Origin of the sequence: Streptomyces lanatus, assembly GCF_014655715.1 — a bacterium.
In the GTDB taxonomy this organism is placed as follows: domain Bacteria; phylum Actinomycetota; class Actinomycetes; order Streptomycetales; family Streptomycetaceae; genus Streptomyces; species Streptomyces lanatus.
The window spans coordinates 456,417-512,978 of record NZ_BNBM01000005.1 but is presented as its reverse complement, the minus strand read 5'-3'; the positions used below and the strand labels follow the sequence as shown (position 1 = coordinate 512,978).

General features: G+C 71.4%; 53 protein-coding genes and 1 riboswitch (1 of these 54 cut by a window edge). Of the genes, 30 read left to right on the top strand and 23 right to left on the bottom strand.

The window, feature by feature from the left end; all coding sequences use genetic code 11:
* Positions 1-122: 122 nt before the first annotated feature.
* A complete protein-coding gene (locus IE325_RS17205) occupies positions 123-347 on the top strand; it encodes a hypothetical protein (RefSeq protein WP_190070779.1) in 225 nt (74 codons plus the stop codon).
* On the opposite strand, the gene moaA is transcribed toward IE325_RS17205, so the two are convergent.
* The 3 genes from moaA to IE325_RS17190 all read right to left on the bottom strand — a co-directional run bounded on the left by moaA (position 330) and on the right by IE325_RS17190 (position 3,440).
* Entirely contained in the window at positions 330-1,319 is a 990-nt protein-coding gene (gene moaA, locus IE325_RS17200; protein ID WP_229911845.1) for a GTP 3',8-cyclase MoaA, read from the bottom strand. The genes IE325_RS17205 and moaA overlap by 18 nt on opposite strands.
* Positions 1,320-1,467: 148 nt before the next feature.
* The gene (locus IE325_RS17195) at positions 1,468-3,087 is read right to left on the bottom strand and encodes a monocarboxylic acid transporter (protein WP_190070777.1); all 1,620 of its coding nucleotides are present in this window, start codon (positions 3,085-3,087) and stop codon (positions 1,468-1,470) included.
* The gene (locus IE325_RS17190; RefSeq protein WP_190070776.1) at positions 3,084-3,440 is read right to left on the bottom strand and encodes a DUF485 domain-containing protein; all 357 of its coding nucleotides are present in this window, start codon (positions 3,438-3,440) and stop codon (positions 3,084-3,086) included. Before IE325_RS17190 ends, IE325_RS17195 begins: the two co-directional genes overlap by 4 nt.
* A gap of 387 nt (positions 3,441-3,827) precedes the next feature.
* Between IE325_RS17190 and IE325_RS17185 the strand changes: the two genes are divergently transcribed.
* From IE325_RS17185 to IE325_RS17175, 3 genes are all read left to right on the top strand, one after another.
* Positions 3,828-5,348: a S8 family peptidase gene (locus IE325_RS17185; RefSeq protein ID WP_190070775.1), complete on the top strand. Its 1,521-nt coding sequence runs from the start codon at positions 3,828-3,830 to the stop codon at positions 5,346-5,348.
* A 56-nt stretch (positions 5,349-5,404) separates the two neighbouring features.
* Positions 5,405-6,766 (top strand): CoA transferase, encoded by a 1,362-nt coding sequence (locus tag IE325_RS17180; RefSeq protein ID WP_190070774.1) that lies wholly within the window; start codon positions 5,405-5,407, stop codon positions 6,764-6,766.
* Between the two features lie 78 nt (positions 6,767-6,844).
* Positions 6,845-7,873, top strand: a complete 1,029-nt coding sequence (locus IE325_RS17175) for a CopD family protein (protein WP_190070842.1) — start codon at positions 6,845-6,847, stop codon at positions 7,871-7,873.
* Between the two features lie 14 nt (positions 7,874-7,887).
* Here the strand turns inward: IE325_RS17175 and IE325_RS17170 are convergent, their stop codons facing one another.
* Entirely contained in the window at positions 7,888-8,931 is a 1,044-nt protein-coding gene (locus IE325_RS17170; protein ID WP_190070773.1) for a zinc-dependent alcohol dehydrogenase family protein, read from the bottom strand.
* Between the two features lie 114 nt (positions 8,932-9,045).
* Positions 9,046-9,759: a VIT1/CCC1 transporter family protein gene (locus tag IE325_RS17165; RefSeq protein WP_190070772.1), complete on the bottom strand. Its 714-nt coding sequence runs from the start codon at positions 9,757-9,759 to the stop codon at positions 9,046-9,048.
* A 167-nt stretch (positions 9,760-9,926) separates the two neighbouring features.
* On the opposite strand from IE325_RS17165, the gene IE325_RS17160 reads away from it, so the two are divergent.
* The 3 genes from IE325_RS17160 (at position 9,927) to IE325_RS17150 (ending at position 12,086) form a co-directional block, all read left to right on the top strand.
* Positions 9,927-10,934: a DEDDh family exonuclease gene (locus IE325_RS17160; RefSeq protein WP_190070771.1), complete on the top strand. Its 1,008-nt coding sequence runs from the start codon at positions 9,927-9,929 to the stop codon at positions 10,932-10,934.
* Between the two features lie 80 nt (positions 10,935-11,014).
* On the top strand, positions 11,015-11,248 hold the full coding sequence (locus IE325_RS17155) for a metallothionein (protein WP_190070770.1): 234 nt from the start codon (positions 11,015-11,017) through the stop codon (positions 11,246-11,248).
* A 49-nt stretch (positions 11,249-11,297) separates the two neighbouring features.
* Entirely contained in the window at positions 11,298-12,086 is a 789-nt protein-coding gene (locus tag IE325_RS17150) for an SURF1 family cytochrome oxidase biogenesis protein (RefSeq protein ID WP_190070769.1), read from the top strand.
* 245 nt (positions 12,087-12,331) lie between these two features.
* Here IE325_RS17150 and IE325_RS17145 read toward each other — a convergent pair whose 3' ends face one another.
* Together IE325_RS17145 and IE325_RS17140 are read right to left on the bottom strand one after the other, a co-directional pair.
* Positions 12,332-14,458 carry a carbon starvation CstA family protein gene (locus IE325_RS17145; RefSeq protein ID WP_190070768.1) on the bottom strand — a complete coding sequence of 709 codons (2,127 nt, stop codon included), beginning with the start codon at positions 14,456-14,458 and terminating at the stop codon, positions 12,332-12,334.
* A gap of 47 nt (positions 14,459-14,505) precedes the next feature.
* Complete coding sequence (locus tag IE325_RS17140) at positions 14,506-14,724, bottom strand: DUF3311 domain-containing protein (protein ID WP_190070767.1); 219 nt, start codon at positions 14,722-14,724, stop codon at positions 14,506-14,508.
* A 168-nt stretch (positions 14,725-14,892) separates the two neighbouring features.
* Here IE325_RS17140 and IE325_RS17135 point away from each other — a divergent pair, with 168 nt between their 5' ends.
* Genes IE325_RS17135 through IE325_RS17115 form a run of 5 tightly spaced genes read left to right on the top strand, consistent with a single transcriptional unit; the run spans position 14,893 to position 19,875 of the window.
* The gene (locus tag IE325_RS17135; protein ID WP_190070766.1) at positions 14,893-16,431 is read left to right on the top strand and encodes a sodium:solute symporter family protein; all 1,539 of its coding nucleotides are present in this window, start codon (positions 14,893-14,895) and stop codon (positions 16,429-16,431) included.
* A complete protein-coding gene (locus IE325_RS17130; RefSeq protein WP_229911843.1) occupies positions 16,428-16,985 on the top strand; it encodes a sigma-70 family RNA polymerase sigma factor in 558 nt (185 codons plus the stop codon). Before IE325_RS17135 ends, IE325_RS17130 begins: the two co-directional genes overlap by 4 nt.
* On the top strand, positions 16,982-17,293 hold the full coding sequence (locus IE325_RS17125) for a hypothetical protein (protein ID WP_190070765.1): 312 nt from the start codon (positions 16,982-16,984) through the stop codon (positions 17,291-17,293). Before IE325_RS17130 ends, IE325_RS17125 begins: the two co-directional genes overlap by 4 nt.
* Positions 17,294-17,326: 33 nt before the next feature.
* The gene (locus IE325_RS17120) at positions 17,327-19,114 is read left to right on the top strand and encodes a glycoside hydrolase family 15 protein (protein WP_190070764.1); all 1,788 of its coding nucleotides are present in this window, start codon (positions 17,327-17,329) and stop codon (positions 19,112-19,114) included.
* 5 nt (positions 19,115-19,119) lie between these two features.
* On the top strand, positions 19,120-19,875 hold the full coding sequence (locus IE325_RS17115) for an SDR family oxidoreductase (RefSeq protein WP_190070763.1): 756 nt from the start codon (positions 19,120-19,122) through the stop codon (positions 19,873-19,875).
* Positions 19,876-19,878: 3 nt separating this feature from the next.
* On the opposite strand, the gene amaP is transcribed toward IE325_RS17115, so the two are convergent.
* The 5 genes from amaP to IE325_RS17090 are packed head-to-tail and all read right to left on the bottom strand — an operon-like array spanning position 19,879 to position 22,235.
* Positions 19,879-20,466, bottom strand: a complete 588-nt coding sequence (amaP, locus tag IE325_RS17110; RefSeq protein ID WP_190070762.1) for an alkaline shock response membrane anchor protein AmaP — start codon at positions 20,464-20,466, stop codon at positions 19,879-19,881.
* Positions 20,463-21,146 (bottom strand): DUF6286 domain-containing protein, encoded by a 684-nt coding sequence (locus IE325_RS17105; protein ID WP_190070761.1) that lies wholly within the window; start codon positions 21,144-21,146, stop codon positions 20,463-20,465. Before IE325_RS17105 ends, amaP begins: the two co-directional genes overlap by 4 nt.
* Positions 21,143-21,541, bottom strand: a complete 399-nt coding sequence (locus IE325_RS17100) for an Asp23/Gls24 family envelope stress response protein (protein ID WP_190070760.1) — start codon at positions 21,539-21,541, stop codon at positions 21,143-21,145. Before IE325_RS17100 ends, IE325_RS17105 begins: the two co-directional genes overlap by 4 nt.
* Positions 21,538-21,729: a hypothetical protein gene (locus IE325_RS17095; protein WP_190070759.1), complete on the bottom strand. Its 192-nt coding sequence runs from the start codon at positions 21,727-21,729 to the stop codon at positions 21,538-21,540. The genes IE325_RS17100 and IE325_RS17095 overlap by 4 nt, the downstream gene beginning before the upstream one ends.
* A gap of 29 nt (positions 21,730-21,758) precedes the next feature.
* Positions 21,759-22,235, bottom strand: a complete 477-nt coding sequence (locus tag IE325_RS17090) for an Asp23/Gls24 family envelope stress response protein (protein WP_190070758.1) — start codon at positions 22,233-22,235, stop codon at positions 21,759-21,761.
* A 70-nt stretch (positions 22,236-22,305) separates the two neighbouring features.
* On the opposite strand from IE325_RS17090, the gene IE325_RS17085 reads away from it, so the two are divergent.
* A complete protein-coding gene (locus IE325_RS17085; protein WP_373315177.1) occupies positions 22,306-23,100 on the top strand; it encodes a nucleopolyhedrovirus P10 family protein in 795 nt (264 codons plus the stop codon).
* A gap of 13 nt (positions 23,101-23,113) precedes the next feature.
* On the opposite strand, the gene IE325_RS17080 is transcribed toward IE325_RS17085, so the two are convergent.
* The 3 genes from IE325_RS17080 to IE325_RS17070 all read right to left on the bottom strand — a co-directional run bounded on the left by IE325_RS17080 (position 23,114) and on the right by IE325_RS17070 (position 26,205).
* The gene (locus IE325_RS17080; RefSeq protein WP_190070757.1) at positions 23,114-23,917 is read right to left on the bottom strand and encodes an enoyl-CoA hydratase/isomerase family protein; all 804 of its coding nucleotides are present in this window, start codon (positions 23,915-23,917) and stop codon (positions 23,114-23,116) included.
* Positions 23,918-24,049: 132 nt separating this feature from the next.
* Positions 24,050-24,271: a helix-turn-helix domain-containing protein gene (locus tag IE325_RS17075; protein ID WP_004002281.1), complete on the bottom strand. Its 222-nt coding sequence runs from the start codon at positions 24,269-24,271 to the stop codon at positions 24,050-24,052.
* 335 nt (positions 24,272-24,606) lie between these two features.
* A complete protein-coding gene (locus tag IE325_RS17070) occupies positions 24,607-26,205 on the bottom strand; it encodes an ABC-F family ATP-binding cassette domain-containing protein (RefSeq protein WP_190070756.1) in 1,599 nt (532 codons plus the stop codon).
* A 212-nt stretch (positions 26,206-26,417) separates the two neighbouring features.
* Between IE325_RS17070 and IE325_RS17065 the strand changes: the two genes are divergently transcribed.
* The gene (locus IE325_RS17065) at positions 26,418-26,831 is read left to right on the top strand and encodes a VOC family protein (protein ID WP_190070755.1); all 414 of its coding nucleotides are present in this window, start codon (positions 26,418-26,420) and stop codon (positions 26,829-26,831) included.
* A gap of 13 nt (positions 26,832-26,844) precedes the next feature.
* On the opposite strand, the gene IE325_RS17060 is transcribed toward IE325_RS17065, so the two are convergent.
* From IE325_RS17060 to IE325_RS17050, 3 genes are all read right to left on the bottom strand, one after another.
* Positions 26,845-28,248: a hypothetical protein gene (locus IE325_RS17060; RefSeq protein WP_190070754.1), complete on the bottom strand. Its 1,404-nt coding sequence runs from the start codon at positions 28,246-28,248 to the stop codon at positions 26,845-26,847.
* 194 nt (positions 28,249-28,442) lie between these two features.
* A complete protein-coding gene (locus IE325_RS17055; RefSeq protein WP_190070753.1) occupies positions 28,443-29,564 on the bottom strand; it encodes an alpha/beta hydrolase in 1,122 nt (373 codons plus the stop codon).
* A 93-nt stretch (positions 29,565-29,657) separates the two neighbouring features.
* Positions 29,658-30,380, bottom strand: coding sequence for a class II aldolase/adducin family protein (locus IE325_RS17050; RefSeq protein ID WP_190070752.1), 723 nt, complete (start codon positions 30,378-30,380; stop codon positions 29,658-29,660).
* Positions 30,381-30,587: 207 nt separating this feature from the next.
* Between IE325_RS17050 and IE325_RS17045 the strand changes: the two genes are divergently transcribed.
* The 16 genes from IE325_RS17045 (at position 30,588) to cobC (ending at position 50,838) form a co-directional block, all read left to right on the top strand.
* The gene (locus IE325_RS17045) at positions 30,588-31,346 is read left to right on the top strand and encodes a lysozyme (protein ID WP_190070751.1); all 759 of its coding nucleotides are present in this window, start codon (positions 30,588-30,590) and stop codon (positions 31,344-31,346) included.
* A gap of 153 nt (positions 31,347-31,499) precedes the next feature.
* Positions 31,500-32,735 carry an inorganic phosphate transporter gene (locus IE325_RS17040; protein ID WP_190070750.1) on the top strand — a complete coding sequence of 412 codons (1,236 nt, stop codon included), beginning with the start codon at positions 31,500-31,502 and terminating at the stop codon, positions 32,733-32,735.
* A 40-nt stretch (positions 32,736-32,775) separates the two neighbouring features.
* Positions 32,776-32,997, top strand: a complete 222-nt coding sequence (locus IE325_RS17035) for a hypothetical protein (RefSeq protein WP_190070749.1) — start codon at positions 32,776-32,778, stop codon at positions 32,995-32,997.
* A gap of 388 nt (positions 32,998-33,385) precedes the next feature.
* Positions 33,386-33,531, top strand: a riboswitch (cobalamin riboswitch).
* 99 nt (positions 33,532-33,630) lie between these two features.
* On the top strand, positions 33,631-34,572 hold the full coding sequence (locus IE325_RS17030) for a cobalamin biosynthesis protein (protein WP_190070748.1): 942 nt from the start codon (positions 33,631-33,633) through the stop codon (positions 34,570-34,572).
* A complete protein-coding gene (locus IE325_RS17025) occupies positions 34,569-36,080 on the top strand; it encodes a cobyric acid synthase (protein ID WP_190070747.1) in 1,512 nt (503 codons plus the stop codon). Before IE325_RS17030 ends, IE325_RS17025 begins: the two co-directional genes overlap by 4 nt.
* Positions 36,077-39,733 (top strand): cobaltochelatase subunit CobN, encoded by a 3,657-nt coding sequence (gene cobN / locus IE325_RS17020; RefSeq protein ID WP_190070746.1) that lies wholly within the window; start codon positions 36,077-36,079, stop codon positions 39,731-39,733. The genes IE325_RS17025 and cobN overlap by 4 nt, the downstream gene beginning before the upstream one ends.
* Positions 39,730-41,721, top strand: coding sequence for a putative cobaltochelatase (locus IE325_RS17015; RefSeq protein ID WP_190070745.1), 1,992 nt, complete (start codon positions 39,730-39,732; stop codon positions 41,719-41,721). Before cobN ends, IE325_RS17015 begins: the two co-directional genes overlap by 4 nt.
* Positions 41,721-42,320, top strand: coding sequence for a cob(I)yrinic acid a,c-diamide adenosyltransferase (gene cobO, locus IE325_RS17010; RefSeq protein WP_190070744.1), 600 nt, complete (start codon positions 41,721-41,723; stop codon positions 42,318-42,320). Before IE325_RS17015 ends, cobO begins: the two co-directional genes overlap by 1 nt.
* Complete coding sequence (locus IE325_RS17005) at positions 42,317-43,774, top strand: cobyrinic acid a,c-diamide synthase CobB (RefSeq protein WP_190070743.1); 1,458 nt, start codon at positions 42,317-42,319, stop codon at positions 43,772-43,774. The genes cobO and IE325_RS17005 overlap by 4 nt, the downstream gene beginning before the upstream one ends.
* Complete coding sequence (gene cobI, locus IE325_RS17000) at positions 43,759-44,505, top strand: precorrin-2 C(20)-methyltransferase (RefSeq protein WP_190070742.1); 747 nt, start codon at positions 43,759-43,761, stop codon at positions 44,503-44,505. Before IE325_RS17005 ends, cobI begins: the two co-directional genes overlap by 16 nt.
* A 42-nt stretch (positions 44,506-44,547) precedes the next feature.
* A complete protein-coding gene (gene cobM / locus IE325_RS16995; protein ID WP_190070741.1) occupies positions 44,548-45,366 on the top strand; it encodes a precorrin-4 C(11)-methyltransferase in 819 nt (272 codons plus the stop codon).
* Complete coding sequence (cbiE, locus tag IE325_RS16990; protein WP_190070740.1) at positions 45,363-46,601, top strand: precorrin-6y C5,15-methyltransferase (decarboxylating) subunit CbiE; 1,239 nt, start codon at positions 45,363-45,365, stop codon at positions 46,599-46,601. Before cobM ends, cbiE begins: the two co-directional genes overlap by 4 nt.
* Positions 46,598-48,292, top strand: coding sequence for a precorrin-3B C(17)-methyltransferase (gene cobJ / locus IE325_RS16985; RefSeq protein ID WP_190070739.1), 1,695 nt, complete (start codon positions 46,598-46,600; stop codon positions 48,290-48,292). The genes cbiE and cobJ overlap by 4 nt, the downstream gene beginning before the upstream one ends.
* Positions 48,289-48,882 (top strand): precorrin-8X methylmutase, encoded by a 594-nt coding sequence (locus IE325_RS16980; RefSeq protein WP_190070738.1) that lies wholly within the window; start codon positions 48,289-48,291, stop codon positions 48,880-48,882. Before cobJ ends, IE325_RS16980 begins: the two co-directional genes overlap by 4 nt.
* Complete coding sequence (locus tag IE325_RS16975; RefSeq protein WP_190070839.1) at positions 48,876-49,796, top strand: sirohydrochlorin chelatase; 921 nt, start codon at positions 48,876-48,878, stop codon at positions 49,794-49,796. Before IE325_RS16980 ends, IE325_RS16975 begins: the two co-directional genes overlap by 7 nt.
* A complete protein-coding gene (gene cobC, locus IE325_RS16970) occupies positions 49,786-50,838 on the top strand; it encodes an Rv2231c family histidinol phosphate aminotransferase CobC (protein ID WP_190070737.1) in 1,053 nt (350 codons plus the stop codon). The genes IE325_RS16975 and cobC overlap by 11 nt, the downstream gene beginning before the upstream one ends.
* Here cobC and IE325_RS16965 read toward each other — a convergent pair.
* From IE325_RS16965 to IE325_RS16945, 5 genes are all read right to left on the bottom strand, one after another.
* On the bottom strand, positions 50,798-52,645 hold the full coding sequence (locus tag IE325_RS16965; protein ID WP_190070736.1) for a DUF2264 domain-containing protein: 1,848 nt from the start codon (positions 52,643-52,645) through the stop codon (positions 50,798-50,800). The genes cobC and IE325_RS16965 overlap by 41 nt on opposite strands.
* Before the next feature lie 117 nt (positions 52,646-52,762).
* Complete coding sequence (locus IE325_RS16960; RefSeq protein ID WP_190070735.1) at positions 52,763-53,809, bottom strand: LacI family DNA-binding transcriptional regulator; 1,047 nt, start codon at positions 53,807-53,809, stop codon at positions 52,763-52,765.
* A 20-nt stretch (positions 53,810-53,829) separates the two neighbouring features.
* The gene (locus IE325_RS16955; RefSeq protein ID WP_190070734.1) at positions 53,830-55,467 is read right to left on the bottom strand and encodes an extracellular solute-binding protein; all 1,638 of its coding nucleotides are present in this window, start codon (positions 55,465-55,467) and stop codon (positions 53,830-53,832) included.
* A 29-nt stretch (positions 55,468-55,496) separates the two neighbouring features.
* Positions 55,497-56,384: a carbohydrate ABC transporter permease gene (locus tag IE325_RS16950; protein ID WP_190070733.1), complete on the bottom strand. Its 888-nt coding sequence runs from the start codon at positions 56,382-56,384 to the stop codon at positions 55,497-55,499.
* Positions 56,381-56,562: the end of an ABC transporter permease gene (locus IE325_RS16945; RefSeq protein ID WP_190070838.1), read on the bottom strand. The gene runs 673 nt beyond the window's last position; only the last 182 of its 855 coding nucleotides appear in the window; its start codon lies off the right edge, out of view; its stop codon occupies positions 56,381-56,383. Before IE325_RS16945 ends, IE325_RS16950 begins: the two co-directional genes overlap by 4 nt.

Genomic DNA, 56,562 nt, shown 5'->3' with positions numbered 1-56,562 from the left:
TTACCCGTGACATACTTCGTAGGCGCTCCGCATCCCCCGTCGGAGCGACGGACCGACGCCGGGCAGCTCCCCCCGTGGCTGCTCGGCGTCGCCTTTTTGTCCGCGACTTGTGAGACGTATCTGTGAGTGACACGCCTATCTGTTCCGCCAAGGGTTGCCGAGCCGATGCCATCTGGGTGCTGGCGTGGAACAACCCGAAGATTCATACGCCGGAGCGGCGAAAGACATGGCTCGCCTGTGAAGAGCATCGCGAGCATCTGTCGCAGTTTCTCGGGGTGCGGGGCTTTTTGAAGGACGTCGTCCTGCTGGCGGAGTGGGAAGAGGCCCCTTCAGCCACCGATGGCTGACATGGGCCTGTCGGGCTGGACGAACGACGGGTCGTCGAGGCCCGCGCCCGCCTTCTTGCCCCACATCGCCAGCCGCCAGATGCGGGCGATCTCCTCGTCGGGGGCGCCGGAGCGCAGGGCTGCGCGGAGGTCGGTCTCCTCGCGGGCGAACAGGCAGGTGCGGACCTGGCCGTCGGCCGTGAGGCGGGTGCGGTCGCAGGCCGCACAGAACGGACGGGTGACCGAGGCGATCACGCCGACCACATGCGGGCCGCCGTCCACCAGCCAGCGCTCCGCCGGGGCCGAGCCGCGCTTCTCCTCGCCCTCGGGGGTCAGCTCGAAGCGGGTGCGCAGGGAGGTCAGGATGTCACCGGCGGTGATCATGCCGTCGCGCTTCCAGCCGTGCTGGGCGTCCAGGGGCATCTGCTCGATGAAGCGCAGTTCGTAGTCGTGCTCGACCGCCCAGGCCAGCAGGTCGGGAGCCTCGTCGCCGTTCAGGCCCGGCATCAGGACCGAGTTGACCTTGACCGGAGTCAGGCCGGCGTCGCGGGCGGCATCGAGGCCCTCGATGACGTCCTTGTGGCGGTCGCGGCGGGTGAGAGTTTTGAAGACCTCGGGGCGGAGGGTGTCCAGGGAGACATTGACCCGGTCCAGGCCCGCCGCCTTGAGGGCGGACGCGGTGCGCCTGAGGCCGATGCCGTTGGTCGTCAGGGACATCTGGGGGCGGGGGGCCAGGGCCGCCACGCGCTCGACTATGCCGACCAGGCCTGGGCGCAGCAGGGGCTCGCCGCCGGTGAAGCGGACCTCCTCGATACCTAGGGAGGTCACGGCGATGTCGATCAGACGGACGATCTCGTCGTCCGTGAGCAGGTCGGGCTTGGCCAGCCACTGCAGGCCCTCCTCGGGCATGCAGTACGTACACCGCAGATTGCAGCGGTCGGTCAGCGAAACCCTCAGGTCGGTGGCCACTCGGCCGTAGGTGTCGATGAGCACGTGGGCCCCCTCCCTCGTCACAGCCGGATTCAACTTCCGTCACCTGTGAGCCTACGTGACCGCACTGACAGCGACACCGGCCCGATCCCACGACGTACGACACGGCCGCGTCGTAGGGATCTACGACGCGGCCGCTCGGGATGCCTGCCTAGTGGGCGCCGGTGCCGGTCAGGGACCGGACCTCCAGCTCCGCGTACTTGCCGGCGTCGGGCTCCTCCTTGGACAGGACCGTGCCGAGCCAGCCCATGAAGAAGCCGAACGGGATGGAGATGATGCCCGGGTTCTTCAGCGGGAACCAGGCGAAGTCGACGTCCGGGAACATCGCCTTCGGGTCGCCGGAGACGACCGGCGAGAACAGCACCAGGCCGACGGCGACGATCAGACCGCCGTAGATCGACCACAGCGCGCCCTGGGTGGTGAACTTCTTCCAGAACAGGCTGTAGAGGATCGTCGGCAGGTTGGCCGAGGCCGCGACCGCGAAGGCCAGGGCGACCAGGCCGGCGACGTTCAGGTCGCGGGCGAGGGCGCCGAGGAGGATGGAGACGGCGCCGATGCCGATGGTGGCGAGGCGGGCCGCCCGGATCTCCTCCTTCTCGGTGGCCTGCCCCTTCTTGATGACGTTCGCGTAGATGTCGTGGGCGAACGACGAGGACGAGGCCAGGGTCAGACCGGCGACGACCGCGAGGATCGTCGCGAAGGCCACCGCCGAGATGGTGGCGAGCAGGATCGCGCCCCACGCCGAATCGACGCCGCCGATGTGCAGGGCGAGCAGGGGTGCCGCCGTATTGCCTGACGGGTTGGACGCGATGATCTCGTCCTGGGAGATGAGCGCCGCCGCGCCGAAGCCGAGGGCGATGGTCATCAGGTAGAAGCCGCCGATGATGCCGATGGCCCAGTTCACGGACTTACGGGCGGCCTTGGCGTTGGGCACCGTGTAGAAGCGGATCAGGATGTGCGGAAGGCCGGCGGTGCCCAGGACCAGGGCGATGCCGAGGGAGATGAAGTCCAGCTTGGAGGTGCTGTTCAAGCCGTACTGGAGGCCGGGCTCCAGGAAGGCGGCGCCCTTGCCGCTGTTCTCGGCGGCCTTGCCCAGCAGATCCGAGATGTTGAAGTTGAACTTCAGCAGCACGAGGAACGTAATGAGGATCGTGCCGCCGATGAGCAGGACGGCCTTGACCATCTGGACCCAGGTGGTGCCCTTCATGCCGCCGATGGAGACGTACACGATCATCAGGACGCCGACGAGGGCGACGATGAGGATCTTGCCCGCGTCGGAGGTGATGCCGAGCAGCAGGGAGACCAGGACGCCCGCGCCCGCCATCTGGGCGAGCAGATAGAAGATCGACACGACGATCGTGGAGGTGCCGGCCGCGGTGCGCACGGGGCGCTGGCGCATGCGGTACGCGAGCACGTCGCCCATCGTGTAGCGGCCGGAGTTCCTGAGCGGCTCGGCCACCAGGAGCAGGGCGACCAGCCAGGCGACCAGGAACCCGATGGAGTACAGGAAACCGTCGTATCCGAAGAGGGCGATGGCGCCCGCGATACCGAGGAACGACGCGGCGGACATGTAGTCGCCGGAGACGGCGAGGCCGTTCTGGAAGGCGCTGAAGGAGCGGCCGCCGGCGTAGAAGTCGGCGGCGTCCTTGGTCTGGCGGCCCGCCCAGACGGTGATGAACAGGGTCGCGACCACGAAGAGCGCGAACAGGGTGATGATCAGCGGCCGGTGCTCGCTGGCCTCATTTGCGGCAAGGGTCATCGCGGGGCTCATGCGCCGCCCTCCATACGGGTCTTGATGGCCTCGGCCTTGGGGTCGAGCTTGGTACCGGCGTGGCGCGAGTACCACCAGGCGATGAGGAACGTGGTGACGAACTGGGCGATACCGAGAACGAACGCGACATTGATGTTGCCGAACAGCTTGGTGCCCATGAAGTCGCCCGCGTAGTTGGAGAGCAGGACGTACAGCAGGTACCAGGCGATGAAGGCGACGGTCAGCGGGAAGGCGAAGGAGCGGTAGGAGCGGCGCAGTTCACTGAACTCCGCACTCTGCTGCACCTCGGCGAACTCCTCGGTGGAGGGGAGTTTGTGTTCCTCTTTCGAGGGGGGCGGTGCGTCGGTGGCCACGGAGTCTCCTCGCGTTGCGGGCGCTGTTGCGACGGTGGACGGGGACGGTTGGGGGGTTGGGGACGGATCAGGAGTCGGGGACGGGTCGGGTACGGGCATGGCGGCTCTGTTCTTCGCAGTGACATGGATCACTTGAGCCGGCTCGCGATGGTAGGGCCCCGGCGCGTGATCCAACAGGGGGCTCGATCGTGCTCGCGCCTCCTGTCCAAGGTCACGGCGCCACGCGAGAACCGGTTCAACTCCTCGGGCTTCTTTCCTGAGTCGCCTCGGCCGGATTGCTGGCCAGCGGGTTCGGGGATAGCTTCGGCGCAGCACCACTCGTCATGTACCTGCCCGAGCGCGATCCGCCGCTCGGGCGGTTCCGGTTCCGGATGATGTGGAGATCCCATGGCTCATCTGCGGTCCAGACGCCGACTCGCCCTCGCCGTCCCGCTCGCCCTCTCGCTGACCGCCTCGCTCGGCTTCCTCCCGACGGCGGCCTCGGCGGCACCGCTCTCGGAGCCCGTCGCACAGGCCACGGAGGCGCCCAACCTGGCCTATGTCGTCAATACCAGCCCGGACCGTCGCACGATCGAGTCGGTGAAGAAGGCCATCGAGGCGGCGGGCGGCACCGTCGTGATCACGTACGAGCGAATCGGTGTGATCGTCGTCCATTCGGCGTATCCCGACTTCGCCAAGGCGATACGCGGGGTGCGCGGCGTCCAGTCGGCGGGCGCGACCCGTACGGCGCCCCTGACCGCGGCCGGGACCACGGACGAGGGTCCCGTCCAGCCCCTGACGGAGCAGCAGGCCCGGAGGACCATCGGCGCCGCGGGCCAGGGGGAGCCGCTGGAGGCCGACCAGTGGAACCTGCGCGCGATCGGCGCCGACCGGGCCGCGCGGATCAACCCCGGCAGCCCCAGGGTGACCGTCGCCGTGATCGACAACGGCGTCGACGACACCCACCCGGACCTGGCGCCGAACTTCTCCGCCGCCCAGTCCGCGAACTGCGTCGGCGGCAAGGCGGACACCGGCGCGGGCGCCTGGCGGCCGGACACCGCCGAGGACTCCCACGGCACCCATGTGGCCGGTGAGATCGCCGCGCCCCGCAACGGGATCGGTATCGCGGGGGTCGCGCCCGGCGTGAAGGTCTCCGCCATCAAGGTGAGCGACCCCGTCAACGGCCTCTACTACCCCGAAAGCGTCGTCTGCGCCTTCGTGTTCGCCGCCGATCACGGCGTGGAGATCACGAACAACAGCTACTACGTCGACCCGTGGCTCTACAACTGCATGGACGACCCGGACCAGCGGGCGATCGTCGACGCCGTCAACAGGGCCCAGCTGTACGCCCAGAAGAAGGGCACCCTCAACTTCGCGTCGGCCGGCAACTCCAACCACGACCTGGACTCCGACGCCCTCGTCGACGACAGCAGCCCCGACGACTCGACCGCGGTCAAGCGCACCGTCGACCCGCACAAGTGCTTCGACGTGCCGACCCAGCTGCCCGGTGTCGTCACGGTCAGCGCGACGGGCGTGAAGAACCTCAAGTCGTACTACTCCTCGTACGGTTACGGCGTCGTCGACATCGCGGCCCCGGGTGGCGACGGGCGCTACCAGACCCCGGACACCCCGTCGAAGAACGGCCGCATCCTGGCCACCCTCCCGAACAACCAGTACGGCTATCTCCAGGGCACGTCGATGGCCTCCCCGCACGCCGCGGGCGTCGCCGCGCTGCTGAAGTCCCGCTACCCGAAGGCGACTCCGGCCCAGTTGCACGCGCTGCTCAGAGCGCAGGCGGACAACCCGGGCTGCCCGGAGTCGTACGACCAGAACGGCGACGGCACGCCGGACGCGGTGTGTGTGGGCGGCAAGCGGTTCAACGGCTTCTACGGGTTCGGGATCGTGAACGCCCTGGACGCCGTCGACTGAGGTCATCGGCCCCGAAAGGGCTCCGTTGGCTGAGTCAGATACCGCATAGTGCAGTCATGACTGCACTTGATCACACCTGGTCCGAAGTGGGCGGCGACCCCGCCCTTCTCCCCCGGGTGACGACCGTGGTGCGGGAGGGCGCGCTCGAAGCGCGTCTTCCCGTACGGGAGTTGGCGCGCGCGTGCGTGGGCGCGTGCGCGCTGGCCGCCGCCGAGCTGGGGGCGCGGCGGGCGGGGCTCGCCGAGGTACCGCGGGTCCGGCTGGACGACGGGGCGATCGCCACGGCGTTCGTGAGCGAACGGCACCTGCTGGTCGACGGACGCGCACCGGTCAACTTCGCGCCGCTGTCCCGGTTCTGGCGGACGGCGGACGGCTGGGTGCGCACGCACGCCAACTATCCGCATCACCGGGCCAGGCTGCTGGCCGCGCTCAAGGTGGCCGATCCGGACGCCTTGGAGGCCGCGCTGGCCGAGCGGTCCTCGCGCGACGTGGAGGACGCCGTGTACGCGGCCGGCGGGCTGGCCGTCGCGCTGCGTACGCCGAAGGAGTGGGCGGCGCACGAGCAGGCGGTGGCGGTGGCCGGGCGGCCGCTCGTCGAGCACGAACGGCTGACCGCGGCACGTGCGCGTGCGCTCCCGCCGCTCGACGGCACTCCCCTGCTGCCCGCCGCCGGGGTACGCGTCCTGGACCTGACGCGGGTCATAGCGGGACCGGTCGCCACCCGCACGCTCGCACTGCTCGGCGCGGACGTCCTGCGCCTGGACGCGCCGCAGTTGCCCGAACTGGCCGACCAGCACGCCGACACGGGCTTCGGGAAGCGCTCGGCGAGGCTGGACCTGGCGGCCGACCGGCGCACCTTCGAGGAACTGCTCGCGGCGGCGGACGTCGTCGTCACCGGCTATCGGCCGGGCGCCCTGGACCGGTTCGGGCTGTCGGCACAGGCACTGGCCGAGCGGCGGCCCGGGCTGATCGTGGCGCAGTTGTCGGCGTGGGGCGCGTACGGGCCCTGGCGCGAGCGGCGCGGCTTCGACAGCCTCGTGCAGGTCGCCACCGGGATCGCGGCGACCGAGGGATCGGCCGAGCGGCCCGGTGCGCTGCCCGCGCAGGCCCTCGACCACGGCACGGGGTATCTGCTGGCGGCGGCCGTGCTGCGGGCGCTGACCGAGCGGGAGGAACAGGGGGACGGGCGCTGTGTGCGGTTCGCGCTGGCGCGGACGTCGGACTGGCTGGTGAACGGGATCCGGCCGGGCGCTCGGGGGGATGCCGGATACGACCGGCCCGATGCCTGGCTCGCCGAGCGGGAGAGCGCACTCGGGCGGCTGCGGTACGCCCGATCGCCGGTGTCGTTCGAGGGCGGTCCCGTCGACTGGACGCGGCCGCCCGGGGTCTGGGGTGCGGATCCGGCGCGTTGGGAGTGAGCGGCCCCGCCGTCCGGGCCGTACCCCCGTACGGAATGCGGCACCCCACTTGCTTTCCGATACTTGCCCGACTCTGTGATGCTTTGTGAAGATCTTGAGGTGACATTGGCAAGATCCTCCCCTGGCGCGACCGACGGGAGTGTGCCGGGACCGCGCCCCGGCATCGCCCGGACGGTGGCCGTGCTCGCCCTGCTCGGGCTGGCGGCACTGATCCCGCTGCTCGGGCCGTCGGCAGCGCTGCACGACACGGGGGAGGCCGCGGCGCCCGGCAGTGGCGGTATCGCGCTGCTGCGTGCGGCGCTGTTCGCGGCGCTGTGCGTCCCGCTGGGGGAGCTGTTCGTGCACCGGCTGGCCCGGGCCGTGCCCGGCGCTCCCCCGGCCGGGCCCCGCAGTTGGGCACCGTATGCGGCCGCCGTCGGTTTCGGCGCCGCCCTCGGGCTCGCCTCCGTCGTCTCCACGGGCAACCTCGTGCCGCACAGCCCCTCCGACCTCGACATCGGCGGCCTGTACTCCTCGCGCGACGGCAAGCTCGCCCTGCTGGAGGTCAACGCCTTCGCCGTGGCCGGGCTGTGCGCCCTGTCGCGCCGTCCGGCCACCCAGGTCTGGCCGCTGACCGCGATCGTGATCGCCGAGGCGCTGCGCGCGCATCCCGCACCCGAGCACAGCCCGCTGCTGGGTTCCGGACTGACGCTGGTGCATCTGATCTGCGCGTCGCTGTGGGTCGGCGGGCTGCTCCATGCCCTGCGGACCCTGCGCGTCTGGCGCGTCCAGGAGGCGGGCGCCGCCCTGCTGGGGCTCTACGCGCGCGTGGCTGCCGTACTGCTGGCCGCCATCACGGCGACCGGGGTGTGGAGTTCGCTGCGCCGGATGCCCTCGGACACGATCCTGGACCAGCTGACCGGGACCGCGTACGGGCGTGCCCTGCTGGCCAAGGTGATCCTGGTGGTGGCCGTCGCCGCGCTGGCGCTGTGGGCGCGGATCCGGCTGCGCCGCGCGGACGACCCGCTGTCCGCCGCCTCGCCCGCGCGGGCCGAGGTCGTCGTCCTGGGTCTGGTGATCGCGCTGTCGGGGCTGCTGACGGCGCTGCCGGTGCCGATCCGCTGGTGAAGCGTCGAGCGGCCTCAGTTGGTGACGAGGACCTTGAGCGCGGTGCGCTCGTCCATCGCCTTGTAGCCGGCGGGGACGTCCTCCAGACCGACGGTCAGGTCGAAGACCGGGGACGGGTCGATGGTGCCGTCCAGGACGTCGGGCAGCAGCTCGGGGATATAGGTGCGCACGGGTGCGACGCCGCCTCGCAGCGCGATGTTCCCGTCGAACATGACGCCGAGGTCGAGCCCGGTGCCGCTGCCGTGCGGCACTCCGACGAAGCCGATGGCGCCGCCGTCGCGGGTGATGCCGACCGCCGTACGCATGGACTGCTCGGTGCCGACGGCCTCGACCACGGCGTGCGCGCCCTGCCCGCGCGTGAGTTCGCGTACGGCCGCCACGGCGTCGTCCCCGCGCTCGGCGACGACGTCGGTGGCGCCGAAGCCGCGGGCGATGTCGGTGCGGACCTGATGGCGTCCGAGCGCGATGATCCGCTCGGCCCCGAGCCGCTTGGCGGCGAGCACCGCGCACAGTCCGACCGCCCCGTCCCCGACCACGGCGACCGTGACGCCCGGGCGGGCCCCGGCGCCGAGGGCGGCGTGGTGCCCGGTGCCGAGGACGTCGGACAGAGTCAGCAGAGCGGACAGCAGATGATCGTCGGAAGCGGCGTCCTTGGGCAGCCGGACGAGGGTGGCGTCGGCGAAGGGGACGCGCACGGCCTCACCCTGGCCGCCGTCCGAGCCGACCGAGCCCCAGAAGCCGCCGTGCTCGCAGGACGTCGTCAGGCCCTCACGGCAGTAGTCGCAGACACCGTCGGACCACATGAAGGGCGCCACGACGAGGTCGCCCCGCCGGATGCCGGTCACCTCGGAGCCGGTCTCCTCCACGATGCCGAGGAACTCATGCCCGATGCGCTGGCCCGGCTGCCGCGCCGACTCCCCCCGGTACGCCCACAGGTCGCTGCCGCAGATACAGGCCCGCAACACCCTGACCACGGCGTCGGCGGGCTCGCGCACCACGGCGTCGGGCACGTCCTGGACCCGCATGTCGAAGGGGGCGTGGATGGTGGTGGCGCGCATGGCGGGGTCCTTCTCTCCTCTGGTCCGGCGTGGTCGAACGCCGGTACTCACGGTACGTCGCGGTGGCAGCCCGGCGCGCTTCGAGGAACGACGGGGCACCTCCGTGGCCAGGCCCTACGCCCCCGCCACGTCCAGCAGTGACCCCGCCACATAGGTGACTCCCATGGCGAGCGCGCCGCCCGCCGCGTTGCGCAGTACCGCTCGGGTCGGGGCCGCCGCGCCGAGGCGGGCGCTGCTCCAGCCGGTGAGGGTGAGGGCGGTCAGGACGGAGAGGACGGTGACCGGGAGGCGCCAGTCCGACGGGGGGAGCACCATCGCCAGGAGCGGCAGGAGTGCCCCGGCGGTGAACGCCAGGAAGCTCGCCCAGGCCGCGTGCCAGGGGTTGGTCAGCCGGTCGGGGTCGATGCCGAGCTCCACGCGTGCGTGTGCCCGCAGTGCGTCACGTTCCGTCAGCTGGACCGCCGCCTCCGAGGCCACGTCCCGGGACAGGCCCCGGCGTTCCAGAAGGTCCGTCAGCTCCTCCAGCTCGGCCTCCGGCCGTTCCCGCAACTCCCGCTTCTCCTGGGCCAGCGCGGCCTTCTCCGAGTCGCGCTGCGTGGACACCGAGACGTACTCCCCGGCCGCCATCGACATCGAACCGGCGAGCAGCCCGGCGAGCCCGGCGGTGAGGAGGGCGTCGCGGTCGTCCGTCGCGCCGGCCACACCGACGACGAGGCCCGCGGTCGACACGATGCCGTCGTTGGCCCCGAGAACGGCCGCCCGCAGCCAGTTCAGCCGTTCCCCCAGCGCACCGCCGTGAGCCTCGTCCTGTGTCGTCGGTTCGGTCATATGCGGAGGATCGCACCGCGCGGGGCATCACGGACGTACCAACGCTCCGCAACACCGTGCCCGCACCGCCCGGTTGGCGTTCCCCTGTTCCCCGCGCTCGAACAGGCGGACGGGGTAAGGCACCTGACGGCGAGGGCTGTCAGTGGCGGCCCGTATCCTCAGTGACCATGCTCGAAGACCGTACGACCGCAGCGTCCTCCCCCACTGCGTGGCCGGCCGCGTATCCCCAGGGGTACGCGGTCGTTGACGTGGAGACCACCGGCCTGGCCCGGGACGACCGGATAATCTCCGCGGCCGTCTACCGTCTGGACGCGCGCGGCGAGGTCGAGGACCACTGGTACACGCTGGTCAACCCGGAGCGCGACCCGGGCCCGGTCTGGATCCACGGTCTGACGACCGATGTGCTGGAGTCGGCGCCCCTCTTCCAGGACATCGCGGGGGAGTTCTCGGCCCGGCTCGACGGCCGCGTCCTCGTCGCGCACAACGCCGTCTTCGACTGGCAGATGATCGCGCGGGAGTACGCGCGCGCGGAGCGCGAGGCCCCGGTGCGGCAGCGGCTGTGCACCATCGCGCTGTCCAAGGAGCTGGCGCTGCCCCTGCCCAACCACAAGCTGGAGTCCCTCGCCGCCCACTTCGGCGTCGTCCAGCAGCGCGCGCACCACGCGCTGGACGACGCGCGCGTGCTGGCGGAGGCGTTCCGGCCGAGCCTGCGGGCCGCGGCGGCGAGCAGTGTGCGGCTGCCGCTCCAGGAGTGCCGGCCGCTGACGGAGTGGCGGGACACGGCCTCCACAGCGGTCATCGGACAGCAGGCGAACGGATACGGCGGCTACGGCGGCGGCTATCGGCCGACCAGTTGGCGTCCGTCCCGTAAGAGGCCCGCCTGCCCCCATCCCAACCCGGGGCGCTACGAGGACGGCAAAAGACTCAAACAGGGCATGCGGGTGGCGTTCTCCGGGGACACGTCGATCGAGCGCGATCTGCTGGAGGACCGCGCCATCGAGGCCGGGCTGCATGTGTCGACGAGCCTGTCCCGGCTGACCAGCCTGCTCGTCACGAACGACCCGGACGCGAGTACCTCGAAGGTGGTCAAGGCCCGGCAGTACGGCACGCCGGTGGTGGACGAGGCGGCGTTCGGACAGCTCCTGCGGGATGTGGAGCCGGCGTCGGAGCGGTGACCGTACGGACGGGTGATTGCCGGGCGACTCGCCCGGAGCCGTCCCGCCCCGCACCGCGCCGACCGCTCACCCTGTGGCGCATGGCGACATGTGAAGTCTGCGGAAACGACTACGGCATGACCTTCGAGGTGCACGCGCAGGGCGCGGTGCATGTCTTCGACTGCTTCTCCTGTGCGATCCACCGCATGGCACCCATCTGCGAGCACTGCCGGGTGCAGGTCATCGGGCAGGGCGTCGAGGTCGACGGTCACTGGTTCTGCGGCGCCCATTGCGCCCGCGCCGAGGGAAAGGTGGGCATCGTCGACAAGGTATGACCAGGTACCCGGCTGAAGACGCCCCACGACCGAGTTGTACGGTCGTGGGGTGTACCGCTTCCTGTTGTCCCGGCAGTGGGTGATCCTCACGCTGGTCGCCCTGATCCTCATCCCGACGATGATCAGGCTGGGCTTCTGGCAGATGCACCGTTACGAGGAGCGCAGCGCCCGTAACCAGCTGGTCGCCGACGCGCTGGACGCCAAGCCGATGCCCGTGGAGAAGCTGACGTCCCCGGGGCACACGGTCACCACCAAGGAGCGGTACCGCACGGTGACCGCGCGGGGCCGGTTCGACTCCGAGCGGGAGATCGTGGTCCGGCGGCGCGTCAACGCGGACGAAGAGGTCGGCTTCCATGTCCTGACGCCCCTCGTGCTGACGGACGGCAAGGTACTGCTGGTGAACCGCGGCTGGATCCCCGCCGACGGTCCCAGCCAGACGGCCTTCCCCAAGGTCCCGGCCGCGCCGAGCGGCACCGTCACGGTCACCGGGCGGCTGATGCCGGACGAGACGACCGAGGCGAGCGGCATCAAGAACCTCAAGGGCCTCCCCGACCGTCAGGTCATGCTGATCAACAGCGAGCAGGAGGCCGCGCGGCTCGACGCCCGGGTGCTCGGCGGGTACGTCGTGCTGACAGCGCCCGAGCCGAAGGGTGACACACCGGAGCTGATCGGGAAGCCCGGCAACGAGAACGCTCCGCTGAATTACGCGTATGCCTTGCAGTGGTGGTTGTTCGCGGCGGGGGTGCCCGTCGGGTGGTGGATTCTGGCTCGGCGGGAGGCCCGGGACCGCGGCGTCGGCTCGGCCGTGGTGGAAGAGTCGACGCCGGCTGGGGTGTAGCGGTTTCGCCGTAGGGGTTCTGGCGTCGGGCGGCTGCGGGTGGTTCGTGGTTGCTCGCGCCCGCGCGGCGGAGCCGCATATCGACACGGCCCCGCGCCCCTGAGGGACGTGCAGCGGACGTCCCTCAAAGCCGCAGCCGCATCAGCAACAACGGCCCTCCGGCCTGCCCTCCCGATGCCGCAGGCTCAGCACGGCCATCAGCTCACGCACGTACCACCGCACCCAGCGCATCACCCTCACGACCCTCATGACCCCACCCCCGCCATCGGCCGCGACTCGACATACGGCGCCTCGGTCGTCGGCAGTGGCTCAGGGGCCCGCACGGCCCGCACGCAGACCACCGCGCAGTTGACCAGGACCGTGAGGACCAGCAGCAGGAAGACCGCCATGAGGACGCCGTCGACGGTGTTGTTGAGGACGATGGTGTGCATGTCGTCCATGCCCGTGGCGCCCGGCAGGAGCTGACCGTCCTCGATGGCCTGCGCGTATTTGTCGCGCAGGGCGAAGAAGCCGATCGCCGGGTCGTCCGAGAAGATCTTCTGCCAGCCGGCGGTGAAGGTGACGGCCACGTCCCAGGCGAGCGGGATGCCGGTGACCCAGGCCCAGCGCAGCTTGCCGGACTTGATCAGGACGGTGGTGGTGACGGCCAGGGCGACGGCGGCAAGGAGCTGGTTGGCGATGCCGAACAACGGGAACAGCTGCTTGATGCCGCCGAGCGGGTCGGTGACACCGGCGTAGAGGAAGTAGCCCCACGCGCCGACGACGAGGGCGCTGGTGATCCAGATGCCGGGCTTCCAGGTGACCCGGCCGATCGGCTTCCATACGTTGCCGAGCATGTCCTGGAGCATGAAGCGGCCGACACGGGTGCCGGCGTCCACCGTGGTGAGGATGAACAGTGCCTCGAACATGATCGCGAAGTGGTACCAGAAGGCCTTCATCCCGGCACCGCCGAACACCCCGGAGAAGATCTCGGACATGCCGACGGCGAGGGTGGGGGCGCCCCCTGAGCGGCCGACCAACGTCTCCTCCTCGACCGCCTTGGCCGCGGCCGTCAGCTGGTCCGGGGTGATGGTGAAGCCGAGGTTCTTCACCGCCTCGGCGGCGCTGTCCACGGTCGGGCCGAGCAGCGCGGCCGGGGAGTTCATGGCGTAGAACAGGCCCGGTTCGAGGACGCAGGCGGCGATCAGCGCCATGACGGCGACGAAGGACTCGGTGAGCATGGCGCCGTAGCCGATCAGACGGACCTGGGACTCCTTCTGGATCAGCTTGGGGGTGGTGCCGGAGGAGACCAGGGCGTGGAAGCCGGACAGGGCGCCGCAGGCGATGGTGATGAAGAGGAAGGGGAACAGCGACCCGGCGAAGACCGGTCCGGCGCCGGTCGAGGCGAAGTCCGTCACCGGCTCGGTCCTGAGGTTCGGGGCGGCGATCACCACACCGACGGCCATCAGGGCGATGGTGCCGACCTTCATGAAGGTCGAGAGGTAGTCGCGGGGCGCCAGCAGCATCCACACCGGCAGCACGGAGGCGACGAAGCCGTAGCCGACCAGGCAGAAGACCAGGGTCTCGGGGCTCCAGACGAAGTACTCGGCGAGTGCGGAGTCCTGGATCCAGCCGCCGCCGAGGATGGCGAGCAGCAGCAGGGCCACACCGATGAAGCTGGTCTCCACGACCCGGCCGGGCCGCAGATAGCGCAGGTAGAAGCCCATGAAGAGGGCGATCGGGATGGTCATGGAGACCGAGAAGGTGCCCCATGCCGACTCCGCCAGGGCGTTGACGACGACCATCGCGAGGACGGCGAGCAGGATGATCATGATGGCGAAGACGCCGATCAGCGCGGCGGCGCCGCCGACCCGGCCGATCTCGTCCCGGGCCATCTGGCCGAGGCTCTTGCCGTCCCGGCGCATGGACAGGAACAGCACGATCATGTCCTGCACCGCCCCGGCGAAGATCACGCCGGCGATGATCCAGACCGTGCCGGGCAGATAGCCCATCTGCGCGGCCAGCACCGGGCCGACCAGCGGTCCCGCGCCGGCGATCGCCGCGAAGTGGTGGCCGAACAGCACCCGCTTGTCGGTGGGGTGGTAGTCGACGCCGTCCTCCAGGCGTTCGGCGGGGGTGGCGCGGGTGTCGTCGACCTGGAGGACCCGGCGGGCGATGAAGCGGGAGTAGAAGCGGTAGGCGATCGCGTACGAGCCGAGGGCCGCGACGACCAGCCAGACGGCCGAGATCTCCTCGCCCCGGGACAGGGCGAGCACGGCCCAGCCGAGGGCGCCGACCATGGCTACGGCGGTCCAGATCGCCACGGACTTCGGCGACATTCGGGGCTTTTCCGGCGCCGAGCGACCGGATTCGGGCATGGCTGATACGGGCATGGCGGCTCCTGACCTGAACAGGCGGGAAGAGGATCTACGGCTCAGCGCTATGGATGTCGATCTCGGTCCGTCAGCGCGTACGCGGCGAACAGGCAGAGGCCGCACCCCGGCACCCAGACGAGCTGGTACCAGTAGAAGAACGGCGTCCCGGCCAGCCGCGGCTCGGCACCGGCGTACCAGGGGACCCACAGCAGACCCGCGGCGGGCGCGAGGAGCAGTACGGCGATCGCGACGCGCCGTAGCCGGTGATGACCGGTCCGTGCCATGACCTGCGCTCCTCTCCCGCTCGCTGTGGGTCTGTGCAAGAGTTGCCCACCCCCCGAGACCGGTTGACAGCGAACATCCGGGAAATTTGCCGCCGGTTCCGTGTCCTCCGTTCGGGCCGCCCGCGCAACTCTCGCGCGAGGGCACAGGCACACCAAGGACGGTGACCCATGGCCGATGGCGCCATGACCGCGACGTTTCTCGCCGTGATCGGCGGGGCGTCGCTGCTCGCCGTCACCGCGCGCCGTCTGCGCCCGAGCGGGAAGCTCCCGTCCCTGGAGGGCTGGGCGCTGGCCGATCGCAGCCTCGGCCCGGTGTGGACGTGGCTGCTGCTGGGCGGCACGATCTTCACCGCGTACACCTTCGCCGCGATACCGGGCCTGGCCTACGGCAACGGCGCGCCCGCCTTCTTCGCCGTGCCGTACACGGTGATCGTCTGCCCGCTGGCCTTCGTGCTGCTGAGCCGGCTGTGGAGCGTGGCCCGTCGGCACGGCTATGTCACCGCCGCCGACTTCGTGCGCGGTCGTTACGGCTCGCCGCCGCTGGCGCTGGTGGTCGCGCTGACCGGGATCCTCGCGACGATGCCGTATCTCGCGCTGCAACTGCTCGGGATCCGGGCGGTGCTCGCGGCCGGGGGTCTGTATCCGCGGGGCGCGGCCGGGGATCTGGTGATGGTGGCGCTGTTCGCGGGGCTGGCCGTCGCGACCTACCGGCACGGGCTGCGCGCCCCCACCGTGATCTCCGCGCTGAAGGCCGTCGCCGTCTTCGTGTCGCTGACCGCGGTGACCTGGCTGGTCCTCGAACGGCTCGGCGGCCCGGGTGCCGTCTTCGACGGCGCGGCCGAACGCCTCGGCGGCCCGGCGCTGCTCCTCACCCCCGAGCAGCAGCCCGCCTACGCCACCCTCGCCCTCGGCTCGGCGCTCGCCCTGCTGATGTACCCGCACGTCCTGACCGCCGGTTTCGCCGCCGACGGTCCGCGCACCCTGCGCAAGGTGGCCGTGGCCCTGCCCGCCTGGACGGGGCTGCTCGCCCTGTTCGGGTTCCTCGGTATCGCGGCGCTCGCGACCGGCGTACGTGCCCCGGAGGGCGGTGCCGAGGCGGCCGTACCGATGCTGGTCGACCGGCTGATGCCGGCGCCGCTGGCCGGGCTGGTGTTCGGCGCGATCACCGTGGGGGCGCTGGTCCCGGCGGCGGTGATGTCGATCGCGGCCGCCACCAGCTTCGTACGCAACGTGTATGTCGAGTACGTCCATCCGACGGCCACCCCGAAGCGGCAGGTCCGCATCGCCAAGGCGGTGTCGCTGACCGCGAAGGTGGGCGCGGTGGCCTTCGTGTTCGGGCTGCGCGACCAGGACGCCATCAACCTCCAACTGCTCGGCGGGGTCTGGATCCTGCAGATCTTCCCGGCCGTCGCGGTAGGGCTGTACACCGCGCGGCTGCATCCGCGGGCGCTGCTCGCCGGGTGGGGCGTGGGCATGGTCGGCGGGACCTTCATGGTCGTACGGGAGGGCTTCTCGTCGATCGTGGCGCTGGGCCCGGGGCCGGAGATCTACGCCGGGCTCGCCGCGCTGTTCCTCAATCTGACCGTCGCCGTGGCGGGGACCGCGGTGCTCGAACGCCTGGGCGTCCCGCGCGGCGCCGATCTGACCGACCTGCCGTCGCGCCCAGGCGTCGGCAGGCGCCCCGAGACGGGAGCGAACAACCCGTGAGACAGCACCTGAGACCGGAAGCGGCGATCGCCCTCACCCCGGCGGTGAGCGACCCGGCGGACGTGGAACGCGAGGCCGGTCTGGCCCGGCTGTTCGAGCTGCACTACTCCTCGATGCTGCGTCTCGCGGTCCTGCTCGGGGCCGACGACCCGGAGAACGTGGTCGCCGAGGCCTACTACCAGATCTACCGGAAGTGGCGGCGCCTGCGGGACACCGAGGCGGCGGAGGCGTATCTGCGCTCCACCGTGTGCAATCTGACGCGGATGCGGATACGGCATCTCCAGGTCGCCCGCAAGCATGTCGAGAAGCCGACACCGGACGAGGTCGTCGCCTCCGCCGAGAGCACCGCGCTGCTCCGCGACGACCAGCGCGTCCTGATCGGCGCGCTCCAGCAACTGCCCGCCCGGCAGCGCGAGGCGCTGGTGCTGCGGCACTGGCTCGGGCTGAAGGAGAGCGAGATCGCCGCGGCGATGGGGATCTCCTGCGGCTCCGTCAAAACCCATACGGCACGCGGCCTCGCCGCCCTGACCCAGGCGATGGAGGCCCGGCGATGACGCATCGAGATGCGACTCCGTCGCGTGGCACCAGCCCGGACCGTACCGAGCAGGAACTGCGCGAGGCGCTCGCGGCGCTGGCCGACGGGGTGCAGCCCCCTCCGGACGCCTATCGCACCGCGCGCGGCGAATGGCTGCGCCGGGAGCGCCGGCGCCGGCTGGTCCTCGCCGTCCTCATCACCGTCGTATTCGCGCTGGCCACGCTGATCGGGCTGTGGGTGCTGAACCAGACCCCGTCCGACCCCGGCGTCATCTTCTCCGGCACCGGGTCCCCGGCGAGCGCGTCACTCCCCCGGCCCCAGCCCTGATTGGCCCACCGGCCCTCGGGGAACCCGCACTTCGTGCAGCAGCGCATCGAGGACTACGCCCTGATCAGTGACGAGCAGACGGCCGCCCTCATCGGCAGGGACGGTTCCGTCGACTGGCTGTGTCTGCCCCGGTTCGACTCGGCGGCCTGCTTCGCCAAACTCCTCGGCGACAAGGACAACGGCCACTGGCGCATCGCCCCCAAGCACGCCAAGGGCCCCTGCACGCGCCGCGCCTACCGCCCGGACACGCTGGTCCTCGACACCGAGTGGGAGACCGACGACGGCGCGATCCGCGTCACCGATCTGATGCCCCAACGCGACGTCGCCCCCGACCTTGTGCGCATCGTGGAGGGACTCCACGGCCATGTCACCGTGCGCAGCACCCTGCGGATCCGCTTCGACTACGGCTCGATCGTGCCCTGGGTGCGCCAGTCGCACGGCCATCGGGTGGCCGTCGCAGGACCGGACTCGGTCTGGCTGCGCAGCGAGCCCGAGGTGCGCACCTGGGGCGAGGACTTCGGTACGCACGCGGAGTTCACCGTGAAGAAGGGCGAGAAGGTCGCCTTCGTCCTCACCTGGCACCCCTCGCACGAGCCGCGCCCGCCGCTCATCGACCCGTACAAGGCGCTGCACGGCAGCGTCCGGGACTGGCGCAAGTGGGTGGGGCACTGCCCCTACGACGGCCCGTACCGCGACACCGTCATCCGCTCCCTGATCACCCTGAAGGCCCTCACCTACCGGCCGACCGGCGGCATCGTCGCCGCCCCCACCACCTCGCTCCCCGAGGAGCTGGGCGGCGTCCGCAACTGGGACTACCGCTACTGCTGGCTGCGCGACTCCACCCTCACCCTGAACGTCGGTCTGTCGGCGGGCTATCGCAAGGAGGCCGAGGCCTGGCGGGACTGGCTGGTGCGCGCGGTCGCCGGTGACCCGGCCGATCTGCAGATCATGTACGGCCTGGCGGGCGAGCGGCGGCTGCCCGAGTTCGAGGTGCCGTGGCTGTCCGGCTACGACGGCTCCGCACCGGTACGCATCGGCAACCTGGCCGTGCAGCAGCTCCAGTTGGACGTGTACGGCGAGGTCATGGACACCCTCGCGCTGGCCCGGGACGCGGGCCTGCCCACCAAGCCCCACATGTGGGCGATCCAGGTCGCCCTCATCGAGTGGCTGCGCTCGGCGTGGCGGCAGCCCGACGAGGGGCTGTGGGAGGTGCGCGGCGGGCGCCGGCACTTCGTGCACTCGAAGGTCATGGTGTGGGTGGCCGCGGACCGGGCCGTGCGCGCCCTGGAGCGGTACCCGCAGCTGAAGGGCGACCTCGAAGGCTGGCGGGAGATGCGTGACGAGGTGCACCGCGAGGTGTGCGAGAAGGGCTACGACGCCGAGCGGGGCACCTTCACCCAGTCCTACGGCTCCCGTGAACTCGACGCCGCGCTGCTGCTGATCCCGCGCGTCGGCTTCCTGCCGCCGGACGACCCGCGCGTCATCGGCACCATCGACGCGATCCGCGCCGAGCTCAGCCATGAGGGCTTCCTGCGCCGCTACAGCACCGAGGGCACGGCCGTCGACGGGCTGCCGGGCGACGAGGGCACCTTTCTGGCCTGCTCGTTCTGGCTCGCGGAGGCCCTGCACATGACGGGCCGTACGCGGGAGGCCCGGGAGTTGTTCGACCGGCTGGTCGGGCTCACCAACGACGTGGGCCTGCTGTCGGAGGAGTACGACCCCGTCTCCGGCCGTCACCTCGGCAACTTCCCGCAGGCCTTCAGCCACATCGGTCTCGTCAACACCGCCCTCGCCCTGTACGGGCGGCACGGGGCAGGATAGGGGCCATGGATCTTGGACTGAAGGACCGGGTGTACGTCGTCACGGGGGCCACCCGTGGCCTGGGCAAGGCGGCGGCGCGTGAGCTGGTGGCCGACGGGGCGAAGGTCGTGGTGACCGGCCGGGACGAGAAGCGGGTGGCCGCCGCCGCGGCCGAACTGGGGCCGAACGCCGTCGGGGTGGCCGTCGACAACGCCGAGCCGGACGCCCCGGCCCGGCTCGTCGCCGCCGCCCGCGAGGCCTTCGGCGGCTTCGACGGCATTCTGGTGAGCGTGGGCGGGCCGCCCGCAGGGTTCGCCGCGGACAACACGGACGAGCAGTGGCAGTCCGCGTTCGAGTCGGTGTTCCTGGGCGCGGTACGGCTGGCGCGGGCTGCGGCGGCCGAGCTCGACGAGGGCGGGGTCATCGCCTTCGTCCTGTCGGCGTCGGTGCACGAGCCGATTCCAGGCCTGACCATTTCGAACGGGCTGCGGCCCGGGCTCGCCGGGTTCGCGAAGTCCCTCGCGGACGAGCTGGGCCCGCGGGGCATCCGGGTCGTCGGGCTGCTGCCGGCCCGGATCGACACGGATCGGGTACGGGAGCTGGACGGGATGTCGGCGGACCCGGAGGCGACGCGGGCGGCGCACGAGGCGCGGATTCCGCTACGGCGTTACGGCAGGCCGGAGGAGTTCGGGCGCGCGGCGGCGTTCTTTCTGTCTCCCGCGGCTTCCTATCTCACGGGGGTCATGCTGCCTGTGGACGGCGGCTCCCGGCACGGGTTCTGAGAGTCAACTGACCCTTTCCGCCCCGTGTTTGACGCCCTTGAGGCGGACCTCGGCCGGCAATGACGCCAGCCCCGCCGAAGTGCGGGCGTGGGCCAGGGCCTGGTCGGTGAGGTCGTTCAACGCCGTCCCCGGGTCCACGTGCGGTCGCAGCAGGAGCCGTACCCGGCTCTGCGGGGTGCTGCGCCTGCCGGTCAGATGGACGTGGGCGCGTTCGACGCCGTCCAGGCCTGCCGCCTCGCCCGCCAGGACGCCCTCCAGGGCCCGGCCCCGCAGCAGGGCGCCCTCGCCGTCGCCGGTGTCGACCAGGACCTCGGCGAGGCGGCGCCGGCGCAGATTCGCGGTCAGCCACCACAGGGCGAGCAGCAGCAGGACGGCGAGGACCGCGATGACCGTCGGCCACCACCAGCCATCGTCCCGCCAGCGGGTGCGCTCGGCGTCGCTGAGCAGGACGTCGTGCCGGTCGTCGTGGATCCACCAGGACGGGGCCGGGGCGCCCAGGCCCACGGCGAGCACCGAGCCGCCGATCACCAGCAGCACCAGTCCGAGGAGCCCGATCAGCACCCGGTTGACGACCCTGAGCACGGCCCTCACCCCTTCCGTCCGATCCGGCGTACATGCACCGACAGCGCGGGCGGGCGGGCCAGGCCCAGTCCCCTGATCGCGTCGGCGAGGGTGGCGTCCAGGTCGGCGCGTACGTCGTCCAGGTCGCGGAAGTGGGAGACCGCGCGGACATCGGCCTTGGCCCGGCCCATCCGGACCCGGACCGACTGGACGCCGGAGATCTCCATGGCCCGGTCACGCAGGACCAGGGCGGCCAGGTCTCGGTGGAGTCCGGCGCGTACATCGGTGTGGGTGCGCCGCATCGGCAGGACCTGGCGCAGTCCGGGGGTGACGGCCAGGACGAGCAGCCACAGGCCCAGGGCGGCGGCGACGCCCGCGCCGATCAGCACCCAGATGTCGTCGAGGGGGCGCTCGGCGAGCTGGTGCGCCAGTTCCCGGCGCCAGGCCATCGGGGGTCGGTCGGCGCGCACCGAGGCGATGTCGTACAGGAAGACGCCCGCGAGGAACATCAGCACCAGCGCCGTGATCGAGGCCGGGATGCGGCGCGCCGACCAGAAGCGGCCCTCGCGGCCGCCCTCGCCGTCGAGTGCGGGCGGCGGATCGAAGTCCGCCGCCGAGGCCGACTGGTCGAGGGGGTCGGCGGGGCCGGTCTCCTTCTCCAGGACCGTGAGTCGTTGAGTGGTGCCCTCCGACCCCTCGGACTCGCTCATTGCGTCCTCCCGCCCTCTGCGGGTGCCGGGTGCAGCCGCTCCACCTGCACGGCGACCTCCGGCACCTCCATGCCCACCAACGCGCCTACCCGTTCCACGACCCGCCGACGCACGGCGGCGCATCGGGAACCGATGTCGGTGGGGTAGTCGAGCTCGACATGGACGCGGACCCGGGCGGCGTCGACGGTGGTGCCCTCGACGGACTGGGGGCGGACCACGACATGGGCGTAGGGCCGCGCGGCGTCCTTGGGCAGCCGGCCCACCGCCTCGCGGGCCGCCTGTGAGGCGATCTTGGTGACGACCCGGTCGGCGATCCGGGTGGCCCCGCGCTCTCCGGGCGGGACGACGGCGGGCGCTGTGCCGGGTTCCGCGGCCTCCGCGCTCACGGATGTCACCGCCGGTCGCGTCGGCCGTCACGCCGGCGGAAGAAGTCGCCGAGCTCGTAGTCGCCCTCCAGGAACCGGCCGACGCCGAACCCGACGGCGCCCAGCACCGCGACCAGCAGGAAGGCGCCGAACCCGCCGAAGTACCCGGCGAAGCCCAACGCCATGCCGACGATCATGCCGATCACGGCCATGCCCATGGTGCCCTCCGTTCAGGTTGCCGGTGCCGTCACTGGATCCGGGGCTGCTCCGGCTCTTCTTCCTCTTCCTCGGGCAGCTTCACATCACTCACCGCGATGTTGACCTCGACGACCTCCAGGCCCGTCATCCGCTCGACGCCGGCGATCACGTTCTCCCGTACGGCCCGGGCCACATCGGCGATGGACACGCCGTAGTCGACGACGATCTCCAGGTCGAGCGCGGTCTGCACCTCGCCGACCTCGGCCTTGACGCCTCGGGTCACGGATTTCGACGTGCCGGGCACCCGTTCCCGTACGGCGCCGAAGGTGCGGCTGATCCCGCTGCCCATCGCGTGCACACCGACCACGTCGCGTGCCGCGAGTCCGGCGATCTTCTCCACGACGCCGTCGGCGATGGTGGTACGTCCACGGCTCGCCGGATCGCCGCCGCCGCGCTTGGTGGTCCTGCGTGACGGCGCCACCGTCTCCTCAGGGTTCTGCGTCCGGTTCTGCTCCGTTTCGGTCATCGCCGTACGTCCCTTCGGTTTGTCGTTCCTTCGACCACCGTAAGTGCGGTTGCCCCGCGGCGCCCCGGGGATGGGGCAGGCTGGAGGAATGACTACGGCGGACCGGTGGACTGGACAAGGGGGGCGGCGCGCAGCGCCTTCGAATAGGGCGGCGGTGGGTGACGGGCGGGCGATCCGGAACCAGGTGGGGCTCGGCAGGCTGCTGCCGCTGGGCGGCGCGCGGGACGGTGCGTGGATCTCCGAGGGGGCGGCCGAGGCGGTGCTGCGGCGTGCGGCCGGGGGCATGCGCGGGGTACGTCTGGACGCGCTGCGGATCGCGCTCACCGATCCGGAGGACGCCCACGAGGCGGCCGTACCGCCGCCGCCCAGCGCCCTGCCGCCGGGCCCGCTGCGGGTGTCGGCCGACTTCGCGGCGACGGCGGCCGAGCCGCTGCCGACGACGGCCGACCGGCTGCGCGCGCTGCTGACCACGGCGGCGACGGAACGTCTCGGCCTGACGGTGACCGAGGTGGACCTACGGGTGACGGCCCTGCTCGATGAGGACGCCGAGCCGGATTCCGTACGGCCGCCGGAGCCGGCGCGTGCCGCCGAGCCCGCGCACGCCGACGAGGAGCGTGTCGCCGCCGCGGCCCTGGCGGTGCCCGGGGTGGAGCGACTGACCGCCGCTCTGGGCGGGTTGGGGCAGGCGGTGCACATCGAGAAGCGGCAGGGCACGGCCGCCTTGCCGCACCGGCATGTGCGGGTGGAGATCGCGGTGCGCGCGGACCACCGGGCGCTGGATGTGGCCCGGGAGGTCCGTAAGAGGGTGCGCGCGGCCATGCCGGATCATCCGACGGTGGCGGTCCTGGTGACGGCCGTCGGCTGAGGCGGCGCCTACGTCACTCTCCGAGGCCGGCCAGGTCCCGCAGCCGACGCGCCTGCGCGGCCCGCTCGGCACCGCGCTGCTCGTCGTAGGTGCGGTCCACGGCACCACGAATCAGCGCCTTGGTCTCGATGACCGCGTCGCGCGGCGCGGCGACGATCGCCCCCGCCAGGTCCCGTACGGCGTCGTCGAGCTGGTCGGCGGGCACCGCGAGGTTGGCGAGGCCGCTGCTCACGGCCTCCTCGGCCAGCACGGAGCGGCCCGTGACGCAGATCTCCAGCGCACGGCCGTAGCCGACCAGGCCGACGAGCGGATGCGTGCCCGTCAGGTCGGGCACAAGCCCGAGGCTGGTCTCGCGCATGGCGAACTGCACGTCGTCGGCGACGACGCGCACGTCACAGGCGAGCGCGAGCTGGAAGCCCGCCCCGATGGCATGGCCCTGTACGGCGGCGATCGACACGAGGTCGTTGCGCCGCCACCAGGTGAAGCCGTCCTGGAACTCGGCGATGGCAGCGTCGAGTTCACCGTCGCTGCTGCGCGCGAGGTCGATGAAGGACGGCTCGCCCTCGATTCCCTCAGGCGTGAACATCTGCCGGTCGAGGCCGGCGGAGAAGGATTTCCCCTCACCGCGCAGCACGACGACCCGCACATTGCCCGGCAGAACCCGCCCGGCCTCCGCGAGCGTCCGCCACATGGCGGGGCTCTGCGCATTGCGCTTGGCCGGGTTGTTCAGCGTCACCGTGGCGATCGCGCCGTCGACGGTGAGCCGTACGCCGTTCTTGTCGAGCAGGGGAGCGAGGTCCTGGTCGGGCGAAGCCATGGGGTGCCTCCGATGCGTGCGGTCATCCTGGGGATGCCGGAGAGGCATCCTCTAAGTGACTGCACAGTAACCACCCGGTCGATCAGACGACCGACCGGGTGGCCACCATCGAAGCCGATGGGCCGCCCGGGCTCAGGACGAAGCGGCCTTCTTGCCCCGCGTCGCCCCGCCACGCCCACGAAGCGTGACGCCCGATTCGCTGAGCATCCGGTGTACGAAGCCATACGAGCGGCCGGTCTCTTCGGCCAGCGCCCGAATGCTCGCACCGGAGTCGTACTTCTTCTTCAGGTCTGCCGCGAGCTTGTCGCGCGCGGCGCCGGTTACCCGGCTGCCCTTCTTCAGAGTCTCGGCCACCCGTGCCTCCTCATGGGAAGTGCGCTCTGGTCTCCTCATGATCACCCCTCCGGGCCTTCATGGCCACCCATTCGGCAAGGTCCGTGAGACATGGTTTTGACGACAGGAGCACATCCCCACAAGCGGAATTGCAAATTCCACCATCTGCTGTCCGTACGGCCGAACGGGTTCTTTTACGAACCCCCAGGTCAGAGCAGCACGACGGCCGAGCCCTTGTCGATAAAGGACTCGGCCGCGAATTCGATGTAGCACACACCTCGGTACGAGGAGATCTCACACAGATGATGGATCACCGATGGGCCGAATGATCCATAGCCTGTTGATCACGCATTCGATCAAGCGAGGGCGACGAGATCCGCGTAATCGGCGCCCCACAGATCCTCGACACCGTCCGGAAGCAGAATGATCCGCTCCGGCTGGAGCGCCTCGACGGCGCCCTCGTCGTGGGTGACGAGGACGACGGCGCCCTTGTAGGTGCGCAGCGCGCCGAGGATCTCCTCGCGGCTGGCCGGGTCGAGGTTGTTGGTGGGCTCGTCGAGGAGGAGGACGTTCGCCGACGACACCACCAGGGTGGCGAGGGCGAGACGGGTCTTCTCGCCGCCGGAGAGGACACCGGCGGGCTTGTCGACGTCGTCGCCGGAGAACAGGAACGAACCGAGCACCTTGCGGACCTCGACGAGGTCCAGGTCGGGGGCGGACGAGCGCATGTTCTCCAGGACCGAGCGCTCCGGGTCGAGGGTCTCGTGCTCCTGGGCGTAGTAGCCGAGCTTGAGGCCGTGGCCCTCGATGACCTCGCCGGTGTCGGGCTTCTCTACGCCGCCGAGGAGGCGGAGCAGGGTGGTCTTGCCGGCGCCGTTCAGGCCGAGGATGACGACTCTGGAGCCCTTGTCGATGGCCAGGTCGACGTCGGTGAAGATCTCCAGGGAGCCGTACGACTTCGACAGGCCCTCGGCGGTGAGTGGGGTCTTGCCGCACGGCGCGGGCTCGGGGAAGCGCAGCTTGGCGACCTTGTCGGAGGCGCGTACGGCCTCCAGGCCGGCGAGCAGCCGGTCGGCGCGCTTGGCCATGTTCTGCGCGGCGACCGTCTTGGTGGCCTTGGCGCGCATCTTGTCGGCCTGGGCGTTGAGCGCGGCGGCCTTCTTCTCGGCGTTCTGCCGCTCGCGCTTGCGGCGCTTCTCGTCGGCCTCGCGCTGCTGCTGGTAGAGCTTCCAGCCCATGTTGTAGATGTCGATCTGGGCGCGGTTGGCGTCCAGGTAGAACACCTTGTTGACGACCGTGTCGACGAGTTCGACATCGTGGGAGATCACGATGAAGCCGCCGCGGTAGGTCTTCAGGTAGTCCCGCAGCCAGACGATCGAGTCGGCGTCGAGGTGGTTCGTGGGCTCGTCGAGCAGCAGGGTGTCCGCGTCGGAGAACAGGATGCGGGCGAGCTCGATACGGCGGCGCTGACCGCCGGAGAGGGTGTGCAGCGGCTGGCCGAGCACCCGGTCGGGCAGGTTGAGCGCGGCGGCGATGGTGGCGGCCTCGGCCTCGGCGGAGTACCCGCCCTTGGTGAGGAACTCCGTCTCCTGGCGCTCGTACTGCTTGAGGGCCTTCTCGCGGGTGGCGCCCTGGCCGTTGGCGATGCGCTGTTCGTTCTCCCGCATCTTGCGGATCAGTACGTCGAGGCCGCGCGCGGACAGGACACGGTCGCGGGCGAGGACGTCGAGGTCGCCGGTGCGGGGGTCCTGCGGGAGGTAGCCGACCTCGCCGGAGCGGGTGATGGTGCCGCCGGCGGGGATGCCCTCGCCGGCGAGGCACTTGGTGAGGGTCGTCTTGCCGGCGCCGTTACGACCGACCAGGCCGATGCGGTCGCCCTTGGTGATGCGGAAGGACGCGGATTCGATGAGGACGCGCGCACCGGCGCGCAGCTCGATACCGGATGCGGAGATCACGGACAGACTCCAGGGCGGGGAAGGTGGCGGGTGGGCGGCTGAGGACGTTCCCGCTGTCTAATGCGCGAGGAGAATGGCCATGGGGCCAGTCTAACGGGGCCGTGCAACCACTTTTCCTGGGATCGGGTGTTCGGTTCGTCTCGTCCGCGCGTTGTCAGTGGCGGGTGCCAGACTGAGATTTCCGGCAATCCGGCCACGAGGGAGTGATCGGCATGGCAGGCACGAATCAGGGGCGTCCGAGCATCTACCCGACGCTGCTGTACGCGGACGCGAAGGCGGCGATCAGGCAGCTCACGGAGGCCTTCGGCTTCACGGAGCTGGCGGTCTACGAGACCGACGACGGCAAGGTGGGGCACGCCGAGCTGGCGCAGGGCAACGGCGCGGTGATGCTCGGCTCGAAGGGCACCGGCAGCGCCTTCGACAAGGTGATGAAGGACTCGGGCACGACCGGGGTGTACGTCGTCGTGGCGGACGTCGACGCACACCACCGGCGGGCCGTGGAGCAGGGCGCGGAGATCCTGATGCCCCCGACGGACCAGGACTACGGCTCACGGGACTACATGGCCCGCGACCTGGAGGGCAATGTGTGGAGCTTCGGCACGTACGCCCCCGAGATCAGAGGCTGAGCGCCGCTCCGGTTCAGCTCCCCCCGGTGTGCACCTGGAAGGCGGCGCGGCGGACGGCCTTCGCGAGGGCGGGGTCGGGGTGCGCGGCGGCGAGGGCGACCAGGACCTGAACGGTGCGCGGGTGTCCGACGGCGCGCACCTCGTCGAGGAGCGCGGGGACGGTCGGCTGGAGCGCGGATTCCAGGTGCCGTACGAGCATCGGGGCCTCGCCGTGGTCGGTGACGGCGGCGGCGGTGTCGACCCACAGCCAGGTGGCCTCGTCCCGGGTGAGCACCTCGTGGGCGTCCTCGGGGTCGACGCCGTCGTGCTCGGCGAGCCACAGCAGGGCGTACGGCCGCAGCGTCGGCTCGTCGACGACGGCACGTACGTCGGGCTCGGCGGGGGCGCCGACGACGCGCAGCGCCTCGAAGGCGAGGCCGCGCAGGAGGGCGTCGTCACCGCGGGCGGCGACCAGGAGTTCGGTGACGGCGCTGCCTACGGGGCGGGCGGCGAGCCAGGCGCGGTACTCGTCGCGGGCGGCGTTCGGGCGCAGCTGGGCGCAGCCGCGGAGCATGTCCTCGGCGGCCTGCTCGATGTTCCCGGCGGGGCTCTGGGCGGCGACGCAGATCTGCTCCAGCTTGACCCACACCGCCCAGCTGCCGAGCGGGGTCAGGGTGGCCTGTCCGTCGCCGCAGGTGAGGGCACCGACGGAGGCCAGGGCGTGCAGGGCCCAGTCGAGGAGCGGGGCGAGGGAGGGGTCCTCGGCGGCCGCGGGGACGGTGACCGGCTCGGGCCGGGGCCCGTAGGGGATCTCGCATCTCTCGGTGCGCAGCTCGGTGACCCGCTGCTCCAGCAGGTCCAGGAGCTGCTCCACGGGGACGGGCCCGGCGGACAGCTGGAGGAAGGACAGCACCTGGGGCAGCGCCGAGACGACGTCCGCCACGGCGCCGTGCCCGTGCTCCTCGGGCTCCGGATGGGCCAGCGACCAGGCGTCGAACAGGGCGACCCAGCCGCGCAGCACGGCGCTGTCGTCGCGGTCCCAGGCGCGCAGCCGCCAGCCGGGCCGGGCGGTGCCGCCGTGCACCTCGACGAGTCCGGCGAGCCGGGCGGTGTCCCAGTCGGCGCGCACCTGAGCCACGGTCAGGCCGAGGTCGCTCGCCGCCCGTTCGGCGGTCGCGTCGGAGAGGGTGCCCTTGCCGTCGGCGTTCGAGGCGTCACGGCCGGGGCGCAGGGCGGCGTCGGCCCAGTGGGCGACACGGGCCGCGGCGGCCAGACCGGAGCGAGCCATTCTGGCCAGCTCGGACCGGGCCGGTGTGCCTTCCGGGGGGCGGGGCGCGGGGCGGCGTGGGCGCCGCTGGTTCACAGCTCGGGGGGCGGCGGCCAGGGGTCGCGGGCGGACGAGTCGAAGCCTGGAGTCGCGCGGGATACGGGACGTCACGGGTGCAGTCTTCCGGTTGACGGTCCGAAAACCCAAACGGAATGTCACGAGGGGCGACGGGGATGGCCAACGCACGGGGTCCCGCGAGCGGCTGAGGGCCGAGAACAGGCCAGTGGTACGGGCTTAAACGGAATCTGTGGGACCGGTGCGGAAGGGGGTGTCGGCGGGCCGGCGGCCGAGGCGGTCGGCGAAGGTCACATCAGCGGGGTCATGAAGCGCCGCAGGGATTCCTCGTAGGCCTCGGGGTCGGCGTTCCACATGCCCGCGTGCGGGGCCCGGTCGACCGGCTGGAGGGTCACCAGGTTGGGGTGGGCGTCGGCCAGGCGGCGGGAGAGGGCCCAGGGGGCGACCCGGTCGTCGGGCCCGTGGAAGATCAGGGTCGGCACCGTGAGGTCGTCCAGGGCGTCGGCGGTGCGGTCGGGGCTCATGCCGGTGCGGCCCTGTGCCGCGCGGACCGCGAGCGGCAGCAGCGCGCTCGGCGTGTGGCGGGCCGAGGCGAGGGCGCGGAGCGTGGTCTCCCAGCTGAGGACCGGGGAGTCCAGGACGAGGCCGGAGACCCGGTCGCGCAGCCCCGAGTGCTGGGCGGCCCGTAGCGCCATGGTCGCGCCGGTGGACCAGCCGAGCAGGACGAGTTGCTCGGCGCCGTACCGCACGGCGTAGCGCATCGCCGCGTCCAGGTCGCGCCACTCGGTCTCGCCGAGGTGGTTCAGGCCGTCCGGCGGGCGGGGCGCGCCGAGGTCGCCGCGGTAGGCGAGGGCGAGGACCGGGAAGTGACGGCGGTTGAGGAACCCCATGACGTTCATGGCCTGTTCGCGGGTGGTGCCGAGCCCGTGCACCGCGATGACCCAGGTGTCGCGCGCTCCGGGGACGAACCAGGCGGGCAGGGAACCGAGTTCGCCGGGGATGTCGATGTCGGCGTGGTCGAGGCCGAGGGCGGCGCTCGGGTTCCCGACGTACACGTTCGGGGTGAGCCAGACGCTGTCACCGGGCTGGAGTGTGCCGTGGGTGACGCGTTCGAGCCGTCGTACGACGGTGTCGGCGGAGTGGTTCGCCGTGGTGAGGACGGGCCCGATGACCGCGTGCGAGCCGTCGCCGGCGAGACCGTAGGTGCCGGGTCGCAGGGTGGCGAGGGCGCGGGTGAGCGCGATCTGGCCGGCGGCCGTGGCGTGCACGGTCAGCCGGGGCTCCGTGGGCAGGGGCCGGCCCGGGGGCGCCGTCAGCGCGGCGCCACTGGCGAACCGTCCGGCGGCGACGCCGACGGCGCCTGCGGCCAGGGCCACGGTGACGGCTGCGGCCGTCGCTTTGACAGTGCGCACGCATCCAGTGTCCGGGCGGATGGGGGGCGGGGCCAGTGGGAGGCCGCCATCGCCGCGAGGCCGGGCCGCCTTTCCCCGCCCCCTGCCCGACACTCACCCCTGCTGCCCGTACCCCCGCAGCCGCTCTCCCACCTCCGCCACCTGCCCCTCCGACAGCAGCGTCGGCGCGAGTCCCGGGACCGAGGACGCCGTGAGCCAGACCCGGCACATCCACTCCAGCTGGGCCGTACGGTCGTAGGCCTGGTCCAGCGTCGAGCCGTACGCGATCGTGCCGTGGTTGCGCAGGAGGCAGGCGGTGCGTTCGGTGAGAGCGCGGAGCATGTTCTCGGCCAACTCCTCGGTGCCGTACGTCGCATAGGGGGCGACCCGCACCGTTCCCCCCATCGCCGCGGCCATGTAATGGATCAGCGGAAGCTCCGGGACCAGGGTCGAAACGGCCGTCGCATGGACCGCGTGGGTGTGGACGACAGCGCCGGCGTCCGTCGCCCGGTAGATCGCCAGATGCATCGGCAGCTCACTGGTCGGCGTCAGCGCGCCGAGCACCCGCCGCCCGTCCAGGTCGACGCCCGTCACATCCTCCGCGGACAGCCGGTCGTACGGCACGCCCGACGGCGTGACCAGCACCGTCTCCCCCACCCGCACCGACACATTGCCCGATGTGCCGACGACCAGCCCCTCGGCCACCGTCCGCCGGGCCGTCGCCACCAGGGACTCCCAGGCCTCCGCCTCCTCGGGACGCGCACTTCTGCCCCACGGCTCCCCCACTTCCTGTGAGGCCTCCCGCGCATCCCGCTGATCCCGCCGCTCCTCAGCCATGGGCCGATCCTGCCAGCCGGACCCCGAACACAGCGTCAAGTCGCTGCCAGGCGCCCGCACTTTAGGGCGGAAGGCCGACGTCCGGAAGAGTGCAGAAGTGGAGATATCACCCACCTCCTGCCATTGGCCTGAGAACGATCGGCATTCAACGATCTTCCAGTAATCTCTGGGGGATTTGTCGTGCACGTCGCCATTCCGGGGGGAAATATGGCCCGTGATCACAAACCGACCCGAAACCGCTCACGTCACCGCTCCCGACTCATAGCCATATCCGTGGCGGCCCTCACCCTCAGCGGAACCGCTCTCGCCGAGATCCCGGCCGCCGCCGCGAGCAAGCCCAAGGGCCACGATGTCTCTTCCCACCAGAAGAACGTCAACTGGCAGAGCTCGAAGTCGAAGGGCGCCAAGTTCGTCTACGTCAAGGCGACCGAGTCCCACACCTACCGCAACCCGTACTTCGGCCAGCAGTACAACGGCGCCCGCAACGCCGGGCTGGTCCGCGGCGCGTACCACTTCGCCGTACCGAACAAGTCGTCGGGCACGACCCAGGCCGCGTACTTCGTGCGCAACGGCGGTGCCTGGCGGTCGGACGGCTGGACCCTGCCGCCCGCTCTCGACATCGAGTACAACCCGTACAGCAAGCACAAGTGCTACGGGCTGAGCAAGGCGAAGATGGTCAATTGGATCCAGTCCTTCAGCAACGAGGTGAAGCGACTGACCGGCCGCCGTCCGGTGATCTACACGACCACGCACTGGTGGAACAACTGCACCGGCGCCAGCCGCGCCTTCGCCTCCAGCCACGCGCTGTGGATAGCCCGCTACAACTCCTCGACGGCGGGTTCGATGCCGGCCGGGTGGCAGTTCTGGACCTTCTGGCAGTACGACAACGGCGGCAGTCTGCCGGGTGATCAAAATCTCTTCAACGGCTCGATGACCCAGCTGAGGAAGTTCGCCCGAGGCTACTAGCCGGGCCACGCCTGGGCCGTGCGGCGAGCGGTGGACCGAAGGTCTCTCCTTCCGGCGCTTCCGGACACCGTGCGGCCCCCCTCAGTTCACCTTTAGTTCACTCAGGTTACCTACGTTCGACCGGCCAATGACCTCGAACGATTGCCTGGGTAAATGGAAAACTTCTCGCTGATCCTCGCGATTGTGGTCGTAACCGCACTCGCGTTCGATTTCACGAACGGTTTCCACGACACCGCCAACGCGATGGCCACCACCATCTCGACCGGTGCGCTCAAGCCCAAGGTCGCGGTGGCCATGTCCGCCGTGCTGAACCTTGTAGGCGCCTTTCTCTCCGTGGAGGTCGCCAACACGATCTCCAAGGGTCTCGTCGACGAGACCGGCATCCGTCCCGAGGTCATCTTCGCCGCGCTGGTCGGCGCGATCCTCTGGAACCTGCTCACCTGGCTGGTGGGCCTGCCCTCCAGTTCCTCGCACGCCCTGATGGGCGGTCTGATCGGCGCCACCATCGCCTCGGCCGGCATCGGCGCCGTCCACGGCGACGCACTCGTCACCAAGGTGCTGATCCCGGCGATCGCCGCCCCGCTGGTCGCGGGCATCGCCGCGATGTTCGCCACGCGCCTGACCTACACGCTCGGCAAGAAGGCCGACGGCAAGGCCGCCGCCAAGGGCTACCGCACCGGTCAGATCGCCTCCGCCGGCCTGGTCTCGCTCGCCCACGGCACGAACGACGCGCAGAAGACGATGGGCATCATCACCCTCGCCCTGGTCGCCGGCGGCGCCGTCGCCCCCGACTCCGACCCGCCCATGTGGGTCATCCTCTCCGCGGGCCTGGCCATCGCGCTCGGCACCTACCTCGGCGGCTGGCGCATCATCCGCACCATGGGCAAGGGCCTGACCGACCTCCAGCCGCAGCAGGGCTTCGCCGCCCAGACCAGCGCCGCTACGGTCATCCTGGCCTCGTCCCACCTCGGCTTCTCCCTCTCCACCACCCACTCCGTCTCCGGTTCGGTGATGGGTGCCGGGCTCGGCCGCAAGGGCGGAGTCGTCCGCTGGTCGACGGCCACCCGGATGTTCGTCGCCTGGGGCCTCACCCTCCCGGCCGCCGCCCTGGTCGGCGCGCTCGCGGAGTATGTGACGGGCCTCGGCTCCTGGGGCACGGCCCTGGTCGCCGTCTTCCTGATCGCCTCCAGCGCCGCGATCTGGAAGCTCTCCCGCCGCGAGGTCGTCGACCACACCAACGTCAACGAGTCCGACGAGCCGGCCGGCGTGGTCACCACGGCCATCGCCGCCGTCACCCCGCCCCCGGCGGGCACGGCGACCGAGGAGCTGGCCGCGACGATCCCGGCCCCGCCGTCCACCGAGCCGGCACCCTCTCAGGCCACGGTCTGACCCCCTCCCAGTTCCCCCCTTCACTCACGAAAGAAGAACCATGAAGATCGACTGGGCAGCCCTCGGCTCCGTCTTCGGCGTCAGCCTCGTGGTCACCGTGGCCCTGGTGGGCCTCTTCACCCTCGGCATCACCGGCCTGTCCCGCCAGGAGAAGGCCTCGGCCCAGGGCGGGTCGGCCGGGCTCGCGGTCACCGGGGCGTATGCGTGCTTCGCGGCGTGTGCGGCGGCGGTGGCGTACGGGATCTATCTGATCGTGGCCTGACGCGGCTCTCGCCGACCGCTCACCGCCCTGCTCCTCCGTCTCGTGACGGTGGGGAGCAGGGCGGTTCGCTGTTCGCGTGCTCGGGAAATCCTCGGCTCAGCTGCACATAGCGGTCCCGCACCGTCCGGCACAGTCCGCTGACGAGTTCGAAGCCGCTGCCCTTCTGTGACATCAGTTGTCGGCCCCTTGCTGTTCTTTCGCCGGAAGCAGCAGAAATGACGCTTCATCGCACGCGGGCCACAGCGTGGCCGCAATGCTCTTCACGGCGGTTCACCGGAGAGACTGACCCAGCGGGAAACGGCTCTGCGGAAGATCCCTCAAGTGCTGGGGGCAGCAGCCCGGTGTGGGGTTCTCCACACTCCCCCACCGCAGGTCAACGGCAAGTTGACGCCCCTTCCAACCCCATGGTGGACTTCCGGGGCCAAGTACGGCGGCAGAAGAGGAAGCCGGTGTGAATCCGGCGCGGTCCCGCCACTGTCACCGGGGTAGTAAGCCCCGGGAGCCAGGAACTCTCGCCGCCGGTCTCGTCGAACCAGGGCGTGGACACCCTGAGTGAGGACATGACGCGATGCTCGCCTGCCGTTCGAGATGCACTGTCGGACCTGCGGCTGAACCCACGGTCGGCTGACGCCGATGCGAGCCGATCGCGTCTTCGCGTACGGCGCCGCCGCCGGGCTTCTCGGTGATCTGCTGCTCGGTGATCCGCGCCGGGGGCATCCGGTCGCCGCGTTCGGGCGGGTCGCCGGGGCCGTGGAGAGGGTGTTGTGGCGTGACGACCGCGCGCGAGGTGCGGTGCACACCGTCGTGTGCGCCGGTGGCGCCGTGGTGGTGGGGGCGCTCGCGGCACGTGCCGTACGGTCCTCTCCCCTCACGTCCGTCGCGCTGACCGGCGTCGCCACCTGGGCCGTCGTCGGCGGGACCTCGCTCGCGCGCGAGGCCCGGGCCATCGGACGGGCCCTGGAGGCGGGGGACGTCGAAACAGCGAGAGCACGGCTGCCGCATCTGTGCGGGCGGGATCCGCAGGCGCTGGACGCGGACGGGATCGCACGGGCCGTCGTCGAGTCCGTCGCCGAGAACACCTCGGATGCGGTGGTGGGGGCGCTCGTGTGGGGGGCCGTCGGCGGGGTGCCGGGGCTTCTCGGGTTCCGGGCCGTGAACACGCTCGACGCCATGGTCGGGCACCGATCGCCCAAGTACCGGCGCTATGGGTGGGCTTCCGCGCGGCTCGACGACGTGGCCGGGTGGCCGGGGGCGCGGCTGACCGCCGTACTGGCCACCGTCGCCGGACACGATCCCCGGGGAGCAGTACGGGCCTGGCGCGACGACGCCGGCAAGCACCCGAGCCCCAACGCCGGGCCCGTCGAGGCCTCGTTCGCGGGCGCCCTCGGGGTGCGGCTCGGCGGGACCCTCTCCTACGGCGGGCGGGTCGAGCACCGGCCCGTGCTCAATCAGAGAGGGCGGGCCGTCGTCGTCCACGACATCGACCGGGCCGTACGGCTGTCGAAGCGTGTCGGCTGGCTCGCGCTCGGCGTCTGTGTCGCCGCGCGCCTTATCGCGAAGGGGCGTACCTCATGACGGGCGGTGGCCTTCTTGTCGCCGGCACCACCTCCGACGCCGGCAAGAGCGTCGTCACCGCCGGGATCTGCCGGTGGCTGGTGCGGCAGGGGGTGAAGGTCGCGCCGTTCAAGGCGCAGAACATGTCCCTCAATTCGTTCGTCACGCGCGAGGGTGCCGAGATCGGGCGGGCGCAGGCCATGCAGGCGCAGGCCTGTCGCGTCGAGCCGACCGCGCTGATGAATCCCGTGCTGCTCAAGCCCGGTGGCGAGCAGAGCAGCCAGGTCGTGCTCATGGGGAAGCCCGTCGGTGAGCTGAGTGCGCGCGGGTACCACGGGGGACGGCAGCAGCAGCTTCTCGGGACCGTGCTCGACTGTCTCGCCGACTTGCGGGGCACTTATGACGCGGTGATCTGTGAGGGGGCCGGCTCTCCGGCCGAGATCAATCTGCGGCAGACCGACATCGTCAACATGGGGATCGCCCGGAATGCCGGGCTGCCCGTGCTGGTCGTCGGCGACATCGACCGGGGCGGCGTCTTCGCCTCCTTCTTCGGGACCGTCGCGCTGTTGTCGCGGGAGGATCAGGCGCTGGTCGCCGGGTTCCTCGTCAACAAGTTCCGCGGCGACGTCTCGCTCCTCGAACCCGGCCTCGACATGCTCCACGGGCTCACCGGACGGCGCACGTACGGCGTTCTTCCCTTCCAACACGGGCTCGGTATCGACGAGGAGGACGGGCTGCGGGTGTCGCTGCGCGGGGCCGTCCGGGAGTCCCAGGTCTCCTCCCCCGTCGGCGAGGACGTGCTCCGGGTCGCCGTCTGTGCCATCCCTCTCATGTCCAACTTCACGGACGTGGACGCGCTGGCCGCCGAACCGGGTGTCGTGGTGCGGTTCGTGGACCGGCCGGAGGAGCTGGCCGACGCCGACCTGGTGGTGGTCCCCGGCACCCGGGGAACCGTCCGCGCCCTGGAGTGGCTGCGGGAGCGCGGCCTGGCCGACGCCCTTGTCCGCAGGGCCGCCGAGCAGCGGCCGATCCTCGGGATCTGCGGCGGCTTCCAGGTGCTCGGCGAGCACATCGAGGACGAGGTCGAGAGCCGGCGAGGGCTGGTCATCGGCCTCGGAATCCTCCCCGTCCGGGTGCGGTTCGCCCGGGAGAAGACCCTCACCCGGCCGACGGGGGAAGCCCTCGGCGAGCAGGTCGACGGCTACGAGATCCATCACGGGGTCGCCGAAGTGACAGGGGGCGAACCCTTCCTCGACGGCTGCCGGGTCGGCCAGACCTGGGGCACCCACTGGCACGGCTCGCTGGAGTCGGACGGCTTCCGGCGGGCCTTCCTGCGCGAGGTGGCCGCCGCCGCGGGGCGCCGCTTCGTGCCGGCCCCCGACACCTCGTTCGCCGCGCTGCGCGAGGAGCAGCTCGACCGGCTCGGCGATCTCATCGAACAGCACGCGGACACGGACGCGCTCTGGCGGCTCATCGAGTCGGGCGCGCCGCAAGGACTGCCTTTCATTCCACCGGGAGCGCCCGCATGAGCACAGTGTTGTTGTTGTCGACCGCCGACACGGATCTGCTGGCGGCCCGCGCCGCCTCCGGTGCCGACTACCGGATCGGCAACCCGACCCGCGTGGACGTCGAGACCGAGCTGCCCGCGCTGCTCGACGGCGCCGACCTCGCCGTCGTACGGCTGCTGGGCGGCAAGCGGGCCTGGGAGGACGGGCTCGCCAAGCTGAAGGCGTCGGGCGTGCCGACCGTGCTGCTGGGCGGCGAGGCCGTGCCGGACGCCGAGCTGATGGCCGAGTCGTCCGTCCCGGCCGGTGTGGTGGCCGAGGCGCTGAAGTACCTGGTCGAGGGCGGGCCCGCCAACCTCACCGAACTCGCCCGCTTCCTCTCCGACACCGTGCTGCTGACGGGCGAGGGGTTCGTGGAGCCGCAGAAGATGCCGGAGTACGGCGTCCATGGCGAGCGTCCGCTCATCGAAGGGCGGCCGACCGTCGGCGTGCTCTTCTACCGGGCCCATGAGCTCAGCGGCAACACCGCCTTCGTGGACACCCTGTGCGACGCCATCGAGGCGCGGGGCGCCAACGCCCTTCCCGTGTACTGCGGTTCACTGCGCGGCGCGGACCCGGAGCTGTACGAGATCCTCGGCCGGGCCGACGCCCTGGTCGCCACCGTCCTCGCCGCCGGCGGCACGCACGCCTCGCAGGCCTCCGCGGGCGGCGACGAGGAGGCATGGGACATCGGCAGGCTCGCCGAGCTCAATGTGCCGGTCCTCCAGGGCCTGTGTCTGACGTCGTCCAAGCAGGCCTGGGACGAGTCCGATGCCGCCCTCTCCCCCATGGACGCGGCCATGCAGGTCGCGATCCCGGAGTTCGACGGCCGCCTCATCACCGTCCCGTTCTCCTTCAAGGAGCAGGGCCCGGACGACGTTCCCGTGTATGTCGCCGACCCCGAGCGGTCCGGGCGCGTCGCCGGGATCGCCGTACGGCACGCACGGCTGAGGCACAAGCCGAACGAGGACAAGAAGCTCGCGCTCGTCTTCACCGCCTACCCGACCAAGCACTCGCGCGTCGGCAACGCGGTCGGCCTCGACACGCCCGCTTCGGCGGTGCGTGTCCTGGACGCGCTCAAGGCGGCCGGGTACGGCGTCACCGAATATCCCGACAACGGCGACGAGTTGATCCACCGGCTGATCGAGGCGGGCGGCCATGACGTCGAGTGGCTGACCGAGGACCAGCTGGCATCGGCGCCCGCGCGCGTGCCGCTCGCCGACTATCAGGCGTGGTTCGACAAGCTCGACCAGGAGCTGCGGGACGCGATGACCGAGGCGTGGGGCGAGCCGCCGGGTTCGCTGTACGTCGACGGGGACGACATCGTGCTGGCCTCCCTCCAGTTCGGGAACGTCGTCGTGATGATCCAGCCGCCGCGCGGCTTCGGCGAGAACCCGATCGCGATCTACCACGACCCGGACATGCCGCCGTCGCACCACTACATGGCGGCCTACCGCTGGCTCGAAAACTCCTTCGGCGCCGACGCCGTCGTGCACATGGGCAAGCACGGCACGATGGAGTGGCTGCCGGGCAAGGGGCTGGGGCTCAGCGGGGGCTGCGCTCCGGACGCCGTCCTCGGTGACCTGCCGCTGATCTACCCGTTCATCGTCAACGACCCGGGCGAGGGCACCCAGGCCAAACGCCGCGGTCACGCCACCGTCGTCGACCACCTCGTGCCGCCGATGGCCCGCGCCGACACCTACGGCGATCTGGCCAAGCTGGAGCAGCTCCTCGACGAGTACGCGCTGGTCTCGGACCTGGACCCGACGAAAGCGCCGGCGGTCAGGGCCCAGATCTGGACGCTGGTCAAGGCGGCCGAACTGCACCACGACCTCCACGTGGACGAGCAGCCGGACGACGGCGACTTCGACGAGTTCGTCATGCACATCGACGGCTATCTGTGCGAGATCAAGGACGTGCAGATCCGCGACGGGCTGCACATCCTCGGCGGCGGACCGGTCGGTGAGCCGCGCGTGAATCTCGTCCTCGCTGTGCTGCGCGCCTCGCAGGTGTGGGGCGGGCAGGCCAATGCGCTGCCGGGGCTGAGGGCCTCGATCGCCGCCTATTTCGGGCTCGTGGAGAAGGAGTTGCTGGCCGAGCCCGGTGCGCCGGTGAAGGTCCCGGTCGAGCTGAGCGATCTCGTCGAGGGCCCGTCCCGTACGGCCGCCGACGCCATCGATCTGCTGGAGCAGCTGTGCCGGCGGATCGCGGAGGGGATGGAGGCGCGCGGCTGGGCGGTCGCCGAGAGCCGATCACTCGTCCGTGACGTCCTCGGCACCGAACTCCCCGACGCCGTCGACGTGTTGGAGTTCGCCTGCAACGAGGTCGTGCCGCGTCTCGCCCGTACGACGGACGAGATCGGCCACATCCTCAAGGCGCTGGACGGCGGTTATGTCCCGGCGGGGCCGTCCGGTTCCCCGACGCGCGGACTGGTCAATGTCCTCCCGACCGGGCGGAACTTCTACTCCGTCGACCCCAAGGCCATCCCGTCCCGGCTGAGTTGGGAGGTCGGACAGTCGCTCGCCGACTCCCTCGTCCAGCGGTACCTCCAGGACACGGGCGACTACCCGAAGTCCGTCGGCCTGACGGTCTGGGGCACCTCGGCCATGCGCACCCAGGGCGACGACATCGCCGAGATCCTCGCGCTGCTGGGCTGCCGCCCGGTGTGGGACGACGCCTCGCGGCGGGTGACCGGGTTCGAGATCATCGGCCTCGGCGAGCTGGGGCGGCCCCGCATCGACGTCACCGTCCGTATCTCCGGGTTCTTCCGTGACGCGTTCCCGCACGTCGTCGGGCTGATCGACGACGCCGTGCGCAAGGTCGCCGAGTTGGACGAGCCCGCGGACCAGAACTTCGTCAAGGCGCACGCCGACGAGGACACCGCAGAGCACGGTGACCGGCGCCGGGCCACGGCCCGTATCTTCGGGTCGAAGCCGGGGGCGTACGGCGCCGGTCTGCTGCCGCTGATCGACGCCCGCAACTGGCGGAGCGACGCCGACCTCGCCGAGGTGTACGCCGTCTGGGGCGGCTACGCCTACGGGCGCGGGCTCGACGGGCGGGCGGCGCGCGGGGACATGGAGACGGCGTTCAAGCGGATCAACGTGGCCGCGAAGAACGTCGACACCCGTGAGCACGATCTCGTCGACGCCGACGACTACTTCCAGTACCACGGCGGCATGGTCGCCATGGTGCGGCATCTGACGGGCGCCAGCCCCGAGGCGTACGTGGGCGACAGCGCCACCCCTGACCAGGTGAAGACCCGCACCCTCGGCGAGGAGACCCACCGTGTCTTCCGCGCCCGCGTGGTCAACCCCCGCTGGATGGCGGCCATGCGCCGGCACGGCTACAAGGGCGCCTTCGAGATGGCGGCGACCGTGGACTATCTGTTCGGCTACGACGCCACGGCGGGCGTGGTCGACGACTGGATGTACGAGAAGCTCAGCGCGGAGTACGTCTTCGACGCCGAGAACCGTGACTTCATGAAGAAGTCCAACCCGTGGGCGCTGCGCGGCATCACCGAGCGGCTCCTTGAGGCCGCCGACCGCGGGCTGTGGGCCGAGCCGGACGCCGACACGCTGGAGCGGCTGCGCGCCACGTATCTGGAGCTGGAAGGCGACCTGGAGGGCGACGAGAAGTGACAACCCCCTTCCCATTCACTGCTGTTGTCGGCCAGGACGACCTGCGGCTCGCGCTGCTGCTGAACGCCGTGTCACCGGCGGTCGGCGGTGTGCTGGTGCGCGGCGAGAAGGGCACCGCCAAGTCGACGGCCGTACGCGCGCTGTCGGCACTGATGCCCGAGGTCCCGGTCGTCCCAGGTTGCCGTTTCTCCTGCGACCCGGGCTCCCCCGACCCCGCGTGCCCGGACGGCCCGCACGAGGCGGGGGCCTTCCAGGCGAGGCCCGCCCGGATGGTCGAACTGCCCGTCGGCGCCTCCGAGGACCGGCTGGTCGGCGCGCTGGACATCGAGCGCGCGCTCGCCGAGGGCGTGAAGGCCTTCGAGCCGGGCCTCCTCGCCGACGCCCACCGCGGCATCCTGTACGTCGACGAGGTCAACCTCCTCCACGACCACCTGGTCGACCTGCTCCTTGACGCGGCGGCGATGGGTGCGTCGTACGTCGAGCGGGAGGGTGTGTCGGTCCGGCACGCCGCCCGTTTCCTGCTCGTCGGCACCATGAACCCCGAAGAGGGCGAGCTGCGGCCGCAGTTGCTCGACCGGTTCGGGCTGACCGTCGAGGTCGCGGCATCGCGGGAGCCGGACCAGCGGGTGGAGGTCGTTCGGCGGCGGCTCGCGTACGACGACGATCCGGGCGCCTTCGCGGCGCGCTGGGCCGACGAGGAGTCCTCCGTACGTCAACGCATCGTCGCTGCACGGGAGTTGCTGCCGTCGGTGCGGCTGGGCGACGGGGCGCTGCGGCAGATCGCGGCGACCTGTGCCGCGTTCGAGGTGGACGGGATGCGGGCCGACATCGTGATGGCGCGGACGGCGACCGCGCTCGCCGCGTGGGCCGGGCGGACCGATGTGCTGGCGGAGGACGTCCGGCAGGCGGCGCTGCTCGCGCTGCCGCACCGCAGGCGCCGTAATCCCTTTGACGCGCCGGGACTCGACGAGGACAAGCTCGACGAGACCCTGGAGGAGTTCTCCGGGGAGGACGACGAGGATCCTGATCCCGATGGGCCCGGTGGGGGTGGGGGTGGGCAGCCGCCCCGATCCGACGGTGACCCTCAGGGCGGGGACACGGCCGCGCCTCCCGAGGCCGGTGACGACGGGCAGCCGCAGGCCTCCGGGGCCGGGGAGCAGACTCCCGTACGGGCCTCGGAGCCGTTCCGGACGAAGGCGCTGAGTGTGCCGGGGGTCGGTGAGGGCGGTGCCGCCGGGCGGCGTTCGCGGGCGCGGACCGAGCACGGGCGGACCACGGGCGCCCGGCGGCCCCGGGGGGCGCTGACCAAGCTGCATCTGGCGGCCACCGTGCAGGCGGCGGCACCGCATCAGCGGGCCCGGGGACGGTCGGGGCGCGGCCTCGTGGTGCGCCGGGACGATCTGCGGCAGGCCGTGCGGGAGGGGCGCGAGGGCAATCTCGTGCTGTTCGTCGTCGACGCCTCCGGGTCGATGGCGGCCCGGCAGCGGATGGGCGCGGTGAAGGGTGCCGTGCTGTCGCTGCTGCTGGACGCCTATCAGCGGCGGGACAAGGTGGGGCTGGTGACGTTCCGGGGGTCGGCCGCCGATGTGGCGCTGCCGCCTACGTCTTCGGTGGATGCGGCGGCGGCTCGGCTGGAGTCGTTGCCCACTGGCGGGCGTACGCCGCTTGCTGCGGGGCTGTTGAAGGCTCATGAGGTGCTGCGGGTCGAGCGGCTGCGGGATCCGGCGCGGCGGGCGCTGGTGGTCCTGGTCACGGATGGGCGGGCCACGGGTGGGCCCGAGCCGGTGGTGCTTGCGGGGCGGGCTGCTCGGTTGTTCGCCGCGGAAGGTGTCGCGTCTGTGGTCGTCGACTGTGAGTCGGGGCCCGTGCGGCTGGGGCTCGCGGGGCAGCTCGCGGGTGAACTGGGCGGTACGGCGGTGACGCTGGACGAGTTGCGGGCTGACTCGATCGCCGGGCTGGTGAAGGACGTGCAGAGGAGGGCCGCGTAATGCCGCAGGGACAGCCGAGTGTCGTGCCGGACGATGGTCTGACTACTCGTCAGCGTCGTAATCGGCCGTTGGTGGTGGTGCACACGGGGGTGGGCAAGGGGAAGTCGACCGCTGCTTTCGGGCTCGCCCTGCGGGCCTGGAATCAGGGGTGGCCCATCGGGGTGTTCCAGTTCGTGAAGTCGGCCAAGTGGAAGGTCGGGGAGGAGCGGGCGCTGCGGGTGCTCGGGGACTCCGGTGAGGGCGGGTCCGTCGACTGGCACAAGATGGGCGAGGGCTGGTCCTGGGTTCAGCGGGACTCGCAGATGGACAACGAGGAGAAGGCCCGCGAAGGCTGGGAGCAGGTCAAGCGGGACCTCGCCGCCGAGACGTATCAGCTGTACGTGCTGGACGAGTTCGCCTATCCGATGCACTGGGGGTGGATCGATGTCGATGAGGTCGTGGACGTGCTGCGGAATCGGCCCGGGACCCAGCATGTCGTGATCACCGGGCGGAACGCGCCCGAGAAGCTGGTCGACTTCGCGGATCTTGTTACTGACATGTCCAAGGTCAAGCACCCTATGGACGTGGGGCAGAAGGGGCAGAGGGGCATCGAGTGGTGAACTCTTCCGTCCCTCGGCTGGTCATCGCCGCGCCTTCCTCCGGGAGCGGCAAGACCACCGTTGCCACGGGGCTGATGGCCGCGTTCGCCTCGCGGGGGCTCGCCGTGTCTCCGCACAAGGTCGGGCCGGACTACATCGACCCCGGGTATCACGCGCTCGCGAGCGGGCGGGTGGGGCGGAATCTCGACGCGTATCTGTGTGGGGCGGAGCGGGTTGGGCCGTTGTTTCTGCATGGGGCGCGTGGATGTGATGTCGCTGTCGTCGAGGGCGTCATGGGGCTTTACGACGGGGCCGCGGGGGAGGGTGAGCTGGCGTCCACCGCGCAGGTCGCGAAGCTGTTGCGGGCGCCGGTTGTGCTTGTTGTGGACGCGTCGTCGCAGTCGCGGTCCGTGGCGGCGTTGGTGCATGGGTTTGTGTCCTGGGATCCGGAGGTTCGGGTTGGGGGTGTGATCCTCAACAAGGTCGCTTCGGATCGGCATGAGGAGTTGTTGCGGGAGGCGTTGGAGTCGGTCGGGGTGCCCGTGTTGGGGGTGCTGCGGCGGGTGGCTCAGGTGGATACGCCTTCTCGGCATCTGGGGTTGGTGCCGGTTGCCGAGCGGCGGGCTGCCGCTGTGGAGGCGGTGGCTGCGATGGCCGAGCAGGTGCGTGCCGGGTGTGATCTGGAGGGGTTGCTGGGGCTGGCACGGAGTGCGGGGGCGTTGGGTTGTGCGGCTTGGGATGCGGGGGAGGTCTTGGCTTCTTCGCCCCCGCCGCCCCTTCCCGTCCCGAACCTGGGGGCTGCGCCCCCAGACCCCCGCTTTCGGCCCGAAGGGCCTCGTCCTCAAACGCCGGACGGGCTGAAAGATGCCTACCCGGGCTCAACAGTGAGAGTCGCCCTCGCCGGCGGGCCCGCCTTCACCTTCTCCTACGCCGAGCACTCCGAACTCCTCACCGCCGCCGGGGCCGAAGTCGTCCCCTTCGATCCCCTCCGGGACGAGCAACTCCCCGATGGCACGCGCGGGTTGGTCATCGGTGGCGGGTTTCCCGAGGTGTACGCCGCTGAGCTGTCCGCCAATGAACCGCTGCGGAAGGCTGTCGCCGGCCTCGACGCGCCCATCGCCGCCGAGTGTGCCGGACTGCTCTATCTCTGCCGTGAGCTCGACGGGCAGCCCATGTGCGGGGTGCTGGACGCGAGCGCTCGGATGACCGGACGGCTCACGCTCGGGTATCGGGACGCCGTCGCCGTCAGTGACAGTTCGCTCGCCGCCGCCGGGACCCGTATGCGGGGGCACGAGTTCCACCGGACGGTCGTGGAGCCCGGGGCTGGGGCCGCTCCCGCATGGGGCATGCGCTCCCCCTCCCCGCGGGTCGAAGGTTTCGTACAACAAGGTGTGCACGCGAGTTATCTGCACACGCACTGGGCGTCGCAGCCCGGTGTCGCCCGTCGGTTCGTGGAGAGGTGCCGGACGTCATGAGCAGCAGCAGGTTGGTCGGAGTCGGGGTGGGTCCCGGTGATCCGGAGCTGGTGACCGTCAAGGGCGTCAACGCTCTGCGCGGCGCCGATGTCGTCGTCGTACCCGTGATGGACACGGGGGAGCGGGGGCGTGCCGAGGCGACCGTGTTGCACTACGTGCCCGTGGAGAAGGTCGTGCGGGTCGTGTTCGCGCTCAACGAGCGGACCGACCAGGGGCGCCGCGAGGCCGCCTGGGACGCGGCCGGTGCGCGGGTCGCCGAGCTGCTCGGCGAGCACCGCACCGTCGCCTTCGCCACCATCGGCGACCCCAACGTCTACTCCACCTTCACCTACCTGGCCCAGACCATCGGCGAGCTGGCGCCCGGCACCGTCATCGAGACCGTGCCCGGCATCACCGCCATGCAGGACCTCGCCGCGCGGTCCGGTGCCGTGCTCACCGAGGGGACCGAGCCGCTCACCCTCGTGCCCGTCACGGCGGGGGCGACAGTGCTCAAAGAGGCGCTCAGCGGCCCCGGAACCGTCGTCGCCTACAAGTTCGGACGTCAGGCCGCCGAGGTTGCCGAGGCGCTGCGGGAGACCGGGCGGATCGGTGACGCCGTGTGGGGGTCGGCGCTGGGGCTGGTGGGGGAATCCATCCGCTCGGCCGACGAGCTCGACGACACGCCCCTCCCCTATCTCTCGACCCTCATCGCCCCCGCCCCGCGCGACGGCGGGCGCGGCGGCAAGCTCTGACGCCTCGCCCCCTCAATCACGAACCCTCTAGGAGACTTCCCCATGGCCGATGCCCCCACCGGCAAAGTGACCTTCGTCGGTGCCGGCCCCGGCGCCGCCGATCTGCTGACGTTCCGTGCCGCGCGAGCCATCGCCGAGGCAGACATCGTGATCTGGGCGGCCAGCCTGGTCCAGGCGGAGGTCCTCCAGCACGCCCGTGAGGACGCCGAGATCCTCGACTCGGCCACCATGTCCCTCGAAGACGTCGTCGCCGTGTATGAGCGGGCCCGGGACGAAGGGCTGCATGTCGCCCGCATTCACTCCGGTGACCCCGCCCTCTGGGGCGGTACCCAGGAGCAGCTCGACCGGTGTGCCGCGCTCGGTGTCGCCACCGAGATCGTTCCCGGTGTCTCCGCCTTCTCCGCCGTCGCCGCGCTCGCCCAGCGCGAGCTGACCATCCCCGAGGTCGCGCAGTCCGTCGTACTCACCCGGCTGGGGGGAGGGAAGACGCCGATGCCTCCCGGGGAGGAGGTCCGGGAGTTCGCCAAGCACGGCACCACCATGGCGATCTTCCTGTCGGCCGCCCGTAGCGGGCAGCTCGTGCGGGAGCTGCTGGAGGGCGGGTATCCCACGTCCACGCCGGTCGTCGTCGCCTATCAGGCGACCTGGCCGGAGGAACTCATCGTGCGGTGCACCATCGGGACGCTGGAGGAGACCGTCAAGGAGCACAAGCTGTGGAAGCACACCTTGTTCCTGGTCGGGCCTGCCCTCGACGCCCACGGCACGCGGTCGCATCTCTACCACCCCGGTCACTTCCACGGGTACCGCAAGGCCGACCCGGAGGCCCGTCGGGCGCTGCGTGAGCGGGGGGCCAGTACGTGATCACCGTGGTCGGTACGGGGACGGGGGCGCCGCTTCCCGAGGACGTGCTCGCCGGGGCCGAGCTGGTCGTCGGCGGGCGGCGGCATCTGGATGCCGTACGGCTGCCTGATGGTGTCGAGCGTGTCGTGCTCGGGGCGTTGGCTCCCGCCCTCGACACCATCGCCGAGTACGTCGAGAAGGATCGGCGCGTGGTCGTGCTGGCCTCCGGTGACCCGGGGTTCTTCGGGATCGTGCGGGTGCTCGCCGAGCGGTTCGGGGCGGAGCGGCTGGAGGTGCGGCCGGGGGTGTCGTCCGTCGCCTCCGCCTTCGCGCGGGTCGGGCTGCCGTGGGACGACGCTGTCGTCGTCAGCGCGCATGGGCGGGATCTACGGACGGCTGTGAATGTGTGCCGGGCGCGTCCGAAGGTGGCCGTACTGACCGGGCCCGGCGCCGGGCCCGCCGAACTGGGGGCCGCGCTCGGCCGCAAGACCGAGCCGAGGGTGCTCGTCGTCGCCTCCGCGCTGGGCTCCGCGGACGAGCGGATCGAGCGGGTGACGCCGGCCGAGGCCGCCGCCCGTGACTGGGGTACGTCGGTGAGCGTCGTGCTGTGTCTCGACCCCGAGCGGGCTCTCGGCGGCGTGCGGACCATCGCCGGGCCCGGCTCCGGTCCCGCCTCCTGGGCGCTGGACGAGGGCGAGTTCGCCCACCGGGACTCGATGATCACCAAGTTCGAGGTACGGGCGCTCGCGCTGGCCCGCCTCGGGCCCCGGCTCGGCGAACTGGTCTGGGACGTCGGCGCGGGTTCCGGGTCCATGGCCGTGGAGTGCGCGCGGCTCGGTGCCGCCGTCACCGCGGTGGAGAAGACCCTGGACGGGGTCGAGCGGATCCGTGCCAACGCAGTCGCGCACGGCGTCGACGTCCATGTCGTGCACGGCGCGGCGCCCACCGTCCTGTCCGACCTGGACGATCCGGACGCCGTGTTCATCGGCGGCGGGGGACGTGAACTGCCGGCCATCGTCACCGCGTGCGCGCGGCGCGCCCGGCGTGCGGTCGTGGTCGCCATGGCGGCCCTGGACCGGGTGCCGACCGCGCGCGAGGCGCTGACCGGTGCCGGGTTCGACTGCGACGGGGTGCTGTTGCAGTCGTCCCGGCTCGCGCCGCTGCCGGGCGATGTGACCCGGCTGGCGGCCACCAATCCGGTTTTCCTGTTGTGGGGTGTCCGAAAGCCCCTGGATCGAGAGGGAGTTGCCCAGTGATCGGCCTCATTTCCGCCACCGCGGCGGGGGCGGCGGCACACGACCGGCTGGCCGCGGCGTGGCCGGACCGCGTGCGCAGCTACGACGACGTGCCCGTCGGGGACGCCGTCCGGCGCGCGTTCGTGGAGTGCGAGCAGCTCGTCTGCTTTCTGGCGACCGGCGCGGTCGTCCGGCTGATCGCCCCGCTGCTGGGCGACAAGGCGACCGACCCGGGTGTCGTATGCGTCGACGAGGGCGGGCGGTTCGCCGTGTCGCTGGTCGGCGGACACGGCGGCGGCGCCAATGAACTCGCCCGGGAGGTCGGGGAGTTGCTGGGCGTCGAGCCGGTGGTGACTACGGCGACCGATGCCGTGGACATACCCGGTCTGGACACCCTCGGCTTCCCGGTGGAGGGCGATGTCTCCGGGGTCTCGCGGGCACTGCTGGACGGGGAGGCAGTGGCGTTGAGGGCAGATGTCGAGTGGCCCCTGCCGCCGCTGAAAGTCGGCACCGAGGGGACGTACACCATCCGGCTGACGGACCGGCTGGTCGAGCCCGGCGACGGCGAGGTCGTGCTGCGTCCGCCGACCCTCGTCGTCGGCGTGGGGGCCTCCAAGGGGGCGCCGGTGGACGAGGTACTGACCCTCATCACCGACACTCTCCGTGACGCCGGCCTCTCCCCCGCCTCCCTCGCCGAACTCGCCACCGTCGACGCCAAGGCCGACGAACCCGGCATCGTCGAGGCGGCGGCCCACCTGGGCGTCCCCCTCGTCACCCACCCCGCCGACGCACTGGCCGCGATCGACGTCCCCAACCCCTCCGACGCACCGCTCGCCGCCGTAGGAACCCCCTCCGTCGCCGAGGCCGCGGCCCTGCTCGGCGGCGGTGAACTCCTCGTCCCCAAGCGCAAGTCCACGGCGTCCCCCGCCATGGCGACCTGTGCCGTCGTACGGCGTCCTGGGCGCGGGCGGCTCGCGGTCGTCGGGCTCGGGCCCGGCGCCCGGGACCTGCTGACTCCGCGCGCGAAGGGGGAGCTGCGGCGGGCGTCGGTGCTGGTCGGCCTCGACCAGTACGTCGACCAGATCCGCGATCTGCTGCGCCCCGGCACCCGGATCCTGGAGTCGGGGCTGGGCGCCGAGGAGGAGCGGGCGCGTACGGCGGTGGCCGAGGCCCGGCGTGGACAGGCCGTCGCGCTGATCGGCAGCGGGGACGCGGGCGTGTACGCCATGGCCTCCCCCGCGCTGGCCGAGGCGTCCGACGACATCGACGTCGTAGGCGTTCCGGGCGTGACCGCCGCCCTCGCCGCCGCCGCGATCCTCGGCGCCCCGCTGGGCCACGACCATGTGTCGATCAGCCTCTCCGACCTGCACACACCGTGGGAGGTCATCGAGCGGCGGGTGCGGGCGGCGGCCGAGGCGGACATCGTGGTCACCTTCTACAACCCGCGTTCACGCGGCCGCGACTGGCAGCTCCCGAAGGCCCTCGCGATCCTCGCCGAGCACCGCGAGCCGACGACGCCGGTCGGTGTCGTACGGCAGGCGTCGCGGCCGGACGAGTCCAGTCGGCTGACGACCCTGGGGTCCCTGGACCCGGCGACGGTCGACATGATGACGGTCGTGACCGTCGGCAACACGGCGACCCGGGACATCGCGGGCCGCATGGTGACACCGCGCGGCTACCGCTGGCAGACGGGGCGGGAGGGCGCCGAGTGAACCGCGTCGTGCATCCGATCGAGGTGGAGTCGTACCGGCGGCTGCGTGCCCGCCTGGACACCTCGCACTTCCCGCCGCTGACCAGGTCGGTCGTGGAGCGGGTCATCCACTCGGCCGCCGACCTCGACTACGCGACGGATCTCGTCATGGACGAGGGCGAGCTGGAGAAGGCGCATGCCGCGCTGCACTCCGGGGCGCCGGTCGTCGTGGACGTCGAGATGGTGGCGGCCGGGATCACCCGCCGCGACACCGTGTGCCGGCTGAAGGACGCCGTGGCCGGCCCGGACCTGACCCGCTCGGCGCACGCCATCCGGCTGGCCTACGAGCAGGTCGGGCCCGGCGCGCTCTGGGTGATCGGCAACGCGCCCACCGCCCTGGAGGAGCTGCTCACCCTCGACGCCTCCCCCGCCCTCGTCATCGGGCTGCCCGTCGGCTTCGTCGGCGCGGTCGAGTCCAAGGCCGCGTTGCGCGAGAGCGGGCTGCCCGCCGTGAGCAACGTGTCCGAGAAGGGCGGTTCGGCGGTGGCCTCCGCCGCACTCAACGCCCTCCTTTACCACCACCCCGTCACCCATCCCGAGGAGAAATCGTGACCACCCCGCCCGCCCTGCTCATCGCCGGTCACGGCACCCGGGACGACGCCGGGGCCGAAGCGTTCCGCGACTTCGTACGGGAGTTGGGCCGCCGCCACCCCGAACTGCCCGTCGCGGGCGGCTTCATCGAGCTCTCCCCGCCGCCGCTGGGCGACGCCGTCACCGAGCTGGTCGAGCAGGGCGTGCGGCGGTTCGCCGCCGTGCCGCTCATGCTGGTCTCCGCCGGGCACGCCAAGGGCGACATCCCGGCCGCGCTGGCCCGCGAGAAGGAGCGGCACCCCGGGATCTCGTACACCTACGGCCGTCCGCTGGGCCCGCACCCGTCGCTGCTGTCGGTGCTGGAGCGGCGGCTCGACGAGGCCCTCGGCGGGCGTGACCTGCAGAGCCGGGGGGATGTGACCGTGCTGCTGGTCGGGCGCGGCTCGACCGACCCGGACGCCAACGCCGAGGTGCACAAGGCGGCGCGGCTGCTGTGGGAGGGGCGCGGTTACGCGGGCGTGGAGACGGCGTTCGTGTCGCTCGCGGCACCGGACGTACCGAGCGGCTTGGACCGGTGCGTGAAGCTGGGGGCGTCGAAGATCGTAGTCCTCCCCTACTTCCTCTTCACCGGCATCCTGCCGGACCGGGTCCGGCAGCAGACCGAGGGCTGGGCGGAGGCGCACCCCGAGGTGGAGGTGCGCTCGGCGGACGTCATCGGTCCTGAGCCCGAGCTTCTCGACCTCGTGATGGAGCGGTACGAGGAGGCCGTGAAGGGCGATCTGCGGATGAACTGCGACTCCTGCGTGTACCGCATCGCGCTGCCCGGCTTCGAGGACAAGGTCGGCATGCCCCAGCAGCCGCACTTCCACCCCGACGACGACGGTCACCACGACCACGGCCACCACCATCACGGCGCGCACTCCCATGCCCACTGAGGACCCTCACGACCTGCGGCACCACGGGGACTCCGAGGTCCGTGACGACGGCTCGGCGCTGGTCGACCTCGCCGTGAACGTCCGCGCGGACACCCCGCCCGCGTGGCTGCGCGAGCGCATCGCCGAGTCACTGGGCTCGCTCGCGGCCTACCCGGACGGGCGGGCCGCGCGGGCGGCGGTGGCGGCGCGGCACGGGCTGCCGGTGGAGCGGGTGCTGCTGACGGCGGGGGCGGCGGAGGCGTTCGTGCTGCTGGCGCGGGCGCTGAAGGTGCGTCGGCCGGTGGTCGTGCACCCCCAGTTCACGGAACCGGAGGCCGCCCTGCGGGACGCCGGGCACACCGTCGACCGGGTGCTGCTGCGGGCGGAGGACGGCTTCCGGCTCGACCCGGCGGCCGTCCCCGAGGACGCCGACCTGGTGGTGATCGGCAACCCGACCAACCCGACGTCGGTACTGCACCCGGCCGCCTCCATCACCCAACTCGCCCGCCCCGGGCGGACGTTGGTGGTGGACGAGGCGTTCATGGACGCGGTACCGGACGAACGGGAGGCGCTGGCGGCACGGACGGACGTGCCGGGGCTCGTGGTACTCCGCAGTCTGACCAAGACCTGGGGCCTGGCAGGCCTGCGCATCGGCTACATCCTCGCCGCCCCGGAGACCATCACCGACCTGGAGCGCGCCCAGCCGCTCTGGCCGGTCTCCACGCCCGCGCTCACCGCCGCCGAAGCCTGTGTGTCGCCCCGGGCACTGGCGGAGGCGGCCCACGCGGCGCACCGTATCGCCGCCGACCGGGCCCATCTCGTCGCGGGGCTCGGCGAGTTCGCGGCGGCCGGACTCCGGGTGGTCGAACCGGCCGAGGGTCCCTTCGTCCTCGTACGACTGCCGGAGGCGGCCACCGTACGCCGGCGCCTGCGCGACCTCGGGTACGCGGTCCGACGCGGTGACACCTTCCCCGGCCTCGGCGAGGAGTGGCTACGGCTCGCGGTACGGGACCGGGCCACGGTCAGCGGGTTTCTGCGGGCGCTGAGGTCGGCGTTGGGCTGAGCGCCAGGGTGCCGTCGGGGAAGCGGACCTCGACGTTGCCGTCGGCGGTGACGGTCGCATCGGCTCCGGTGAGTGACAGGTGAGGGTCGGCGCTCAGTACGACGAGGGTGACCAACAGTGGGGGCGCGTACGGCAGTTGGAACACCGGGGTCGCCGAGTGGCGGCCCACGGCATTGGTGTCGACGCCCCGCACGACGGTCGCCTCCGCACCGTCCCAGCCGTAGAGTCCGACGAGCGCGCTGGTCAGCCCGTCCGCTCGGCGGGCCACGGCTCGGGCCGGACCGATGTGGATGTCGGGAGGTGAGCCGTCATCGGCCACAGCCCAACCCCCCTCCCTCACGGGCATATCTCTCGGCCCGCCGATGCGATGCACCCGCACCTCCCAAGCCCCGCGCACCAGACTGACGGTCTCGATCCCCCCGTCCTGCGCGGACGCCGCCCGCCGCCCCTGGACGCCGAGGGGCCGGATGCGCCCGCGCGGTGACGGGGTGCCGTCCTTGGCCAGCAGGGCGATGTGGTTGTCGGGCCCGGGAGTCTCGGGCGCGGTCGCGCTGGAGTAGGCGAACCGGGCGTAGTGGGGACTGTCGTCGCCGGTCGCCGGAGGGGGCGGGAGCCGGTCGCTGCCGTGGTTGACGAGCCGTACGATCCCGTCGGCGGCGGTGGAGTGCAGCAGCCAGCCCGGGGCGGGCAGGGCGAGGCAGTGGTCCTCGGTGTCGACGGGCGCGGGCTCCTCGGGTGCCGTCCAGACCGGGTGGTCCGCAGGCAGCAACAGCCCCAGGAAGGCCTTGCTCGCCCAGTACGGGGAGGCGGGGCCCGAGTAGCGCTGGGTGACGGGACCGAAGGGCCGGTACCAGCCGAGCGTGAGCAGGCCCCGCTCATCGGGCACGCCCCGTTCCACGAAGTGCTTCAGCGCGCCGGAGGCGAGACGCCGGGTGCGGCCGGGCGGGAGCGGGTTGGCGTCGGCGAGGGAACCGGCCCAGAGCGGGGCGGTGGTGGCGAAACGGTAGGTGAGGGAACGGCCTTGGTGGACCGGGGCGCCGTCGCCCCCGAAGAAGTACTGGTGGACGTTGAGGAATTCCCGCAGCCGCTCCCGATGCCGGGCCACGATCGCCGGGTCCGCCCTCGGCCCCGCGATCCGCTCCCACAGCACCGGATACAGCTGCAGCGCCCAGGCGTTGTAGTAGTCGAACTTCCGCCCCTCACCATCGGTGTACCACCCCCCACCCCGATACCAGTCCTCGAGCCGCGCAAGCCCCGCATCGATCTCGTCCCGACGGTGCGGCGCCCCCACGGAGGCCAGGAACTCCTCCGCGATGACCTGGAACAACCGCCAGTTGGAGTCATTGACGTCGGCCCCGAGAAACCCCCCGAGCCACTCGCACACCCGCTGCCGCACTCCGTCATCGAGGTGATCCCACAGCCAACGCCGCGACTCATGCAGCGCTACGGCGATGGAGGCCGCCTCGACCATCGGCTGGGCGCGATCGGTGATGGGCGGCCAGTGCTCGGGGTGGTGCGGATCGGTACCGGCGGCGAGGCCGGTGGCGTAACGCTCGATGAGCGCGGGTCCGACACGGCCGTCCAAGCCGGCGATACGGAAGGCGGCGAGGAGAAAGGACCGAGCGAATCCTTCCAGCCCGTCGGACCAGGGACCCGAGTGGCTGGCCGGCCCGGGAAGGCGGTACTGAGCGAAGCCGGGCGTCGCATACGGGACGAGCCCATCCAGAAGCCGATCGGCGACGGCTTCCCATTGGGCACGGGTCCAGCCGGTGAGGTGAGCCGACAGACGGCTGTGCGTCGCGGTCATACGAGGTTCGGTCCTCCATGAGCCAGGGGCGCCCGGGGGGCTTTTAGGGGCGCGGGGCTGTATCGATATGCGGCTCCGCCGCGTGGGCGCGACCAGCCACAACCAGCCCGCACCCGCCTACGACCCCCCAGGCGCCGCGACGCTACCGCGGACCACAATGTGCGTACCGAGCAAATGACGCCCCCCGCCACCCCCCTCCGCATCCCGCAGAGCGATCCGCACCGCAGCCCGCCCCAACTCCTCCGCAGGAGTCCGCACAGTCGTCAACGGCGGATTGAAGTCCTCGGCAAGCGGAATGTCGTTGTACCCCACGACCGACACATCCTCCGGCACCCGCAACCCGGCCTCGGCGATCGCCCTCAACGCCCCCGCCGCGACCATGTCGTCCCCGGCGACAACGGCAGTGAACTCCCGCGTCTCTTTCAGGAGTTCACCCATGGCCCGCAACCCGGCCCCCCGCCCCAGCCCGCAATCGACGACCCGCGCATCCCCCGCCGGCACCCCATGCTCCGCGAGCGCCGCCCGATACCCCGCGACCCGCGCGTCCAGAGCCGTGTTCCCGGGCAACCCCCCGAGAAAGACGATCCGCCGATGCCCGGCCGACAGCAGATGCCCGGTAACAGCCCGAGACCCCGCCTCATTGTCGAACTCCACGACCAGCGCGGGGATTTCGGGATCCGGCGCCGGCCGACCGCAGAGCACCAGCCGCGCCCCCGACGCGTCCAGCGCCTGCGCGTAATGCGCGACACGCGAGCGATACGCGTCGTCCTCGACGACCCCGCCCACCAGGATCACCAGCCGCGCCCCTTCCTCCCGCATCAGCTGCACGAACTCCATCTCGCGCTGCGGATCCCCACCGGTCGCGCCGACGACGCACAGCCAGCCCCGGTCGGCGGCCTCCGCCTCCACGCCCTCGGCGACCTGGGCGTAGAAGGGGCTGGTGACCTGGCGGACGACGACGGCGACCATCTTGCGCCCGGCGCCCACGAGGGCCCTCGCATGGGCGTTGGCGACGTAGTCGAGCTCACGGGCGGCGCGCAGGACGCGGGAGCGGGTCGCCACCGGCACCGGATGGTTGCCGCTGAGCGCCCGCGACGCCGTGGCGATCGAGACGCCCGCCCGTTCGGCGACCTCGCGGATCGTGACCCTTCCCTTGCCCGTCATGCCGTTCTCCATCCCCCGCGTCACGTATTGGCCGCATGGTCCTTGGCGAATTCCTCGGCCATTCTGTCGCCACCCTGGGCACGCCACTTCTTCACCACCGCGTCCCATTCCGACAGCGGCAGCCGTCCGGCGACGATCCCGGTGACGGTGTCGTCGAGGAGGGCCTTGAGGGTGGTGCCCTGGGAGTTCTTGGTGCGGGACTGAAGGCCGTAGGAGGCGTTGCGGATGGCGTACGGCACGGTCTTCTCCTGCCAGGCGTGCAGGGCCCGTACGGCATCCGGCTTGCCCGGCACGAACAGCACCTGGGGGCCTTCGGCGAGGTACTTCAGCGGCAGGTTGGTGTTGTTCTCGACCTCGCCCAGCTTGGTGGGCTCGGGTGAGCCGTCGGCGGCCCGGGTGAAGTGGGTGCCCTCGATGCCGTAGTGGACGAGTTCCCACTCCTGGCTGCCGAAGGGGGCGGCGAGGTAGTCGAGGACGCGGAGGAGGAGCTGGATGCGTTCCTTCTTGGCCTTCTTCAGGACGGTGTATCCGAAGGAGCGGCGGGCGGCGACGATCCCGCCGGGCTTGCCGTCGACGCTGTACGGCAGAGCGGCGGCCGGGGTCAGACCGTCGGGTGCCTCCAGGTACTTGGGCAGGTAGGCGCCGAAGCCGTCCTGCATGGAGCCGACGGTGCCGTTGTAGAAGAGGGTGGTCAGGTCGATCTGGGAGACGGAGGTCGAGTCGGGGTAGTAGGAGCCGCTTCCCCGCAGCTTGGCCTGGAAGGCGATCGCCGCCTTGTAGCGTTCGTCGGCGCAGCAGTGCTGGAAGGTGCCGTCCTTGGTGACGGCCCATTCGCTGGGCGCGTTGTGGGCGGCGGCGTGGACGGCGTTGCCGAACAGGGAGCCCTGGGCGGCCCCGAGGGCGAACCTACGACCGCTGGTGGCCTTCTTGGCGACGGCCGCGAAGTCCTCGGCGGTCCAGCCCTCCTCCATGCCCGCGTCGGCGAACATGCCCTGGTTGATCCAGAGCGTGGAGCCGGGCAGTGGGCGCTCCAGCGGGATGCCGTAGATACGGCCGCCGATGCGGCCCATGTCGCGCCAGGCGTGGGTGGGGATGTTGGCGAGGTTGGGGTGGTCGGCGATCGCGTCGCCGGAGAGGTACGGCGTCAGATCCTCGGCCCGCCGTTGTACGAACTCGGCCTCGCGGGGCAGGACGAAGCCGGAGAAGACGTTGATGATGTCCGGCAGGGTGTCGGGGTCGCCGGCCATGACCGTGGCCATCTTCTTCTGGTAGTCGGCCTGGGAGACGATCGTGTACTCGATCTTGACGCCGAGCGCGTTCTCCACGGCAGCCCAGAACCGGTTGGCGGAGGCGGGCTTGGGCGGGGTGCCGAAGGACACCGACATGGCCTTGACGGTGGAGCCGTCGCCAGGGGTGCGGGCGACGGAGCGGACCAGGTCGGTGGGGTAGGAGGTGTAGCCGGCCTGGACCCCGGCGTTGGTGGGGGCGAGGTCGGGCTTGGGGCCCTTCGCGGGCCGGTACGCCGGCCAAGGGGCCAGCTTCTTGCCGGCGTTGGAGATGTCGCTGTCGCCGGAGCCGGTGGAGCAGGCGGTCAGCGCGCCGGGGACGGAGGCAACCGCCAGGGAACCGAGCAGGGTACGTCGGGATATGCGTGCCATGGATGGAATCACCTCGTTGTCGGCTGGGGTCAGCTCTTGATGGCGCCGGTGAGCACGCCCTTGGTGAAGTACTTCTGCAGGAAGGGATAGACGATCAGGATCGGCACGGTGGCGATCACCAGGACCGCCATCTGCACGGTCTGCGGCGCGGTGACGGTGCCCTCGCCGGTGGTGGCGTCGGTGAGTCCGGAGCCCGCGATGACGTAGGTGCGCAGGACCTGCTGGAGGGGCCAGTGGTCGCTCTCCAGGTAGAGGGAGGCGTAGAACCAGGAGTTCCAGTACGCCACCGCGTAGAAGAGCCCCACGACGGCGAGCGCGGCCTTCGACAGCGGAAGCACGACCGACCACAGCACCCGCCAGTCCCCCGCCCCGTCCAGGCGTGCCGCCTCGTACAGCTCCTCGGGGATGCCCTGGAAGAAGCCGCGCAGGACGACCAGGTTGAAGACGTTGACGAGGACGGGCAGCACCAGCGAGGCGTAACTGTCCAGCAGGCCCAGCTCCTTGACGAGGAGGAAGCTCGGGATCATGCCGGGCGGGAAGAGGAACGTGAACAGCACTAGCAGGAGGACGGGGCGGCCGCCGAAGACGCCGGGGCGGGACAGGGCGTAGGCAAGAGTCACCGTGCAGGCAAGGCTGAGCAGGGTGCCGGCGAGGGTGACGCCCGCGCTGACGCCGAGGGCGTGGGTGACGATGCCGCCGTCGAGGATGTCGCGGTAGGCGTCGAGGGTGGGTTCGGTGGGCCACAGCACCCAGCCGCCGTTCGCGACGACCTCGTCGGTGGAGGCCAGCGAGGTCGAGACGATGACGAGGAACGGGACGCAGACCAGGAGCACGACGGCGACGAGGGCCACCGCCTTCGCGGCCTGGGTGACCGGCTTGGGCTTCTCCATCCACCCGGGACGGACCTGGGTGCTCACTTGTAGACCCCCTGTTCGCCGAGGCGGTGGGCGACCTTGTTGGCGGCGTAGACGAGGAGCGCGCCGATGACGCCCTTGAACAGGCCCGCGGCGGCGGCGAATCCGTAGTCGCCGCCGACGATGCCCTGGTAGTAGACGAAGGTGTCGATGATCTCGGCGGCCTGCGGGCCGACCGCGT

Excerpts from the sequence above, each read along its gene's own strand:
- IE325_RS17195 (WP_190070777.1), bottom strand. The coding sequence starts at position 3,087 with ATGAGCCCCGCGATGACCCTTGCCGCAAATGAGGCCAGCGAGCACCGG.
- IE325_RS17185 (WP_190070775.1), top strand. The coding sequence starts at position 3,828 with ATGGCTCATCTGCGGTCCAGACGCCGACTCGCCCTCGCCGTCCCGCTC.
- IE325_RS17180 (WP_190070774.1), top strand. The coding sequence starts at position 5,405 with ATGACTGCACTTGATCACACCTGGTCCGAAGTGGGCGGCGACCCCGCC.
- IE325_RS17175 (WP_190070842.1), top strand. The coding sequence starts at position 6,845 with ATGCTTTGTGAAGATCTTGAGGTGACATTGGCAAGATCCTCCCCTGGC.
- IE325_RS17170 (WP_190070773.1), bottom strand. The coding sequence starts at position 8,931 with ATGCGCGCCACCACCATCCACGCCCCCTTCGACATGCGGGTCCAGGAC.
- IE325_RS17165 (WP_190070772.1), bottom strand. The coding sequence starts at position 9,759 with ATGACCGAACCGACGACACAGGACGAGGCTCACGGCGGTGCGCTGGGG.
- IE325_RS17160 (WP_190070771.1), top strand. The coding sequence starts at position 9,927 with ATGCTCGAAGACCGTACGACCGCAGCGTCCTCCCCCACTGCGTGGCCG.
- IE325_RS17155 (WP_190070770.1), top strand. The coding sequence starts at position 11,015 with ATGGCGACATGTGAAGTCTGCGGAAACGACTACGGCATGACCTTCGAG.
- IE325_RS17145 (WP_190070768.1), bottom strand. The coding sequence starts at position 14,458 with ATGCCCGTATCAGCCATGCCCGAATCCGGTCGCTCGGCGCCGGAAAAG.
- IE325_RS17140 (WP_190070767.1), bottom strand. The coding sequence starts at position 14,724 with ATGGCACGGACCGGTCATCACCGGCTACGGCGCGTCGCGATCGCCGTA.
- IE325_RS17135 (WP_190070766.1), top strand. The coding sequence starts at position 14,893 with ATGGCCGATGGCGCCATGACCGCGACGTTTCTCGCCGTGATCGGCGGG.
- IE325_RS17125 (WP_190070765.1), top strand. The coding sequence starts at position 16,982 with ATGACGCATCGAGATGCGACTCCGTCGCGTGGCACCAGCCCGGACCGT.
- IE325_RS17115 (WP_190070763.1), top strand. The coding sequence starts at position 19,120 with ATGGATCTTGGACTGAAGGACCGGGTGTACGTCGTCACGGGGGCCACC.
- IE325_RS17105 (WP_190070761.1), bottom strand. The coding sequence starts at position 21,146 with ATGAGCGAGTCCGAGGGGTCGGAGGGCACCACTCAACGACTCACGGTC.
- IE325_RS17095 (WP_190070759.1), bottom strand. The coding sequence starts at position 21,729 with ATGGGCATGGCCGTGATCGGCATGATCGTCGGCATGGCGTTGGGCTTC.
- IE325_RS17090 (WP_190070758.1), bottom strand. The coding sequence starts at position 22,235 with ATGACCGAAACGGAGCAGAACCGGACGCAGAACCCTGAGGAGACGGTG.
- IE325_RS17085 (WP_373315177.1), top strand. The coding sequence starts at position 22,306 with ATGGGGCAGGCTGGAGGAATGACTACGGCGGACCGGTGGACTGGACAA.
- IE325_RS17080 (WP_190070757.1), bottom strand. The coding sequence starts at position 23,917 with ATGGCTTCGCCCGACCAGGACCTCGCTCCCCTGCTCGACAAGAACGGC.
- IE325_RS17065 (WP_190070755.1), top strand. The coding sequence starts at position 26,418 with ATGGCAGGCACGAATCAGGGGCGTCCGAGCATCTACCCGACGCTGCTG.
- IE325_RS17050 (WP_190070752.1), bottom strand. The coding sequence starts at position 30,380 with ATGGCTGAGGAGCGGCGGGATCAGCGGGATGCGCGGGAGGCCTCACAG.
- IE325_RS17045 (WP_190070751.1), top strand. The coding sequence starts at position 30,588 with ATGGCCCGTGATCACAAACCGACCCGAAACCGCTCACGTCACCGCTCC.
- IE325_RS17040 (WP_190070750.1), top strand. The coding sequence starts at position 31,500 with ATGGAAAACTTCTCGCTGATCCTCGCGATTGTGGTCGTAACCGCACTC.
- IE325_RS17035 (WP_190070749.1), top strand. The coding sequence starts at position 32,776 with ATGAAGATCGACTGGGCAGCCCTCGGCTCCGTCTTCGGCGTCAGCCTC.
- IE325_RS17030 (WP_190070748.1), top strand. The coding sequence starts at position 33,631 with ATGCGAGCCGATCGCGTCTTCGCGTACGGCGCCGCCGCCGGGCTTCTC.
- IE325_RS17025 (WP_190070747.1), top strand. The coding sequence starts at position 34,569 with ATGACGGGCGGTGGCCTTCTTGTCGCCGGCACCACCTCCGACGCCGGC.
- cobN (WP_190070746.1), top strand. The coding sequence starts at position 36,077 with ATGAGCACAGTGTTGTTGTTGTCGACCGCCGACACGGATCTGCTGGCG.
- cobO (WP_190070744.1), top strand. The coding sequence starts at position 41,721 with ATGCCGCAGGGACAGCCGAGTGTCGTGCCGGACGATGGTCTGACTACT.
- cobM (WP_190070741.1), top strand. The coding sequence starts at position 44,548 with ATGGCCGATGCCCCCACCGGCAAAGTGACCTTCGTCGGTGCCGGCCCC.
- cobC (WP_190070737.1), top strand. The coding sequence starts at position 49,786 with ATGCCCACTGAGGACCCTCACGACCTGCGGCACCACGGGGACTCCGAG.
- IE325_RS16965 (WP_190070736.1), bottom strand. The coding sequence starts at position 52,645 with ATGACCGCGACGCACAGCCGTCTGTCGGCTCACCTCACCGGCTGGACC.
- IE325_RS16960 (WP_190070735.1), bottom strand. The coding sequence starts at position 53,809 with ATGACGGGCAAGGGAAGGGTCACGATCCGCGAGGTCGCCGAACGGGCG.
- IE325_RS16955 (WP_190070734.1), bottom strand. The coding sequence starts at position 55,467 with ATGGCACGCATATCCCGACGTACCCTGCTCGGTTCCCTGGCGGTTGCC.